Genomic DNA, 56,306 nt, shown 5'->3' with positions numbered 1-56,306 from the left:
AACTGGATCACCGGCCCGGAGCTGTTCATCTTCGGCACCGCCGCCTCGGCCCGCTTCGACGTGGTGGCGACGGCCCGGCCGGTGGCGCGGTCGCTGGCCGCCCGCACCGGCGAGAGCGTGTTCCTGTCGGTGCGCCGCGGGGACGAGTCGGTGTGCCTGCTCGCCGAGGAGGGCAGTTTCCCGGTGCGCTCGTACGTCCTGCACGAGGGCATCCGGCTGCCGCTGGGGGTGGCCTCGGCGGGGCTGGTGTTCCTGGCGTTCGCGCCGGACGGGGAGGTCGGGGACTACTTCCGGCGCCACCCCGACCTCGGGGCGCGGTTCCCCGGGCACGGCGAGGAGGACGTGCGCCGCCGCCTGCGCCAGACGGTCCGGCGGGGTTTCGCGGTGAACCCCGGGCTGCTGGTCGAGGGCAGCTGGGGGATCGGGGCGCCGGTCGTGGAGGCGTCGGGGCGGGCGACCTGGGCCCTGAGCGTCACCGGCATCGAGCCGCGGCTGGCGGGCCCGCGGCAGGCGGAGCTGGGGCGGGAACTGCTGGCCCACGCCCACGAGCTGTCGCTGCTGGCCGGCGGGCGGGGGCGGCCGTGAGGATCGGGACGGCGGATGCGCGCATCGACAAGACTTATGTCGGATTCCGACTGAGAGCTGGTAGTTTCAGGACCGGGACGGAGTCGTCTGCGGCTCACCCGTCCCGACCACCACCAGGGAGTGAGCACCGATGCTTCTCGAGAGAGACCTCATCCAGTCCGTCGGGTTCCGCAACGTCCGCGAGGGTGGTGAGGTCACCGGGTTCCAGTTCCGCGTCCGGATGCCCTCCTACCGGGGCATGGCGGCCTCCCTCGTCGACGGCATCGGGGTCCGCGTCCCCGGCCTCGTCGACGTCGCGCCCGAGGTGCCGCGCTGGACGCTGCAGGGCGGCACGTACACCCTCGAGGAGCTGTGGGCGAGCGACGGCCTGCGGTGGCCGCTGGAGGACGCCGCCGTCATCACCGTGCCGCTGCCGGGCGGGCTGCCCGACGGGGTCCACGAGCTGACGATCGACCTGCGCCTGCGGATGTCCTACATCCCGGCCGAGCACCAGCCCAGCCGGTACGTCGTCACCAAGCACGTCACCCTGTCCCCCGAAGCGGTGGGGGCGCCGTTCACGTACGGCGTCTCGCTCTACAGCTTCATGGGCGACTACGGCACCACGCTGGACCTGGAGTCGGCCCTGCGCTCCATCGCCGACCTCGGCGCCACCGGCGTCGAGATCCTGGGGGAGGGACACGTCCCGAACTACCCCGACCCGCCGCAGGCGTGGGTGGACGAGTGGTTCACCCTGCTGGAGCGCTACGGCCTCGAACCCACGAACTACGGTTCCTGGATCGACACCCGCCTGCACTCCAGCGGACCGGACGGCCGGGACATGACGGTCGAGGAGGGGGCCGCCGCGCTGCAGCGGGACCTGCGGCTGGCCAAGCGCCTCGGGTTCCGGTTCGTGCGGCCCAAGATCGGGGTTGTCACGAGCGACCTCGTCCCGCACCCGATCTGGACCGAGGTCGTCGAGCGCTCGCTGCCGCTGGCCGCCGAGCTCGACGTCGTGATCTGCCCCGAGATCCACTCCCCGACCCCCATCCGGCACGAGGTCGTGGACGGGTACGTGGAGCTGATCGAGCGGACCGGGACCAAGCACTTCGGCATCCTGCTCGACACCGGCATCTTCCAGGACCGCCCGATCCCGCTGCGCGAGGGCGAGACGCGCGAGACGCGCCCCGCCTTCCTCGACGGCATCGGCGTCGACCCCGCCGACGTCGCCCGGATCATCGAGCACGTCGTCTTCATCCAGGCCAAGTTCCACGACATCGACGACGACCTCGTCGACCAGCAGATCCCCTGGGAACCGGTCCTGCGCGCGCTGCGCGACGCCGGCTACACGGGGTACCTGTCCAGCGAGTACGAGGGGGAGCGGACCCCGTGGCGCTCGATCGAGCAGGTGCGCCGCCAGCACTCCCTGATGCGCCAGATCGCCGACCGGCTCTGACCCGCGCCGTTCCCAGCCACCGGAGAACCCCGTGCCCTTCCAGGAGACCACCGCCCCCAACGGGCTCATCGCCCGCGACAGCCTGCGCCCGCACCCCGACGGCCTCGCGCTCCGGCTGACCCTGCCCTGGTACCGCAGCCTGTGGCTGTCCAGCGTGACGTCGCTGCGGGTCACCGTCGACGGCGCCGAGGTGCCGCAGGACGACCTCACCCTCGACCTGGGCGGTACCCGCTACGCCCTGGCCGACCTGCCCGCGCAGAGCGGGACGCTGTGGTTCCTGCAGGACCACCCCTCTCTCGTCGTCCGCCGCGACACCCCCGTGGCGCCGGGGGAGCAGCACGAGGTCGAGGTCGCCGGGGAACTGCGGCTGCCGTACATGCAGATCGCCCCGGGCCAGGCCGGCGGCCCGGGGGTCTACGTCCCCAACCACGTGCGCCAGGCCTTCGCCCTGACGGTCACCGACCGGGACGCCCCGGCCGCGGCGACGGTCTCCGACGTCCCGCCGCCACCGCCGGCCGCGGACTCCGACCCGTTCCGGCTCGGGCTGACCCTCTACTCGGCCAGCGCGGAGTTCCGCGCGGGCTGGTACGACTTCGACGGCCTGCTGGACCGCGTCGCCGAGCTCGGCATCGGCCCGGGCATCGAGATCGTCGCCTCGCAGGTCCTGCCGACGTACCCGGTGGTCTCCGAGGAGTTCGTCGCTTCCTGGCGCTCCGCGTTCGACCGGCACGGGTTCACGGCCAGCTCGTTCGGGGCGAACCTCGACATGGGCCGCCGTCGCGACCGCGACATGACCCCCGACGAGGAGTTCGAGTTCAGCGAGCTCATGCTGCACGGCGCGAAGCGGCTCGGTTTCCCGCTGGTGCGCATCCAGAGCGCCAAGCCGGCCCTGCTGCGGCGGCTGCTGCCGGTGGCCGAGGAGCTGGACCTCCGGCTGGCCTACGAGATCCACGCCCCGATGGGCCCGAACTCCGAGCCGATCCTGCGGGTCCGGGAGACCTACGACGAACTCGACTCGCCGCTGCTGGGCTTCGTGGCGGACTTCTCCTCCACGATGCGGGCGATGTCGCCGACCCTCCTGCGGGCCGTGCGCCGGGCGGGGTTGGACGACGGGGCCGTGGCGCGCCTGCAGGAGGTCTGGGCGACCGACGCCCCGATGCGCGAGCGCCAGGAGGAGTTCATCGGGTACCTGCGGTCGCGGGACTTCGACCCGGGCCGGCTGGGGTCGTTCGCGCACCTGGCCTTCAACATGCACGGCCACGTCGACCCCCGCGAGTGGGCCGACATCATGCCGCAGATCCTGCACGTGCACGCCAAGTTCTACGACATCGACGAGTCCGGGCAGGAGCCGGCCATCGACTACCCCGAACTGGTGCGGGTGTTCGTCGAGGGCGGGTACCGCGGGTACTGGTCGAGCGAGTGGGAGGGGCACGCCTTCGCCGAGCTCGGCGAGGTGGACCCGCTGCTGCTCGTCCGCCGCCAGCACGACCTGATCCGGGCCGCGGTGCGGCAGGGCGCGCCGGTCTGAGCGCGGTGCGGTCGTCCGCGGGTCAGCCCCGCACCGTCTCGTGGACGATCGCCCCGGCCTCCTCGAACAGCCCCCGCAGCCAGGCGTGCTCGGGGTCGCGGGCGTGCACCGGGTGCCACCACACGGCGTTGACGATGGGGGTGGCGTCGAACGGCAGCGTCGCCGTGCGCACCCCCGGCACGGCCGAGACCACCGGGACCAGCGACTCCTGGACCAGGCCGATGCGCCGCGTGCCGGCCACGAAGTGCGCCAGGGCCAGGAAGCTCTCCACGACCACCTCGATGCGCGGTTCGACGCCGAGCTGCTGGACCTGCCGGGCGGCGGAGGTGAACGCCGTGGCCGACTGGTAGGTCAGCACCCACGGCCGCTGCTCGATGTCGGCCATCGTCAGCGCGCCGCCCGGCGGGGTGTGCTCCTCGGCGACGATGGCGACCCACCCGTCGCGCCAGAGGTCGAGGAACGGCAGCTCGGACAGGTGGCCGTGCGGGATGACCATGGCGTCGACCGAGCGCAGCCGCGTCGCGGCGTCCTCGACGATGGAGGGGTTGTGCAGCATGAAGCGCAACCGGACCCCCGGGGCGCGCTCGGCGGCGAGCCGCGACACGACCCGCCCGACGGTGACGAACCCGTAGTCGGAGCCGTAGACCGAGAACTCGCGGGTGGACTCGTCCGGGGACCAGTTCGCCTGGCTCTCGAACACCCGGCGGGCCGCCTCCAGGGCCGTCGAGGTGTGCTCGCTGAGGCGGACGGCGAAGGGCGTCAGCTCGTAGGTGTTCCCGCGGCGGGCGAGGATCTGGTCGCCGAAGTGGTGGCGCAGCCGGCCCAGCGAGGCGCTCAGCGCGGGCTGGCTCAGCACCAGGCGCTCGGCGGCGCGGGTGACGCTCTTCTCCGTCAGCAGGGCGTCGAGCGCGACCAGGAGGTTGAGGTCGAGGCGGGCTAGCTGGGCGTGGTCGGCCACGGGTCGTCTCCTCGGCTTCCTCGGCGCGCACGGGCGGTCGGGTGGCGCATCGACGGCGACGATACGCACCGTCGGCCCCCTCCTCGACGCCCGTGCCCCGGTCGGCCGGATCCGGCTGCGGCTTATGTCCGGCATCGGCAAGACTTATGTGCATATCCAGCACATGGCGGTCATGATGACCGGGTACAGCAGGTGCTCGACGACGAGCGCCGACGACGACGTCAGAGAGGCTGGACATGGCACGTCAGCGTCGATCCCCGCAGCGGTGGGCAGCGCCCACCGCCTCCCCCGTCCCGGCCGTCCCGCCCTCGGACGGGCGGCTCGTCGCGCGGGGCGGACTGCGGCCGGAGGACGCGGCGTGGAGCGCGTGAGCGCCCCCGAAGTGCGGGAGGACACCCCCCGCGCCGGTCGGCACGACGGAGGGCGAGGCGACGGGATGTCAGTGACGCAGAACCCGGGGACCGCGGGCGTGACCGGCCCGGGCTCGGCCGGCGACCGGGCCCGCGGCCGGCGGACCGCCGGCCTGGGCTACGGCCACTGGTGGTGGGCGCTGCCCGGCATCGTCCTGGTCGTGGCCATCCACTACGCCGCGACCACCGCCGGCGGTGTGTTCGCGTTCACCGACTGGTCCGGCATCGGGTCGTTCCAGTGGATCGGCCTGGAGAACTTCCAGGAGATCTTCAGCGATCCCGCGAAGCTGCACGCGCTGGGGAACACCCTGCTGCTGGCCCTCGGGTCGGTCATCCTGTCCAACGTCGCGGGCCTGGCCATCGCGGTGAACCTGAACCGGGTGCTCAAGAGCCGGTACGTCCTGCGGACGCTGTTCTTCATGCCGGTGGTCCTCAGCCCGCTGGCGACCTCCTACATCTGGAAGTACATCTTCCAGTTCGACGGCCCCCTGAACGTGGTGCTGCGCGCCGTCGGCCTCGAGAGCCTCACCCGTCCCTGGCTGGCCGACCCGCAGTTCGCGATCTGGACCATCCTCGTGGTCGTGGTGTGGCAGAACATCGGGTTCTCGATGGTCATCTACATGGCCGGCCTGGCCGCGGTGCCCGTCGAGATCGAGGAGGCCGCCGCGATCGACGGCGCCGGGCTCTGGCAGCGGTTCTGGAACATCGTGTTCCCCGCGATCCGCCCGGCGGTGGCCATCGCCACCACGCTCGGCCTCGTCAACGGCCTGCGCATCTTCGACCAGATCATGGCCCTCACCGGCGGGGGACCGGCCGACGCGACCGCCACGCTGGCGACCGAGGTGTACAAGCAGGCGTTCTCGCTGGGCAACTTCGGGTACGGCGCCGCCCTCGCTCTCGTGCTCACGCTCATCATCCTGGTCTTCGCGGTCGTCCAGCAGCGCGTGACCCAGGGGAACAGGGAGGACTGACGTGTTCCGCTACACGAAGCTGTCGGCGCTGCGCGAGGCGGGGACCTGGCTCATCGCCCTGGTCTACCTGGCCCCCTTCTACCTGGTCGTGTCGATCGCGCTGAAGTCGGACCAGGAGGTCTTCACCACCCCGGCCCTGGCCCCGCCGGGCGAGCCCACGCTCAGCAACTTCTCCCGGGTGCTCAGCGCGACCGGGCAGAGCAACGTCCTGCTCGGCCTGGTGAACAGCGTGATCATCACCGCCGGCAGCATCCTCGTGATGGTCCTGCTCGGTGCCCTCACCGGGTACGTCATCGCCCGCACCGCGCGCCGCTGGAGCCGGGCGGTGTACTACCTGTTCCTCATCGCCATCGTCCTGCCGACGCAGCTGGGCACCGTCCCGCTGTACATCGGAGCCCGCACGCTCGGGCTGACCGGGTCGGCGTGGGGCATGGTGGTCCTCTACAGCGGGATGCTCATGCCGCTGGCCATCTTCATCTACGCCGGGTTCTTCCGGGGGCTGGGGACCAACTACGAGGAGGCCGCGACGATCGACGGGGCCAGCCGGACGCAGATCTTCTTCCGCATCGTGCTCCCGCTCATGGCCCCGGCCACCGGCACCGTCTCGATCCTCGCCGGGCTCATCGTCTGGAACGACTTCTTCACCTCCCTCATCTTCCTGGGCGGCTCCACGGCGCAGACCCTGCCGGTGGCGATGTACTACTACATCGGCTCGCTGGTCTCGCAGTGGAACCAGATCTTCGCGATCGTCATCATCTCCATGATCCCGATCCTCGCCTTCTACCTCTTCGCGCAGAAGCGCTTCATCCAGGGGTTCGCCGGCGGCCTGAAGGGCTGACCGTGCTCCTGTCCCCCTGCTGATCGACCGACCGACAAGGACGTCCCGTGTACCGACTCGCGCCCAACATCGAGCTCCTGTTCACCGAAGCCGGCGACTACCACGACAGGGTCCGGGCCGCCGCGGCCGCCGGTTTCGACGCCGTGGAGATGTGGGGGCCGACGGGGGTCGACGCCCCCGCCAAGCCCAAGGACCTCCCGGCCCTCAAAGCCGCGCTGGAGGAGACCGGCGTCTCGCTGGTCGCCCAGCTCGCCGAGCCGCGCACCCAGTTCATGATCCCCCCGCGTGACCACTCGGAGTTCTACCGCAAGCTCGACGAGGGCGTGCGCATCGCCCAGGAGCTCGGCAACCGGCGCATCGTCGTCGGCAGCGGCACCGGTTTCGGCGGGGCCAAGCGGCAGACCCAGCTCGACGACCTCGCCGAGATCTACCGCAAGGCCGTCACCCAGATCGACGGGTCCGGAGTGCACCTCGTGCTGGAGGCGGTCAACGTCCGCGTCGACCACCCCGGGTCCCTGCTCGACCGCACGGCCGAGTCCGCGTACGTGGCCCGGCAGGTCGACTCGCCCGCGTTCGGCATCCTCTACGACGTCTACCACTCGGCCGTCGAGGGCGAGGACATGGCCGCCGAGCTGGCCGCGGCGGGGGACCTGGTGCAGTACGTCCAGGTCGCCGACGCCCCGGGGCGCGGTGAACCCGGTGCGGGTGAGCTGGACTGGACCGAACGGCTCGGCCTGCTGCGCGGCGCCGGGTACGACGGCCCGATCGGGCTGGAGTACTACCCGACGCAGGAGTCCACCGCCTCGGTGGAGCTGATCCGGCGGGTGGCGGCGCAGGCATGAGCGGGCGCTACCCGGACGAGGTCGACGTCGCGGTCGTCGGCAGCGGGCCGACCGGTGCGGCCTACGCCCGGGTCCTCAGCGAGCGCGCCCCGCACGCGACCGTGGCGATGTTCGAGGCCGGCCCGGTCGTGACCGACCCGCCCGGGGCGCACGTCAAGAACATCGCCGACCAGACCGCGCGCGAACGCGCCCAGCGCGCCTCCGAGGGTCCCGGCGCCGGGGCGGCGACCGTCGACTCCCCGGGTGCGGTGCGCAGCGGGGAGCGCCGGGCCCGGCCGGGGACCTTCCTGCTGCCCGACGGGTACGCCTTCCCCGGCGAGGACGGGCTGCCGGTCGCGGCGATGTCCAGCAACGTCGGCGGCATGGCCGCGCACTGGACCGCCGCCTGCCCCCGGCCGGGAGGGTCGGAGCGGATCGACTTCCTGCCCGACCTCGACGAGCTGCTCACCGAGGCCGAGCGGCTGCTGGGCGTCACCACCGACGCCTTCGACGGGTCGGTGTACGCCGACGTCGTCCGCGCCCGGCTCGCGCGGGCCGTCGACGAGGGGCGCGCCGCGCCCTCGCGGGTGCAGCGGATGCCGCTGGCGGTGCACCGCCGTCCCGACGGCGCGCTGGTGTGGTCCGGGTCGGACGTGGTCCTGGGGGAGCCGACGCGGCGGAACCCGCGGTTCACCCTGTTCGCGGAGTCGCACGTCTCCCGCGTGCTCGTCGAGGACGGCCGGGCGGCGGGGGTCGTCGTGCGCGACGTGCGCACCGGGGAATCCTCGACCGTCCGGGCCCGGTACGTGGTGGTCGCCGGCGACGCGCTGCGGACCCCGCAGTTGCTGTGGGCCTCCGGGGTGCGGCCCGCCGCGCTGGGCCGGTACCTCAACGACCAGACCCAGGTCGTGTTCGCCGCCCGCCTCACCGGAGTCGACCCGGCCGACGCGCCCCCCGCGACCCCGCCGCACGTCGGGCTGAGCGCCAGCAGCGGGGTGAGCTGGGTGCCGTTCACCGACGACCTGCCCTTCCACGGTCAGGTCATGCAGCTCGACGCCTCACCGGTCCCGCTGGCCGACGACGACCCGGTGCTGCCGGGGACCGTCGTGGGGCTGGGGTTCTTCTGCGCCAAGGACCTGCAGGAGAGCGACCGGCTCGAGTTCGACGACGAGGTCACCGACCCCTACGGCCTGCCCGCCATCCGGGTGCACTACACCCTGACCGGTGAGGACCAGAAGGTCCTGGACCGGGCCTGCGAGGAGATCGTGCGCCTGGGTCGCGCGGTGGGGGAGCCGCTGGGGGACGCCCCGTTCGTGCTGCCGCTCGGCTCCTCGCTGCACTACCAGGGCACCACCCGGGCCGGTGCGAGCGACGACGGCCGCAGCGTCGCGAGCCCCGACAGCGAGGTCTGGTCGGTCCGGGGGCTGTTCGTCGCGGGCAACGGCGTCATCCCCACGGCGACGGCCTGCAACCCCACCCTGACGTCGGTCGCGCTGGCCGTGCGCGGGGCCCGGGTCATCGCCGCCCGGCTCGACCACCACGACGAGGAGGACGCGTGAGCACCAGCACCAGCACCAGCACCACGACCACCGCCGGCCCCGGCATCGCCGGCACGGGCATCGAGCTCGGGACGACCCTGTACTCGCTGACCAGCGAGTTCGCGGCCGGGCAGTACACGCCCGAGACGCTCATCACCGCGGTCGCCGAGGCCGGGATCGGGCCGGGCATCGAGTTCAACATCGCGCAGATGCTGCGGACGTACCCCGACGTGGACACCGACTTCGTCCGGCTGTGGTTCGACACCCTGGACAAGCACGACCTGCGGCCCAGCGCCGTGGGCACGAACCTCGACATGGGCCGGCGCCCGGACCGCGACATGACCCCGGACGAGGAGTACGACTTCCTCGCCCGCCAGCTCAAGACCGCGCACACCCTCGGGTTCCGCACCGTCGTCATCCGGTCGGCGGGCAAGGAGCTGCTGCGCCGCCTGCTGCCGCTGGCCGAGGAGTACGACCAGAAGCTCGGTTACGAGATCCACGCCCCGTCCGGCCCGAACGACCCCGCGGTGCTCGGCATCCGCGAGGTCTACGACGAGCTGGGCAGCGACCGGCTGGGGTTCACCGCCGACTTCTCCTCCACCATGCACAGCCTGTCGCCCACCCTGCTGCGCACGCTGCGGCAGATGGGGATGCCGGAGGCGTACTTCGGCGTCATGGACGAGATCTGGCGCAAACCCGCGCCGATGCACGTCCGCAACCAGGAGTTCGAGGACTTCCTCACCTCCGAGGGCTTCGACTTCGCCCGGCTCGGCCCCTTCACCCGCCTGGCCTTCAACATGCACGGCCTCGTGCCGACGCGCGAGTGGCTGGACATCATGCCGCAGATCGTCCACGTGCACGCCAAGTTCTACGACATCGGCGCCGACGGCCAGGAACCGGCGATGGACATCCCCGACATCGTCCGGCAGTTCGTCCGGGGCGGGTACCGCGGGTACCTGTCCAGCGAGTGGGAGGGCCACGCCTTCTCCGACCTCGGCGAGGCCGACCCCGTCGACCTCGTCGTCAAGCAGCACGCCCTCATGCGCCGCGCCGTCGAGGACGCCGTCGCCGACCGCACCGAAGGAGACCAGGCCCGTGACTGACACCGTCCTCGACGACCTGAAGAAGCAGGTCGAAGCGCTCACCGTGGAGCTCGCCGAGGTCCGCCACGTGGCGCGCCTGGCCAAGGACCGCGGGGAGGTGGAGAACCTCTTCAACCGCTACATGTTCCTGCACAACGCCTTCCAGGACGAGCAGATCATCCCGCTGTGGGCCGAGCGCGGCACCCCGGGCATGCGGGCCCGTTACACCAACGCCGGGCAGTACGTCGACTACGACAGCATCATCCGCTACCACCAGGGCCGCCCCACCCCCACCGGGAAGCTGATCCTGCACGCCACGACCACCCCGGTCATCGAGGTCGGCAGTGACGAGACGGCCAAGGGCGTCTGGATCATGGCCGGCACCGAGTCCGGGCTGACCGACCCGGAGGTCGCGAAGGACAGTCCCGACTACATGTACTCGCCCGGTCTGGTCGACGGGAAGAAGGTCTGGGCGCACTGGGTGTGGTGCAAGTACGCCGTGGACTTCATCAAGCAGCGCGGTGAGTGGAAGATCTGGAAGTTCCGGTGCTACGAGCTGGCGCGGGCCCCGTTCGAGGAGAACTGGGTCAGCTTCGGGGAGAAGAACCAGCACGCCTTCGACCTCGACCTCATGTACTTCGGCGACGACGGCAAGGCCGTCTTCATGCCGCCCGCCGACGAGCCGGCCCCCGAGCACAACCACCCGTACAGCCCGCGGACCCAGCAGAAGCTCGAACCCGCCCCGCCGGCGCCGTACGACGTCTTCGAGGACACCTTCCGGTGACCGGTTCCCGCGACGACGACCCCCGGAAGGACTGACGTGGCCACCCACAACTCCCTCTTCTCCGACCGCGACGTGCGGCGCCGGCCCGACGGCATCGCGGTCTCGATCCAGATCCCCTGGTACCGCAGCCTGTGGCTGTCGGCGGTGTCCGACGTCGCCGTCCGGGTCGACGGTGCCGACGTGCCCACCGACCGGGTCCGCTTCGAGCTGAACGGCCGCAGCTACCGCGTCGAGGAGCTCCCCGAGCAGTGGGACACCCTGTGGTTCCTCGCCGACCGCCCCGACGTGGTCGTGCTGCTCGACGAGGTCCCCCCGCCCGGCGGCCGGCTCACCGTCGAGGTGGTGCTCACGATGCGGCTGCTCTACATGCAGATCGCCCCGGGTCGGGACGGGGGGCCGGGCCGCTACGTCACGAACCGCGTCCCGGTCGAGCGCACCGTCGTGCTGACCTGACCGACCACCCGACCACCGACCACCCACCCGCTCGACGGAGAGGACCACGCGTGACCGACGTCCTGGACGTGCTCATCCTCTCGGGCCACATGACCCGGGAGCACGACAACGAGTTCCGCAGCTTCCGCCAGCACAACCAGTGGCTCACGACGCTGCTGGAGGACACCGGCCGCTTCCGCGTCCGGGTCGTCGAGGACCCCCGGGGGCTGGGTTCCGAGGTCATCGACAAGTACGACGTGGTGCTCGTCGTGTTCGAGGGCCGCGACGGCTACCACGACCGGGCCGTCGGGTTCGGCGCGGAGACCGACCGGGCGCTGCTGCGCTTCGTCCACGACGCGGGCAAGGGGATCGTCTGGTTCCACGGGTCCGCCGCCCAGGAGGACGACTGGGGCTACCCGGAGGAGTACAACGTCATGCGGGGCGCCAAGCTCAGCGTGAAGAGCGGGCTGCGCCCGCGCCCGTGGGGCGAGGCGCTGCTGCGCACGACCGAGCCGCGGCACGAGATCACCGAGGGGATCAGTGAGACCTGGACCGTCACCGGGGACGACATCCTCGTCGGCGTCGAGGTGTACGAGGGCACCCGGGTGCTGCTGACCACCTTCGACGACCTGGAGGCGTACGAGAAGGCACCGGTGTGGCCGATGTCGCACTACCCCGTGGACATCCCGCCGGAGGGGATCTCCGGCCTGCCCGGGGTGAACACCGACCAGCCGATGGCGTGGATCAACGAGTACGGCGCCGGCCGCTCCTTCACCATCACCATCGGGCACGACATCGACACCTTCCGGCGCATCGAGTTCATCCGCATGTTCCCCCGTGGCGTCGAGTGGGCCGCGACCGGGAAGGTCACGCTGACGGGGCCGGACCGTCGCGGTGACCGGCGCATCAACCCCTGGCCGTACTACAACCGCGAGGGCTGACGCTCCGGGGGAACCGCACGGGGAACCGCACGGAGAACCGCGGGAGGGGACGACGGAGGGGCCGGCCGGTGGCCGGCCCCTCCGCCGTGCGTCACACCCGCGCGCCGCGGTCGGCGGCACCCCAGGCCAGCGCCGCCCCCGCCAGGTCCAGGTGCGAGCGCGTCACCTCCCACGGGTCGGCGTCCAGCCACTCGTGCCCACCCCACTCGCTGCACAGCGTCCCGGTGAACCCGTTGCGGTGCAACGCCGAGGCGACCGTGCGCAACGGCTCCGACACCCGGCCGCCGCTGTCGTCGAGGTCCCAGAACTTCAGGTGGACGGCCCCCACCAGCGGCAGGACGGCGTCGAGGTCGGTGACGTCGGACCGCCCGAACCGCACCAGCAGGTCCATGTACAGCGTGTGCACCCGCGCCGGGACGCCCCCGGAGACCAGCAGGTCCCGCACGGCCGCGTCCGTGCCGGGGTCGCGCCACTGGTCCTCCAGCCGGCGCAGCAGGTCCGCGGGCAGGCCCGCGCGCGACAGCTCCGCCAGGTAGGTCACTGGCAACGCGGGCATGAGCATGCTGATGTCCAGCAGCACCCGGACCCGGGGGTCGTCGAGGTCGGAGATCAGCGCGTACGCCGGCGCGTGCGCGGGGTGGTCCGGGGCCTGACCGCCCTGCACCTCTTCGAACAGCACCAGGTCCAGCTCGTGCAGCAGCGGCACGAGCCGGGGCAGCAGCACCGGTCCGGCCTGGCCGATCGGCAGCCGCACCGCGGCCGCCCCCAGCGCGGCCGCGGCTCGCAGCTGCGGTTCCAGGAAGGCGAACCGCTCCTCGTCGGTCCGCCGGCGCCGGGAGTCCGCCCAGTCGTCGATGCTGACCCCGACGATGCTGACGCGGCCGCCGTGCCGGGCGAGGTCGGCGCGCAGCGCCTCGGCCTCCTCCCGCCCGGGCCGGGGGAAGCTGCGCCACAGCTGGCCGAGTTCCACCTCGACGTCGCGGGCGATGCCGCGGCGCACCAGGGAGAGGGCGAGGTCGGGTGCTGACTCCTCGGCCGCGACGAGGGCGGGGGTGAGGTTGAAGGCGCTGGCGGACAGCGCCCACCCCTCGGGCAGGGTTCCGGGCGCGGTTCCGGGCGCGGTTCCGGACAGGGTCACGAGTGCTCCTCGGGGTTCCGGCTCGGGCGTCTCAGGCGACGTCGAGCGAGACGGTCGGGCGGGTCGGCGCGGCGTCCAGCTCCAGGGTGCGCGCGTCGTGGAAGGGCAGGGTCAGCGGGGCGGTCGGGGGGCCCTGGAGGTAGGGGATCACCAGGGCGAACGTCACCGCCACGTCGTGCGGGCCGGGGGTGAGGGGGCCGGCGACGTGCAGGACGACGCGGTCCTGCACGAACCACCAGCCCGGTTCCTCGCGCAGCTCGTCGGGCCCCACGTCGCGGTGGCCCCGCCGGATCCGGGGAGCGACCGCGCGCCCGTCGACCTCGACGGTCAGCCGGGTCAGGCAGGCCAACGGCAGGGACCGGATCCAGGGCAGCGAGAGGCGGATCGCGAAGCCGCCGGGGGCGGAGGACAGCGCGTCGGGGCGCAGGGCGGACGTCATGGCGGGCACTCCCTCGTGTCGCGGTGGGGACGGGCACCCACCTCCCCGGCGGTGTCCGGGGAGTCAGGTCGCGGCGGGCGTCCCGTGGACCGCGGCGACCGTGGGGCGGCCGTCGGCGAACCAGCGCGGGAAGGTGACGTCGAACAACTGCTCCTCGGCGAGCTGGACCCCGCCGCGCAGCGGTTCACGGACGTCCGCGACCGAGTTCACCACGACGAGGTCCCGCGTGGCCAGGGGCAGTGACAGTTCGTAGACGCGCTGGCGCACACCGGCGAGGAAGAGTTCCCCCGCGGCGGCGACGGCGCCGCCGACGACGATGACGGCGGGGTTGAAGACGTTGACCAGGGTGGCGATCGCCTCGCCCGCGACGTGGGCGGCGTGCTGGACGAGCGTGATGGCGAGGGCGTCACCGTCCGCCGCCGCCCGGGCGACGGCCTCGGGGGTGATCCCGCCGCCCGCCGCGACCCGGTCGGCCAGGACGCCGTGCGCGCCGTCGGCGACCGCCGCCCGGGCGTCGCGGACGAGGGCCCAGCCACCGGCGACGGCTTCCAGGCACCCGACCCGCCCGCACCGGCACCGGGCCTGGGAACCGGTCACGCGGACGTGACCGATGTCGCCCGCGGCGCCGTTGTTGCCGCGGTGCAGGTGCCCCCGGGACAGGAAACCCGCACCGATCCCGTTGCCGATCTTGCAGTACACGAGGTCGCGGTCGCCGTGGCCGGGACGGCCGCGCTCGGCGAGGGCCAGCAGGTTCACGTCGTTGTCGACCCAGACGGGGGCGCCGAAGTGCTCCTCGAACCGACCGCGGACGTCGAAACCGTTCCAGCCCGGCATGATGGACGGGGCCACCGGACGCCCGGTCTCGAAGTCGACGGGGCCGGGGACGCCGACCACGACGGCCCACAGCGGCGGGGCGGGCGACAGCCGCCGCAGCAGCCCGTCGACGAGTTCGGCAGCGGTCGACAGCGTCTCCTCGGGCCCGCGGGTGATGTCCCAGTCCCGGTGCGCCTGGTCGAGGATCCGCCCATCGAGGGTGGTGACCCCGACGTGCACGTGCAGCCCGCCGAGGGCGCAGACGACGAGGAGCCCCTGCTCGGACCGGAACCTGAGGGTGCGCGGCGCCCGGCCGCCGGAGGACGGCGCGAACTCGGCGTCCTCCAGGAAACCCCGCTCGATGGCGTGCTCGACGCGCTGGGACACCACCCCCCGGCCCAGACCGGTGACCCGCCCGATCTCGGGGCGGGTGGTGGCCTCGCCGAGCCGGACCATGTTGACGATCCGCAGGAGGCTCGTGACCTCGTCGGTCTGGGCGCCGAAACGCAGGGTGGAGGCGCTGGCCATGCTCGATCTTGACACGGCGCGCGGTGTGGTGGTGCACGGGGAACTCCCCCTACAGTTCGTGTCGGCGCCTCTTCCGCCTCTTTCGCGCCTAAGTCGACGTCGCAGCACCCAGCACAGGAGGACCGCCATGACGTGGGGCGTGGGCATCATCGGCGCCGGACCGGGCGTCGCGGCCCTGCACGCCCCGGTCCTCGCGCGGACGGGGGGGACGTTCCGCCTCGCGCACGTCGCCGACGCCGGCAGCGGCCGGGCGGCCGCGATCGCGCAGGCGTTCGGGGCCCGCGCCTCGACCGGGACCGCCGACCTGCTCGCCGACCCCGAGGTGGACGTCGTCGCGGTGTGCAGCCCGCCCGCGCTGCACGCCGGGCAGGTGCTGGACGCCGTCGCGGCGGGCAAGCGGGCGGTGTTCTGCGAGAAACCCCTCGCCACCACCGCCGGGGACGCGCGCCGCGCGGTCGGCGCCTGCGCCGAGGCCGGCGTCGCGCTCGTGGTGGGCACCAACCACCTGTTCGACCCCGCGTGGGCGCGCGCCAAGCACCACGTCGACGCGCTGCGCGAACCGGTCGTGGCGGTGACCGCGACGCTCGCGCTCGCGCCGAACAGCCGGTACCACGCGGTGGTCTCCGGCGCCGCACCGCGAGCGGGGGGCGGGAGCGGGGGCCGGCCGCCGCTGGACCTGTCCGTCGCGGCCGTGCGCGCCGGGCTCGTGCGCCAGCTCGTGGTCGGCCTCGCCGTGCACGACCTGCCGCTGGTGCGGGACCTGCTGCCGGCCCCGCAACGGGTCGAGCACGCGCGGGCGGTGGCGCCGCTGGGCCTGGACCTGGTGCTGCGCGCCGGCAGCGCCCTCGTCCGCTTCAGCGCCGTCATGGTCGCCGAAGGGGCGGACACGCTGTGGCGTCTGACCGTCCACACCGCCGGGGACCGGGTCGAGGTGGAGTTCCCGCCCCCGTTCGTCCACGCGGGCAGCGCCCGGGTGAGCGTCCGTGACGCCGCGGGCCGGTGCACCCGCTACCCCGTCGAACCCGTCGACGGGTACGTCGCGGAGTGGACCGCCCTGGCCGACCTGCTGCGCGGCGGCCACGGCGCCGAGTACGCCGAGGTGCTCGCCGACGCCGAGCAGGTCGTCGCGATCGCCGACGCCGCCGAGCGTTTCGTGCTCGACGGGGCGTCCGCGTGAGCCCCCGGCCCGTCCACGTCGCCGACGCGCGCTGGCGCGGCGCGGTGGACGAACTGGTGCCCCGGGTGGTCCCGGTGGACTCACCCGCCGGTGCGGTGTGCGTGCTGGACGGTGCGGGGCCGTGGTGGCGGGAGGTCGAGCGGTCCTTCGCCGAGGGGGCCTGCGGCGCCGTGGTCGTCGCGCCGTCGGCCGCGCCGGTGGACCGGGTCGAGGCGCTGGCCGCCGTCGGCGGGCCCCTCGCGCTGTGCCGCCCCCACCTGGACGACTGGACCGCACCCGCCCCGGCGGGGGTGGCGCACCTGGTCGTGGCCGACGTCACCGCCGCCGCGTCCCGCGCTGCCACCGCCGTGCGGGACGCGGCTGGCTGGGCCCGCCACCTCGCCGGGGCCGCCCTGGTCGTGGAGGACGTCTGGAGCGGTGCCGCGGCCGTGCTCGTCACCGCCACCTCGACGGCCGGGACGCCGGTCAGCCTCGCGCTGGCCGTGGGACGGGCCGGGTCACCCACCGCGCTGACCGTCGTCGGGATCGGGCCGGCCCGCACCGAGGTCCGCGCCGACGAGGCGACCGGGCGCTGCGAGGTCGCGGTCACCGACGCCCGGGGGACCCTGGTGCTGCCGCAGCGGTACGAGGACGGCGTCCGGGCGGCGCTGCGCGCCGTGGTCGGGGCGCTGGAGGACGGGGGCGACGGCGCACTGCCGGACCTGGCCGGGTTCGCGGCGGACGAGGCGGTCGCGGGCCGGGTCGTGGCGGCGCTGCGGCCATAAACCGCACCGATGCTCGGCATCCACGACATCCGCTTCCGCCCGGCACCACTTCGGTCGGATAGTGGACGAAGGGTCGCCGAAACTCCGGCGCCGAGAAAGGATCGAAGATGATCAAGCTGCTCTCGCACCTGTCGTACGTCGCGATCACCTCGCCGGACGTGGAGGCGTCGGTGGAGTTCTACACGACGCACGTCGGGCTCACCGAGGTCGCCCGCGAGGACGGGAGGGTCTACCTGCGCTGCTGGGGCGACTACTACGCCTACTCGGTCGTCGTCGTGCCCGGCGACGAGCCGTCCCTGGAGACGATGGCCTGGCGCACGTCCAGCGCCGAGGCCCTCGAGGAGGCCGCCCGCCGCCTGCAGGCCGCCGGTGTCGACGTCGAGTGGTTCGACGGGTACCGCATCGGCAAGGCCCTGCGCTTCGTCGGTCCCTGGGGCCACAGCATGACCCTGCACTGGGACGTCGAGCGCCACACCGCCCCGGCGCGCACCGCCTCGATCTACCCCGACCGCCCCGCCCGGCGCAGCTCCGTCGCCGGTGCCCCGCGCCAGCTCGACCACGTCACCGTCGCCACCAGCGACGTCGACGCGTTCGCCAGGTGGTACGACGAGGTCCTCGGGTTCCGCACCATGGCCCGCACCGTCCTCGACGAGGCGCCCGTCTCGGTGTTCTCGGTGCTCACCACGAACGAGAAGTCGCACGACCTCGGCGTCGTCCTGGACGGTTCCACCCGCGCCGGCCGCGTCAACCACTACGCGTTCTGGGTCGACACCCGCGAGGAACTGCTCATCGCCGCGGACGTGCTCATGGAGAACGGGATCCCGATCGAGTACGGTCCCTCGATCCACGGCATCGGCGAGCAGAACTTCCTGTACTACCGCGAACCCTCGACCCTGCGGATCGAGCTCAACACCGGCGGCTACCGGAACTACGTCCCGGACTGGGAGCCGAACACCTGGACGCCGTCGCAGGGGTCGAACAACTTCTACCGCAACGGCGCCATGCCGATGTCGATGACCGAGTCGTTCCCGCCGGCGGACGGCCCGAGCGCGACCGAGGAGGGCGTGCCCGAGGAGATCCGCGAGGCGCTGCTCAACCCGTACGCCGTGCAGGGCCGCGGCTGACCCACCCCGGGGGGGGGGGGGGGGGGGGGGGGGGGGGGGGGGGGGGGGGGGGGGGGGGGGGGGGGGGGGGGGGGGGCGGGGGGGCCGCCTCCAGCGACGGCATGACCTCCGCCCCGCCGCGGCGCCGCGCACCGCGCCGCCCCCCGCCCCCCCCCCCACCCCCCCCCCCGGCCGCCCCCCCCCCCCCCCCCCCGCGGCCCGCCCGCCCCCCCCCCCCCCCCCCCCCCCCCCGCACCCGTTCGTCCGCACCCCAGGAGCACCCCTTGACGACGTCGTCACACGGCCTGACCGCCCCCTTCGCCCTCGCCCGGTTCCGCCACGGCGACCGGGTCCACCTCGGCGTGGTCGCCGGGGACCGGGTCCGTCCCCTGAGCCGGGAGGACCTCGGTGCGGACGGGCTCAACGCGTTCCTGGCCGACCCGGACTGGGACCGGATCGGCGCGCTGGCCGCCGCGCCGGAGGGGGAGTGGCGCCCGCTGGCCGACGTCACCCTCACCGCGCCGGTCGAGCCGCGGCAGGTGCTGCAGACCGGCGCGAACTACCGCCAGCACGTCATCGAGCTCGTCGCGGCGGGCCTGACGCAGAACGGCGACCGGACGCCGGAACAGGCCCGCGAGTTCGCCGCGCGGATGATGGACGCCCGCGCTGCGGACGGTGAACCGTACTTCTTCATCGGCCTGCCCGCGTGCGTCGTCGGCGACGACGTGCCGCTCGTGCTGCCCGCGTACAGCGAGGTGCACGACTGGGAGCTGGAACTGGCGGTCGTCATCGGCCGCGAGGCGTTCGGCGTCTCGCGCGAGGACGCGATGGCGCACGTCGCGGGCTGGACGGTCGTCAACGACGTCACCACGCGAGACCTGGTGTTCCGCAAGGACATGAAGGAGATCGGCACCGACTGGTACCGGGCCAAGAACGCGCCGGGCTTCCTGCCCACCGGGCCGTTCCTCGTGCCCGCGCACTTCGCCGACCCCGCCGACCTGGGGGTGCGCCTGGACCTCAACGGCCAGACCATGCAGGACGCGTCGACCTCCGACCTGCTGTTCGACGTCCCGGCGCTGGTCGCCGGGGCGTCGCGGACGATGCCGCTGCTGCCCGGCGACCTGCTGCTCACCGGCAGCCCGGCCGGCAACGGCCAGCACTGGAAGCGGTTCCTGCGCGACGGGGACGTCATGACCGGCACCATCGCCGGACTGGGGACGCAGGTCGTGCGCTGCGTGGCGCAGGGGGCGGTGTGAGCACCCCCGCCGAGGACCCGCGCGACCTGGACCGCCGCGACCCCGACGGGGAGGTCGCGGCCCGGGCGCAGGCGTACCGCAACTGGGGGCGCTGGGGCGAGGACGACGTCCTGGGCACCCTGAACTTCATCGACGGCGCCAAGCGCGTCGAGGCCGCCGCCCTCGTCCGCACCGGGGAGGTGTTCTCCCTGGCGCAGGCGTTCGACGCCGACGGGCCCCAGAAGGGGTGGCGGCGGCGCACGAACCCCGTCCACACGATGATCGACACCGGGCTGGAGGCCGAGCACGGCAAGCAGGGTTTCCCGCACGGGATCGGCGGCGCCGACGACGTGATCGCGATGCCGCTGCAGTGCTCGACGCAGTGGGACGGCCTGGGGCACATCTTCGACCGGGGCAGCGCCTGGAACGGGCGGCGCGCCGGTGACGTGGTGACCAGCGACGGCGACCTCGTGACGGGCATCGAGCACGCCGCCGCGGTGGTCGTCTCGCGCGGGGTGCTGCTCGACGTGGGCCGCCACCTCGCCCCGGACACCGGGGAACTGCCCGACGGCCACCCGATCACCGTGGCCGAGCTGGAGGCGTGCCAGCGGGCCCAGGGCCCCTCCAGCGCCCTGGGCCGGGGCGACATCCTGCTGGTGCGGACCGGCCAGTACGCCCGGACCCGGCGCGAGGGCTGGGGCGAGTACGCGGGCGGGCCCGCCCCGGGGCTGTCGCTGACCACGGCCGGCTGGCTGCACCGCACCGAGCTGGCCGCCGTCGCCACCGACACCTGGGGCTTCGAGGTGCGGCCCAACGAGTTCGACGTCCCCGCGTTCCAGCCGCTGCACCAGGTCGTCATCCCCAACACGGGCCTGACCATAGGGGAGATGTGGAACCTCGACGCCCTGGCGGACGCCTGCGCGGTCCGGGGCCGGTGGGACTTCCTGCTGTCGGCGGCGCCGCTGCCGATCACCGGGGCCGTCGGATCGCCGATCAACCCCGTCGCCGTACTCTGACCGCCACGACGACACCACCGAGAACACCGAGGTTCTGACATGAGTGCAGTCCAGAAGGCCGCGATCGTCGGCAGCGGGGTCGCCGGGCTGGCGGCCGCCATCCAGCTCGCCAAGGGCGGGGTCGAGGTCGACCTGTTCGAGGCCCGGCCCGAGCTCAGCGCCCTCGGGTCCGGCATCTCCCTGCAGGGCAACGCGCTGCGCGTCTTCGACGCGCTCGGCGCCTGGGACGACCTGCGGGCCGCCGGGTACCCCTTCGAGGGGCTGACCCTGCGGGCCCCGGGCCCCGGTGCCCCGGTGGTCGCGCAGCTGCCCGACGTCAAGACCGGCGGCCCGGACTACCCGGCCGCGATGGGCATGCCCCGGGCCGAGCTGGCGCGGATCCTGCTGGCCCACGCCGAGCGGGCCGGGGCCCGGGTGCGGTTCGGCGTCGAGGTCAGCGCCGTCGAGGACCGCGGCGACTCGGTCGTGCTGTCCGCCGGGGAACCCCTGGGCGCCTACGACGTCGTCATCGGCGCGGACGGCCTGAACTCCACGGTGCGCGGCCTCATCGGGATCACGACCCGGCCGCAGCCGACGGGCATGGGGATCTGGCGCACGTTCGTCTCCCGCCCCGCGGAGGTGGTGCGCAGCGAGCTGTACTACGGCGGACCGGCGTTCATCGCGGGGTACACCCCCACCGGGGAGGACTCGATGTACGCCTTCCTCGTCGAGGCCGCGCAGGACCGCTTCGGCGTCGGCGACGAGGAGGCGACCCGCATCATGGTCGAGCAGTCCCGGGCCTACGGCGGCCCCTGGGACGCCGTCCGCGCCGACCTCGAGCGCGGCGCCAGCGCGAACTACACCTGGTTCACCCACCACCTCGTCGAGGGCCCGTGGAACCGCGGGCGCGTCGTCGTCATCGGCGACGCGGCGCACTCCTGCCCGCCCACCATCGCCCAGGGCGCCGCGCAGGGCCTAGAGGACGCCCTGGTCCTCACCGAGCTGCTGCTGGACCGCCCGCACGTCGACCAGGACCTGTGGGACGAGTTCCACCACCGGCGCCGGCCGCGCGCCGAGGCCGTCGTGCGCGCCTCGGTCCAGCTGGGGCAGTGGCAGCTCGACGGGGTCCGCGACGCCGACGTGCCCGGCCTGATGGCCGGCATCGCGCACCGGATGGCGGTCCCGGCGTGAGCGGCGCGACCGTGGACGTCCACGCCCACGTCCTGCTGCCCGGGCTGCACGCGGCCGTCGAGCAGCGCGCCCCGGAACTGGTGGCCGCCGCCGCCGAGCTGGAGGCGCGCCGCAACGGCCCCGAGAGCCTGAAGGCCTCCGGCGCGATGATCGGCGAGCGGTTCGGCCGGCTCACCGACGCCGGTGCCCGCCTCGCCGCGATGGACGCCCAGGGGGTGGACCGGCAGTGGGTGAGCGTGTCCCCGAACCACTTCTACCCGTGGGCCCCCGAGGGGCTGGCGGTGTGGGTCGCGGGGGAGACGAACCGGCTCGTCGCCGAGCACGTCGCGCAGGCCCCCGACCGGCTCACCGGCCTCGGCGTCGTGCCCCTGCAGCACCCGCAGCGGCTCGTCGAGTACCTCGACGACGCGGTGCTCGGGCGCGGTCTGGCCGGGGTGGAGATCTCCTCCACGGCCGGGGACGTGGAACTGTCCGACCCCCGCCTGGAACCGTTCTGGGCCCGCGCCGAGGAACTGCGCGCCGTCGTGTTCCTGCACCCCTTCGGCTGTAGCCTCGACGAGCGCCTGGACCGCTTCTACCTGTCGAACACGGTCGGCCAGCCCGTCGAGAACGCCGTGGCGCTCTCGCACCTCGTCTTCTCGGGGGTGCTGGACCGGTACCCGGACCTGCGCGTCCTGGCCGCGCACGGCGGCGGGTACCTGCCGACGGCGATCGGCCGCAGCGACCGCGCCTGGGCGGTCCGGCCGGAGGCGCGGGGCTGCGCGCACCCGCCCTCGACGTACCTGAGCCGCCTGTGGTTCGACACCGTCGTGCACGACGAGGCGGCGCTGCGCGCCCTGGTCGCCGTCGCGGGGGCCTCGCGGGTCCTGCTCGGCAGCGACTTCCCGTTCGACATGGGCCTGGACGACCCCGTCGGGTTCGTGCGCTCGGCCGGCCTGGGGGAGGAGGACACCCGCCGCGTGCTGGAGCAGAACGCGGTGGACCTCCTGGACGCGCGGGTGTCGGCGTGAGGATCGCGCGCTGGCGCCACAGCGGTTCCGCGACGGTCGGGGAGGGTTTCGTGGTGGGGGACCGGGTGGTCCCCTTCCCCGGCGGCCTGAGCGTCGCGCAGGTCCTCGCGGCGGGGCTGCCCGCGGCGCTGCGCCTGCACGAGGGGCTCGACGCCGGTGACGGCGCGCCGCTGGCGGAGGTGATGCTGCTGAGCCCCCTGGTCCCGGCCGCCATCCGCGACTTCGTCGCCTTCGAGGAGCACGTCGAGGGCGTCAGCGCCTCCGTCGACGGCCGCAGCGAGGTCGTGCCGCAGTGGTACGAGGCGCCGACGTTCTACTTCACGAACCCGCACACCGTCCTCGGCCCGGCCGACCCGGTCTCGCCGCCGGTGACCGAACGGCTCGACTTCGAGCTCGAGATCGCCGTCGTGATCGGCGCGGTGGAGGGGTCCGACGGGACGAACCTCACGCCGGCACGCGCCGCGGAGCACGTCTTCGGGTACACGGTGATGAACGACTGGTCGGCCCGGGACCTGCAGGCGCGGGAGATGAAGGTGCGCCTCGGCCCGGCCAAGGGCAAGGACTTCGGGACCTCGCTGGGTCCGTGGATCGTGACCGCCGACGAGCTGCACGGCTTCCTGGACGAGGAGGGTTTCCTCGCCGTGCGCGCCCGGGCGCGCGTCAACGGCGAGCTCGTCGGGGAGGACCTCGTCTCCAACGCCGGCTGGCCGCTGCCCGAGCTCGTCGCCTACGCCTCCCGGAACTCCCGGGTGGTCCCCGGGGACGTGCTGGGGTCGGGGACGACGGGGAACGGCGGCTGCCTGGGCGAGCTGTGGGGCCGTCGCGGCGCCCTGGACCCGCCGCCGCTGCGCGAGGGCGACACCGTGTCGCTGTGGATCGAGGGGATCGGGGAACTGCGCACGGTCGTGGGACCGGCGGTGCCGGCCCCGGCCGTCCCGGCCGCCCGCCCCCGGCCCCGGAACCGGCACCGGGGAGGAACCCCCGTACTTCTGTCCGATACCGACCGAAGCGGGTAAGGTGGACACGACGTCGGAGCTCCCCCGGGAGCTCGTCCGACGGGCCGTCGCCGCCCCGTCGGCACACCCCGTCGCGTCGACGGCCCGATCGATCGGGCACCCCCACATGACCCTCTCCCTCACCAGGCTCCGCCTCCTGGTCGCCTCCCTCCTGTCCGTCTCCTTCCTCGGGGCCCTCGACCACACCGTCGTGTCCACCTCGCTGGCCACCATCGCCGGGGACCTCGGAGCCCTCGAGCACCTGTCCCAGGTGGTCGTCGGCTACACCGTCGCCAGCACGGTGCTGCTGCCGGTGCTGGGCCAGCTCGGCGACACGGCCGGCCCGCGCCGGGTCTTCCTCACGTCGCTGGTGGCCTTCCTGGCCGCCTCGGCCTGCTGCGGCCTGGCGCCCGACATGACCTGGCTCACCGCGGCCCGGATCGTGCAGGGCGCCGCGTCGGCCGGCCTGCAGCTGATGTCGCAGACCATCGTCGCCCAGGTCACCACGCCCCGGCAGCGGCCCGGGTACCTCGCCGTCATCGGCGCCGCCTTCCCCGTCGCGATCCTCGTCGGTCCCCTCCTCGGGGGGCTGATCACCGACCACTGGGGCTGGCGGTGGGTGTTCTGGATCAACGTGCCCGTCGGCCTGGCCGCCCTCGCGCTCGCCGCCGTCGCCGTCCCGCACCTCGCGCCGGCTCCCCGGCGCCGCGTCGACGGTGCCGGGGCGCTCACGTCCGCCACGGCGCTCGTCGCGCTCGTCCTCGCCGTGACGTGGACCGCAGAACCCCCGGCCGGGCACGCGAGCACCGTCGCGTTCGCCGTCGCCGCCGTCGCGTTCGCGGCGTTCCTGCGGGTCGAGCTGCGCGCGGACTCCCCGGTCGTCCCGCTGCGGGCGTTCGCCGACCGCCGCTTCGCGGCCGGCGCGGCCCTGTCCGCCGTCGTCGGGGTCGGGTTGTTCTCCGTGGTCTCCTACCTGCCCACCTACTTCCAGATGGCGTACCGCGTGAGCGCGACGGTGTCCGGCCTCGTCGCGATCGCGACGGTGTTCGGGATGCTGGTGACGAGCCTGCTCACCGGCCGGGCCGCCTCCCGGACGGGCCGGTACCGGGTGTTCGCCGTCCTGGGCACCGCCACCTCGGCGCTGGGTCTGCTCGTCATGGCGTTCCTGCCGGTCGGCCTGCCGCTGGGGGTGCCGGTGGTCGTCATGTTCGCCGTCGGGGCGGGCACCGGCGCGTTCATGAACCTCGTCCTCGCCGTCGTGCAGAGCGCCGTGCCGCGCGCCGAGATCGGCCGGGCGACCGCCGCGGTCAACCTCGTCCGCCAGATCGGCGTCAGCGTGACCACCGCCGTGATCGGCGGGGTCGTCGGGTTCGGCGTCGCGGCCCTGCTGCCGGCCGGCCTCGACGTCTCCGGCCTCACCCCGCAGGTGGCGGCCGCCGCACCCGCCGCCGTGCAGGCGCAGATCGCCTCGGCCTACGTCGAGGTGTTCTCACCCGTCTTCCTCGCGCTCGCGGTGACGTACGCCCTCGGGCTCGTCGCCGCGCTCCTCCTGCCCCCCGGCCGGCTCCCCGACGAGCAGCCGTCGGCCGCCGACCCGATCGCCGTCTGACCGAGAGGACGAACCATGACCACCGCCAGCAGCAGCTCCCCGCACCCCGTGGTCGCGGTCGTGGGCAGCGGCCCCATCGGCTGCGCCTACGCCCGCGAGGTCCTGGAGAACCACCCGACCGCCCGGGTCGTGGTGTTCGAGGCAGGCCCGCAGCTCACCAAGACCCCCGGCCAGAGCGTCCGCAACATCGCCGACCCGGCGGAGAAGCAGCGGGCCCGGGAGATGTCGCAGGGGCCGCAGTCCGGGACCCACCGCGAGGACCTGGGCCTGCCCGCCGGGGTCGCGGTAGAGGGGATGTTCACCGCCCGCGAGGGGACCCACCTGATCGACTTCGGCGGGGAGGGCACCGGGCACGCCCCGACGTTCCCCGCCGCGGCCGCCTCCACGAACGTCGGCGGGATGGGGGCGCACTGGACGTGCGCGATCCCGCGCCCCGAGGGCGCCGAGAAGGTGCCGTTCCTGCCCGAGCACGAGTGGGAGGAGCTGATCACCCGCGCCGAGGAGCTGCTGCACGCCCAGAGCTCGGCGTTCTCCGACTCCCCGGTGGGGGCGGCGATCCGGGCCCTGCTGGAGGAGGAGTTCGGGGCCGAGCTGCCGCCCGGGCGGGGCGTGGGCACCCTGCCGGTGGCCGGTGACCCGCAACCGGACGGGTCGATGCAGTGGGCCGGTGCCGACACCGTGCTGGGGCCGCTGGCCGACCCGGCGTCGTCGCTGTCGGAGCGCTTCGAGCTGCGCGACCTCTCGTTCGTGCGCGCGGTGGAGCACCGGGACGGCCGGGTCACCGGCGTCCGGGTGGAGGACCTGCGCACCCGCGAGACGTCGACGTTCGCCGCCGACGCGGTGGTCGTCGCCGCCGACGCGTTCCGCACCCCGCAGCTGCTGTGGGCCTCCGGCATCCGTCCGCCCGCGCTGGGGCGCTACCTCACCGAGCACCCCGTGGTCATCTCCACGGTGGCCCTCGACGGGGAGCGGATGAGCCGGTTCGCCACCGAGGCCGAGCTGGACGCCGAACTGGCCCGCCGGTCGCAGAACGCGGCCGACCCGGTGGCGGCGGTGAACCGCATCCCGTACTCCGAGCCGGACCACCCGTTCTCGCTGCAGGTCATGTACGCCGAGGTGCCGCCCTTCCAGCTCGACCCCTCCAATCCGCACGCGGGGAACCGGTGGGGTTACGTGAACATGGGGTACGGCATGCGCAAGCAGCCCCGGGTGGAGGACGGCGTCACCTTCGACGACGACGAGCTCGACTACCGCGGTCTGCCCACCATGACCATCGAGTACGGCCTCACCGGGGCCGAGGAGGCGGAGATCGAGGCCGCGACGCGGCGGCTGCGCCGCGCCGGGGACGCCCTGGGCGTCTTCGTGGCCCCGCCGCGGCTGCTGCCGCCCGGTTCCAGCCTGCACTACCAGGGCACCACCCGGATCGGTCAGCACGACGACGGCACGTCGGTCGCCGACCCCGACTCCCGGGTCTGGGGCTTCGAGAACCTGCACGTCGGGGGCAACGGCACCATCCCCACCGCCACGACCGTGAACCCCACGCTGATGAGCCTGGCGATCGCCGTGCGCGGGGCGCGGGCGCTGGCGCGGACCCTGGGCGGGCAGGCGTGATCCCCGACCGGCTGATCGAGGCCGGGACCCTGCGCCGGGACGGTTCGCGCGTGTCGGTGGAGGTCCGCCTGCCGTGGTACCGGGCGTTGCCGGCCTCGTGCGTCGCCGGTGCGGCGCTGCGCGTCGACGGGGTCGAGGTGCCCCCGGACTCCCTGCGCTGGGAGGTGAACGGGCACCGCTCCACGTTCGCCGAACTCGTCCCGCGCACCGACGACTGGTGGTTCCCGGCCGACTCGGCCGTCCTGTCCGGGGACCTGGCCCTGACCGGCGACCCCGGGGCCGAGCACGTCGTCGAGGTCGACCTGTCCCTGTACATCCCCTACATCGTCATCTCGGAGTCGCAGGTGCTGCGCATCGAAGAGCACGACCGCAAGTCCATGACGGCCACGACGGCGGTGCCGGCGTGAGCGGGCCGCTGGGGACGCCGGTGCAGGGCGTCACCCTCTACAGCTTCACCCGGCCCTTCCACGCCCGGGAGCACGACCTGGAGTCGCTGTTGCGCGCGGTGGCCGCCGAGGGGCTCGGCCCCGGGCTGGAGATGGTCGGCTTCGGCAGCCTGCGGGGTTTCCCCCGGCTGGCCCCGGGGTTCTCTGGCTGGTTCCGCGACCTGGTCGGCGAGCTCGGCCTGGTGCCCTCGGCGTTGTCGATCAACGCGGACATCGGCCTGCGCCGGGACCGGCTGCTGACGCAGGACGAGCTGGTCGAGTACATGCGGGCGCAGATCCGCGCCGCGGCCGAGCTCGGGTTCCCGCTGGCGCGGGTGCAGATCTCGCTGAGCCCGGACTCGATGGAGCGGCTGGCGCCGGTCGCCGAGGAGCACGGGGTGGTGCTGGCGCTGGAGGTGCACGCCGACCAGTACGCCGCCCACCCCCGGATCCGGGCGCTGCGGGAGCGCTACGAGCAGCTGGGGTCGCCGTTCCTGGGGTTCACGATGGACTGGGGCGCCACGGTGAGCGGTTTCGCGCCGTCGCTGCTGGAGGCGTACCGGCGCCGGGGAGCCCCGGAGGCGTTCTGCACCGCCGTCGTGGCGCGGTGGGAGGAGTTCGCCCGGCTCGGGCCGCCGGCGGACCAGCGCGAGCACGGGGAGCGGTTCGGCCGCTTCGTCGCGCTGGCCGCCGAGCACGGCCGGCCCGACCTGGGCGTCGACGTCGCGATCGCGGGGACGGGGCTGTTCGGGCCGGCCCCGGTGGACGGCTGGCGGGAGATCGCGCCGTGGATCCGGCACGTGCACGCCAAGTTCTTCGGCATCGACGCGGACGGGCAGGAGCCGTCGGTGCCGGTCGCCGACCTCGTCGAGCTGCTGGTGCGCCAGGGGTACAGCGGTGCGGTCTCCAGCGAGTACGAGGGGTGGCACTGGAACCACTGGGACGACCCCTTCGCGCTGGTCCGCGCCGAGCAGGCTCTCCAGCGGGCCGCGGCCGAGGCGGCGGGGTCGCGGGTGGTCGTGGACGCCGACCGCGCGCGCGCTCTGCTGCACGCCCCGGTGACGGCCCGGACCTGACGGCTCGACCCCACTTATGCCGCGCATCCGCAAGACTTATGTGTTTTTCCTGCAGTGAGCGGTGATACTCGAACCCTCAGCATGCGGCTCCGTCGAGCCGCTGACGACGAAGTCAGAGAGGCTGCAGCGAATGCCCACAGTCCACGCCTCCACCTCCCGCCGAGCCCTCATCGCCGCCCCGATCGCGGCCGCGCTCGTCCTCACCGGCTGCTCCGGCAGCAGCGGCACGGACAACGGCTCCGGGGGCGGCACGAAGTTCACCTTCACCTTCGCGACGTCCAACAACCTCGAGAGCCCGTACCAGACCCTCGCGGACTCGTACGTGGAGTCCCACCCGGACGTCACCATCCAGACCAACCCGGTGCCCAACGACCGGTACGGCGAGACGATCCGCACCCAGCTCCAAGGTGGCAACGCCTCGGACCTCATCCAGACGACGCCCGGCAGCGGGGACGCCCGGGGCCTCATCCCGCTCGCCGAGGCCGGCTTCCTCGAACCGCTCGGGGACACCGCGAAGTCGCTGGTCCTGGAGGGCAGCGAGTCCGTCTACGAGGTCGACGGGAAGGTGTACGGGCAGCCGCTGGACTTCACCGTGGGCGCCCTGGTCGCCAGCCGCGGGACCGCGACCCAGAAGGGCATCACCGACTTCCCGAAGACCATGGACGAGCTCACCGCCGCCTGCGGCACGATGGCCGAGCAGGGCGGGTCGCTCATGGTGCTCGCCGGGGCCGCCGGCCCCAACGTCGGGCTCACCATCCAGGGCATCTCCGCCACGCGCGTCTACGGCCCCACGCCGGACTGGAACCAGCAGCGCGCCGACGGCACGACGACCTTCGCCGGGAGCCAGGGCTGGAAGGACACCCTGCAGACCTTCCTCGACCTCAACGAGGCGAAGTGCTTCCAGCCCGGGGCCGTCGGGGCCGGGTTCGACGCCATCACCAACGGCCTGGCGCAGGGCACGTCCGTCGCGAGCTTCATCCCTAGCGGCGCGGCCGTGGAGATCTCCCGCGCCGCCCCGAAGGAGGCCGACTTCGCCGTCGAGCCCTTCCCGGCCGCCGACGGCGGCGAGGCGGTCGTGCTCGGCAGCTCCAACTACACGCTGTCGATGAACGCGGCGTCGGAGCAGAAGGAGGCCGTCACTGCGTTCATGGACTGGCTGGCCGAGCCCGCCCAGCAGCAGAAGTACTACGAGATCTCCGGGGAGCTGCCGGTCTCCAACTTCGACCAGCTCGACTTCACCGGCACGATCTACGAGGACGTCGCCCCGCTGCTGAAGGAGCAGGCGTACGCCCCGCTGCCCAACAACATCTGGCCCAACCCGTCCGTCTACGACGCCCTGCAGACCGGGGGCCAGGGCCTGCTCACCGGGCAGAAGAGCATCGACGACGTGCTGAAGGCCATGGACGCCGCCTGGGACAGCTGAGCCCGGCACCGCACCGGCTCCGCAGAGCAGCACGACACCACGAGAGGACTCCCCGCATGGCTTGGACGAAGTGGTCGTACATGGACCACTGGGTCACCCGCACGCCGCAGGGGCCGGTGCGGCCCGACTTCAACCGGGCCTACATGGACCGGTACCTCAAGCAGCTGGCCGCCGCCGGCTTCAAGGGGTTCGACACGTTCTTCTTCACGCTCCCGACGCTGGCCGGGATGTACGGCTCCCTCGCCGGTTTCGAGGCGCGGCTGCGCGAGGTGGGCATGGAGAAGATCACGGGGGTCTTCACGGCCTACCCGTCGGCGACGAAGCACACGTCCCCGCACGACCGGGACACCCACGACCGCATCTTCGCCGACTCCGAGCGCACCGTGCAGCAGCTCGACGGGCTCGCGGTGGAGAACTTCATCGTCATGCCCACCAGCACGCACTTCCAGACCGAGCCGGTGACCGACGACAAGATCAAGGCCATCGCCGACCTGTGGAGCCGGGTCGGCGCGATGACCCTGCGGCACGGGATGAAGACGACGTGCCACTTCGAGTTCTGGGGCGCGATCCGGACCCGCGAGCAGCTCGACCTGTTCTTCCGGTACTCCGACCCCGAGGCGGTGTTCTTCTTCTGCGACACCGCGCAGCACACCATCGCCGGCGTCGACCCGGTCGAGATGTTCCGCGACTACCGGGACCGCTGCTCGGGGTTCCACTTCAAGGACACGCACACTGTCGACCCCGGCGAGCTGTACCGCACGCCCCCCGACCCCGAGGCGATGGCCCCGGGCGTGGACCGCTGGTTCTACGAGATGGGCACCGAGGGAGGGCTGGTCGACTTCCCGGCGCTGATGCGCGAGATCGTCACCTCCGGGTACGACGGCTGGCTGACCGTCGAGCACGACAAGGCCGATACCCACGGCGGCAGCTACGCCGAGGCGACCTGCGTCGCCAAGTGGTACATCGACACCGTGCTCGCCGACGCCGAGGCGGCGGCCCGGAAGGAGCTCACCGCGCGATGAAGGACACCCTGCGCTGGTCGTACGCGCTGAACCAGTGGAACTACCGGATGGACGTCTTCATCCGGCACGAGCACCAGCAGCGCGCCCTGCGGACGCTGTCGGGGCTCGGGTTCGACCACGTCGAGCTGCACGCCGACACCGGCGGGCGGTGGGACAACCTGGGCCGTCCCGAGGTCATCCTGCTCAACCACGGCAGCGTCGACGGTTTCCGCCGCTTCCTGTCCTCGGCCGGGGTGGCGGGGGTCTCCAGCATGTTCTGGGACCCGGGCCTGCCGGTCGAGGAGGAGGGGTACGAGTTCGTGCTGGCCGTCGACCCGTCCCGCGCCGACTGGATCGTCAACGCCGCCGGGCCCTACGTCGACTTCCTCGCCGCCGTCGGCGGGGAGGTGCTCGTGGTGCGCCCCGCCGGATCGGCCTGGATGACCGGGCCGCTGGACGGCGACGCGATCGCCCGGCTCGCCGGGCTGTGGAACCGGGTGGGCCAGCGCGCGGCGCAGGCCGGGGTCCGGCTCGCCGTGCACCACGACTGCCTGTCTGGGATCCACTCGCGCGAGCAGGTCGAGCACTTCCTGTCCCTCACCGACCCCGCGACCGTCGGGCTCGCCCTCGACACGGCCGAGTTCACGATCGCCGGGATCGACCCGGTCGCCTTCTACCGCGACCACCACGAGCGGGTGGTCCACGTGCACCTCAAGGACACCCTGCACCGCGACACCGGTGAGGAGCACCTGATGCCCGGGGCGGAGGCCACCATGCTGCGCGGCGGGGCCGGCCGCCGCATCGAGCGGTGGTTCTACGAGCTCGGCGCCGAGGGCGGGCTCGTCGACGTGAAGGGTTTCGTCGCCGCGCTGCGGGAGCACTCCCACCCCGGCTGGGTCGTGGTGGAGAGCGACCACGCGGGGGAGCCGGCGGAGATGGCGATGCTGAACTCCTGGTTCCTCCAGCACGAGCTGGGGCTGTCCCCGAAGGGCTGACGGCGGCCGGACAGCACGGAGCCCGCCGCACCGGTGACGGTGCGGCGGGCTCGGTGCGAGGGCGTCAGTTGCTGCGCAGCTGCGTCACCAGCGGGCAGCGGAACGGGTCCCGCGCGGCCAGGCCGACCTCGTTGAGGTAGGTGGTGATGTCGCGGAACGCCCGCGGCAGCGAGGTCTCGGTGTAGTCGATGCCGTGCTCGGCGCAGAAGCGGCGCACGAAGGGCTGCACGGCCCGCAGGTTGGGCCGGGGCAGGCTGGGGAAGAGGTGGTGCTCCACCTGGAAGTTCAGGCCGCCCATGAAGAGGTCCACGAACCAGCCGCCGGAGATGTTGCGCGACATCAGCACCTGGCGGCGGATGAAGTCGACCTTCGTCTCGCGCGCCACGATGGGCATGCCGACGTGGTTGGGGGCGAAGGCCCCGCCCATCGAGACGCCGAAGGCGCCCATGTGGACGGCGAAGAAGGCCGCGCCGCGGGCCGGGCCCAGCAGCAGGACCAGCGCGCTGAGGTAGACGGCCCAGTGGACGACGATCAGCGAGGCGTCGACCCAGCGCTTCTTGGTCCGGCGCCCCGTGATCAGGGACCTCGTGGAGTCGGCGTGCAGGTTGAGCCCGGCCAGCAGCAGCAGCGGGTAGAACCAGTAGCCCTGCTTGGACGTGGCCCAACGCAGCAGACCCCGACGGCTCGCCGCGGCCTCCTCGTGGAAGGAGACGACCTCGGACTCGATGTCGGTGTCGATCCCGCGCGCGTTGGGGGCCTGGTGGTGCTTGGTGTGCTTGCCCATCCACCAGCCGTAGCTCAGGCCCGTCAGCAGCGCCGCGAAGATCCGGGCGGCCCACTCGTTGCCGCGGTGCGAGGCGAAGATCTGCTTGTGCGCGCCGTCGTGCCCCAGGAACGCGAACTGGGTCAGCACCAGCGCCAGCGGCACCGCCGTCAACAGCACCAGCCAGGAGTCGCGCAGCAGCACGGTGCCGGCCACGACCGCGGCGAACGCCACGCTCGTGGCGGCGATGCGGACCCAGTAGTGGCCGGTGCGGCGGCGCATCAGCCCCGCCTCCTGGACCGCGGCGGTCAGCACCGCGTACGGGGTGCTGCGCCGGGCCCTCGGCGCGGCGGCCGGGACGGCGGGGACGGACTCGGGAAGGCTGGTCGTCATCTGGATCCTCGTGAGCATCGGGGGGAACGCACCCGGTGCCGGGCCGTCCTCGCGCGGTGCCCGGGAAGGAACCCCGTGGACAGACACAGCACGGTGGTGACGTCGTCCTCGGCGACGCACCGGCGCCGACCTGCGCGGCCGGCTCGGGTCCCATGATGCCCCACGGGTGCGGGGCCGGTCGGCCCACGCCGGTACCGCTGCCGCCCCCTACGCCGGTACGGGTACCGGGCCCGGACGGGGGCGGCGCGGCCCCCGAGCCTCAGCCCACCCCCTCGGCCGCCAGCCACTGCGCGAAGGTCTGCCGCCCCCGGTCGGCCTCACCCGCCGGGAGCAGCGTCCCGTCCCGCAGGGCCCGGCCGAACCCGCCCGGCAGCGGCACCGCCAGGACCGGCCCGCGGTGACCGGTCGCGCGCGCGTACGCGCGCACCGCGTCCACCAACCGCAGCTCCTGCGGCCCGGCGAGGTCGCGCGCCGGCCCCGCCGGGGGACCCTCGACGAGGTCCACGAGCCGCTCGGCGACCTCCCGGGCCGCGACCGGCTGCGTGCGCATCACCGGCACCACGCTCAGCGGCCCCAGCCGGACCCGGCCGAGCACCTGCCGCGCGAACTCGTGGAACTGGGTGGTCCGCAGCACCGTCCACGGCACCCCGCCGGCGCGGACCAGCTCCTCCTGCAGCGCCTTGCCCGCGTAGTAGCCGTGCGGGGCGCGGTCGGCGCCGACGACGGACAGCACCACGTGGTGCCCGACGCCGGCCTCCCGCCCGGCCCGCAGCAGCTGCGTGGTGACGGCCCGGGAGAACTCCCGCGCCCGCCCGGCCCGCTGCGTCGAGCACCCCGTCACGTCCACGACGACGTCGGTCCCGGCCAGCGCGGCCGCCAGGCCCGCGCCGTGGCGCAGGTCGACGCCGCGGGAGCGGCTGAGCACGACGGTCGCGTGCCCGCGGGCGGCGGCGGCGACGACGACGTGGCGTCCCACGGTGCCGGTGCCACCGGCGACGGCGATCTTCACGGGGTCTCCTCCTGGACGGGGCGTGCGGGTCGGGTGGACGGGACGGGCGACGAGCGCGTCGTCGACGTCACACCCCCCCTGACGGAACAGCCACCCGGGGTGTGAGGTCCCCGTGCCGCGGCCCCACCCGGCACCGGGGCGGCCGCGTCGTCGAAGGGGCGGACCAGCACCCACCCGTCGATCAGGGCGGACCGCCGCGACGGTCCTCGTCACCGGCGGCAGCGGGCAGGTCGGCGCCCGCGGCGACGCCCGGCGGGTGCGGACCGCGGACGGTCAGGCGATGGGGGCCTCGGCCACCGACGCCCTCGTCCCGGCGTGCCGGGGCCGTAGGGTCGGGCGTCGTGCCCGCCCGCTCCACCCGGACCCGCCCCTGGCGGTTGCCGCTCCCGGTCCGCCTGCTGCTCCTGAGCCAGCTGGCGTTCAACGTCGGCTTCTACCTCGTGGTGCCGTTCCTGGCGGTCCACCTGGGCGCGGGGCTGGGCCTGGCCGGCTGGGTCGTCGGCCTCGTCCTGGGGTTGCGCACGTTCAGCCAGCAGGGGTTGTTCTTCGTCGGGGGAGCGCTCACCGACCGGTTCGGCGTCCGGCCCGTCCTGCTCGTCGGGTGCCTGGTCCGCGTCGCCGGGTTCTGCGCGCTGGGTCTGACGGCGTCCCTGCCGGGGGTCCTGGCGGGCACGCTCCTGACGGGTTTCGCCGCCGCGTTGTTCTCCCCGGCGGTCGAGACGGGGCTGGCCCACGAGGGCCGGCGGCTGGAGGAGGCCGGGACGGTCACCCGCGCGGAGCTGTTCGCCCTCGACGCCGTCGTCGGGAAGGTCGGTTCGCTCGTCGGCCCGGCGCTGGGCGCGGTGCTGCTGACCGTGGAGTTCTCCACGACCTGCCTGGTCGCCGCCGGCATCTTCGTGCTGGTGTTCGCGCTGAACGCCCGCTGGGCCCCGCGCGAGCGCGGCGTCGCCCGCGAGGCGTCGATCACCGCCGGGTGGGGGGCGGTGCTGCGCAACCGGCGGTTCCTGGTGTTCACGGCGTTCTACTCGACGCTGCTGCTGGCCTACAACCAGCTGTACCTGGCGTTGCCGGTGGAGCTGGAGCGCGCGACCGGGTCGGCCGGGGCCCTGGGTCTCCTGTTCGTGCTGGGAGCGGTCGTCACCGTCCTCACGCAGGTCCCGCTGGCCCGCTGGGCCCGCCGCCGCGGCGCGGCGACGGCGTTGCCGCTGGGGTTCACCGGGACGGGGCTCGCGTTCGCCGTCGTGGCGTTCGCCACGGCCGTCCCGGCGCCGGGGTGGGTCCCGGCGCTGACCCCGGCGGTGCTGTTCGTCGTCCTGCTGCACCTGTCCTCGGCGGTCGCCGGCCCGGTGGCCCGCGACCTCGTGCCGCCGCTGGCGGCCGAGCGGAACGTCGGCGCCCACTACGGGGCGCTGGCCTCCGGGGGAGGGCTGGCCGTGCTGGCCGGTTCGGCCGCCCTGGGCGGGGCGCTGGAACCCGGCGCGGTGCTGCCGTGGGCGTTGCTGGCGGTGCTGCCGCTGGTCTCCGCGGCGGGGCTGGCGGTGCTGACGCGCCGGGTGCCGCCCGCCGGCCGGACCGCCGGCGACCCCGCGGGCGCGTCGGGCCGGTCGTCCGGGGCCGCGTCGCCGCGAGCCACCGGGCCGCGCAGCGCGGGCGCGCCCCGGTCGTAGGCGGGCTCGTGGGCCTCCGGGACGGGGCGACCCGACCCCCGGCCGCCCGTGCGCGGCCGACCGGGGGAACCCGTCCCCGGGGCGCCCGCGCGCTCGGCGGGCGTCCCCTACCATCTGCGCGATGTCCAGCGCAGTCGACCGACCCCGGAGAGGCCCAGCGTGACCGCCCGCCGCACGAGCCCCCACGACACCGCGACGCTGCTGTGGGACTGGTTCGCCGGGCTGGACGCCCGGGGGACCGCCGAGGCGCGGTCCTGCCTGCTGTCCGGGACGTACTCGCGCGCCCTGCTGCACTCCCTGCGCCGGGCGCTGCCGTCCGGGGTGGACAGCCGGCGCGGTCTGGACGACCCGCACCGGTGCGCACCCGGCGACCCCCTCGGAGCCCGGTTGCAGTCGCTGCTGCGCCAGCACCTGGCGCTCACCCCGCCGGCCCTGCTCGCCCCGGCGGCCCCGGTCCCGGCGGGAGGGGCGCAGCCCGACGCCGGGTGAACCCGGGGAACCCCGGGGAACCCCGGGGAACCCCGAGACCGGGGAACCTCGCGAACCGGGAAACCGCGGAACCGGGAAACCCCGGGAAACCCCGGCGGAGACCGCCGTGTCGCCGACGTCCCGGCGACCTCGTGCCGCGACGGTGGCGCCCGGTGCGGCGGTGGCCGTGAGGATCCGCCGAGTTGTCGGCCCGGGGAAGATCGGCCGTTCTTCGACGTCCCGGCGGGTTCCCGGGCGGGGCGGGAGCCGTGAGGCTGGCGGTGTTCACCCGACGACGAGAGGACACGCCATGACCCTCCGGACCAGCACCGCCCTGGACGTCCCCCGACCGGCCACGGACGCGGGGGTCACCCTCGACGTGCTGCGGGTCTCGACCCCGGAGGAGGCCGACCTGCAGGAACTGCGCGCGGCGCGGTGGTCGCAGCGGCGCTGGGAGGAGTGGACCGTGGACTGACCGTCCCGCACCCCGCGGCGGGAGCGCGCGGGGTGCGCGGGAGGGGTTGCAGGTGCGGTGGCGCCCCTGCTTCACTGCTGGGCACCGATCGGACCGGGCAGGGGAGGCAGGCGTGGACGTCACCGCACGCACCGCCGCGTCCCCCGTCGCCGGGGGTCGGGTACGAGTACTCCCGCGTGGTTGAGGTCCTCCCCGGGGAGCGGGCCGTCGAGGCCCGAGGTGGTGCGGCGACGTCGTCGCGCCGTCCCCGGACGGGTGCAGGACCGGACCACGCGTCCCGCGTACCCCACCCCTCCTGCCGAGACGAGCCCTGCCGTGAACAGCACCAGCGCCACCGCCGCCCCCACCGCCGCCCGAACCGCCCCGCGCACCCTCGACGACGACCGCCGGACCGCGCGCGAGCGCCTCGGCGCCCCCTGCGACGACGGGGGTGAGCTGGCCCACCACCTCGTCTCCCGCTACCTGAGCCGGTGCAGCGCGGACGCCCCCGCGGGGGCGCTGCTGGCCGGGCTCGGCCGGTTGTTCTCCGCGGTCGCGGACCGGCACGTCCTGGCCGCGGACGACCCGGCGCTGCTGGCCCTGGCCGAGCTGCTGCTGGCCGAACCGGCGGCGCCGGGCGGGTCCGTGCCGGGGAGCCGGGCGCGGACCGCGGTGCTGCGGGAGCCCTGCGCGGTCTGAGCCCGGCGGGGCGGGTCAGTCCTCGTCGGTGACGAGCCGCAGCTGCGACTGGACGTTGCCGCGGGTCGCCCGGCTGTACGGGCAGGTCTGGTGCGCGGTGTCGAGCAGCGACTGCGCGGCCTCGGGGTCCAGGCCCGGCAGGTGCGCCTCGATGGTGACGGCGAGGTCGATGCCCTCGGCCAGGCCACCGGTGACGGCGACGGTGACGGACACGGCGGACTCGCTCACGTCCAGCTTGCGGCTGCGGGCGACGGCCTTGAGGGCGCTGTGGAAGCAGGCCGCGTACCCGGCGGCGAACAGCTGCTCGGGGTTGGTGCCGGGGCCGTCGTCGCCGCCCATGCCGGCGGGGATCGACAGGTTCAGGTCGACCCGGTCGTCGGAGGAGCTGACCCGGCCGTCGCGGCCGCCCCACGCCGTCGCGGTCGCCTCGTACATCGTCGCCATCGTGCACCTTCCTTTCGTGTACCAGGGTGGTACGTGAATAGGGTGCACCCGTGGCCGAGAACGCGCGAGGGCGCCCCCGCGACCGGGGCATCGACGCCCGCGTCCTGGCCGCCGCCGTCGACGAGCTCGCCGAGAAGGGCATCGGCGGGTTCAGCACCCGGGCCGTGGCCGCCCGCGCCGGCGTGGACCGCCGCGGCGTGCACGCCCGGTGGAGCCGCACCGAGGACCTCGTGGTGGACGCCCTGGCCACCCTGACCGCCGACCTGCGCCCGCCGCTGCGCGCCACTCTGCGCGCCGACCTCGACGTGCTCGTGCCCGACATCGCGCAGGCCCTGTCGGGGGCGCGCCGCCGCGTCCTGCAGCGCTGCCTCGACGAGGTCGCCACCGCCCCCGAGGTCGCCGGGCGGTTCCGCCGCGACCACCTCGACCGGTGCGCCGCCGTCCTCGAGGACGCCTTCCACCGCGCCGCCGCCCGCGGGGAGCTGTCCGGGCGCACCACCCCGGCCCGCGCCACGGAGCTGCTCATGGGCGCGCTGCTGCTGCGCGCGCTGACCCTGGGGGACGACGGCGTCGACGCCGCCGCCCGCGCCGCCGTGGTCGATCACGTCCTGCGGCTCACCACCACCGGGCCCGGCCCGGGCTGAGGCGGTCCCTCACACCCGCCCGGCGGCCGGTTCCCGGTGCAGCGCCGCGAGCCCGCGCGCGGCGTCGCGGCGGACCGCGGCCGGGGTGCGGTCCAGGACGTCGGCGACGCGGTCGTCGTCCAGGTCCCCGCCGTCGTCACCGAGGTACCGCAGGGCCAGGACGGCGCGCTGCGGGGCGGGCAGCGCGCGCAACCGCGCCAGCGCGTCCCCGCCCGCGCCGTCCCGTCCGCCCGGGCCGCTGCGCCGGGCCCGCCGCAGCGGGGACGTGCTCGCCTCCACGAGCATCCGCTGCACCAGCGGCGTCGGGTCGTCGGCGCGGCCCAGCCGCCGCCACCGCAGCGACGCCCGGGCCAGCACGTCCTCCACGACGTCCGCGGCCTCGGCCGGGGGCAGCAGCCCCCGCGCGAGGCGCTGCAGGGCAGCGCCCCGCGCCGCGACGAAGTCCTCGAACGTGGTCATCGCGGCCGACGGTAGGGCCGCCGGCCCGCGCCGTCGTGCCCCTGCCAGGACCAGCCTGCCCCCGGTTCAGCCGATGCCGACGTACTTCGTCTCCAGGTACTCCTCGATCCCCTCGGCGCCGCCCTCGCGGCCGAACCCGCTGGCCTTGACCCCGCCGAACGGTGCGGCCGCGTTGGACACCACCCCGGCGTTCAGGCCCACCATCCCGGTCTCCAGCGCCTCGGCGACCCGCAGCCCCCGGTCCAGGTCCTGCGTGAAGGCGTAGGCGATGAGGCCGTGCTCGGTGGAGTTCGCCAGGCCCAGCGCCTCGTCCTCGGTGTCGAACACCACGACGGGGGCGACGGGGCCGAAGGTCTCCTCGGTGAGCAGCCGGGCGTCGGCGGGCAGGTCGGTGACGAGCGTGGGGGCGTAGAAGTACCCGCGGTCGCCCACGGGCGCCCCGCCGGTGACGACCTTCCCGCCGGCCAGGACCGCCTCGTCGACGCGGGCCGCCACGTCGGCGCGCGCGGCGGCGTCGATGAGCGGGCCGACCTGGGTGCCCGGGTCGGCGCCGTCGCCGACGACGAGGGCGCCCAGGCGCTCGGCGAACCGCTCGGTGAACTCGGCGGCCACCCCGCGCTGCACGTAGAACCGGTTGGCGGCGGTGCAAGCCTCGCCGGTGTTGCGCATCTTCGCCGCGAGCGCCCCCTCGACCGCCCGGTCCAGGTCGGCGTCGTCGAAGACGAGGAACGGGGCGTTGCCGCCCAGTTCCATCGACACCCGCAGGACCTGCTCGGCGGAGGCGGCGATGAGCTTGCGGCCGACCTCGGTGGAGCCGGTGAAGGTGAGCTTGCGCAGCCGCGGGTCGGCCAGCAGCGGCGCGGTGACCCGGCCCGTGGTGGAGGTGGTGATGACGTTGAGGACCCCGTCGGGCAACCCGGCCTCGGCCATCAGCCCGGCGAACCTCAGCATCGTCAGCGGGGTGGCGGTGGCGGGTTTGACGACCATCGTGCAGCCGGCGGCGACGGCGGGGGCGACCTTGCGGGTCGCCATGGCCAGCGGGAAGTTCCACGGAGTGATCATGAGCGTCGGTCCGACGGGGGCCTTGGTCGTGAGCAACCGGCTGCCCCCGACGGGGTTCGGGGCGTACCGGCCCGAGATCCGCGGCGCCTCCTCGGAGAACCAGCGCAGGAACTCCGCGCCGTAGGTGACCTCCCCGCGGGCCTCGGCCAGCGGTTTGCCCATCTCCAGGGTCATGAGGAGGGCGAACTCGTCGGCGCGGGCGGTGAGCAGGTCGAACGCGCGGCGCAGGACCTCGGCGCGCTCGCGGGCGGGGGTGCGGGCCCAGGCGGCCTGCGCGGCGACGGCGGCGTCGAGGGCGTCGCGGCCGTCGGTCTCGTCGGCGTCGGCGACGGTGGTCAGGACCTCACCGGTGGCGGGGTTCTCCACGGCGATGCGGCCCGGGCGCCGGCCCTCGCGCCAGTGGCCGGCGATGAACAGGCCGTCGGGGACGGTGTCGACGACTCCGGCGCGGGGCGCCGGCTCCAGCTGCTCGGGGGTGGTGGTGCTCACGGGGTGCGCTCTCCTTCGAGGGGTGGGGCAGGGGGTCAGTACGCGCGGGTGCGCTGCTCGACGACGAGGTGCACGAGGGCGAACGTGCCGTCCTCGTCGACGGCCCGCAGCGCGGCGGCCAGGGCCGCGGGCACGTCGGCGTCCCGCTCGGCCCGCACGCCGAAACCGCCGAACGCCCGCGCCAGGAGCGCGAAGTCGGGGTTCGCCAGCTGGGTGCCGCTGACCCGGCCGGGGTAGTGCCGTTCCTGGTGGGTGCGGATCGTGCCGTACTCGCCGTTGTCGACGACCACGACCAGCGGGGTCGCGCCGTACTGCGCGGCGGTCGCCAGTTCCTGGCCGTTCATGAGGAACTCCCCGTCCCCGGCGATGGTCACCACGCGCCGGCCGGGGTGGGACAGCGAGGCGGCCACGGCCGAGGGGACGGAGTACCCCATGGACCCGTTGCGGGCGCTGAGCATGGAGGCGAACCCGCGGGTGGGGAAGTACCGGTGGGCCCAGTTGGTGTGCTCCCCGGCGCCGAAGGTGACGATCGCGTCGTGCGGCAGCCCGGGGACCAGGTGCGCCATCAGGGTGTCCACCCGCGCCGGACCGGGGGAGGGGGTGGCCGGGGGCAGGGCCGAGAACGCCTCCTGCTCGGCCCGCATCCGCTGCGTCCAGGCCACCCACTCGGGACGGACGGGCAGGTGCAGGTCGGTCAGGTCGCGCACGAACGCGTCGGGTTTGGCCACGATCTGGTGGGACACCGGCCCGGAGCGCCCGCGCAGGGAGGGGTCCATGGTGACCAGGAAGTTCTTCTTCCCCCAGTCCTGCCGGACCACGAAGCCGTCGGTGATGGTGTCCCCGGGGACCGTCCCGACGAACACGAGCAGGTCGGTCTCCTCGAGCAGGTCGTAGGTGGGTTTCGGCCGCCCGTACCCGATGGGCCCGACGTAGCTGGGGGAGTCGAACGGGACGGTGCCCTCGGTGCGCCACTCCGCCGCGGCGGGGATCCGGTGCTCCTCCAGCCAGGCCGTGAGCTGCTGCGCCGCAGCGGGGGTCCAGTCGTTGCCGCCGGTGACGAACAGCGGTTTCGCCGCCCCGGCGAGGGCCCGGGCCAGCGCGTCCACGTCGCGGGAGGTCATGCCGCCGGTCGCGACGGGGATGGGCGGGTGCGCCGGGGCGCGCACCTCCTGGCGCAGCACGTCCTCGGGCAGCCCGACGACCACCGGTCCCGGGCGGCCGCTGCTGGCCGCGAACATCGCCTCGGCCACGATCTCGGAGGCGCGGTCGGCGTGGTCGAGCACCATGACCCGCTTGGCGCCGGTGTCGAACCACGCCTTGACGTCGAACTCCTGGAACGCCTCCCGGTCCCGGTGCTCGAAGGGGATGAGCCCGACGAACAGGACCATCGGGGTGGAGTCCTGCCAGGCCGTGTGCAGGCCGACGTGGGCGTTCGCGGCGCCCGGGCCGCGGGTCACCATCGCGATCCCGGGCCGGCGGTGCATCTTCCCGTCGGCCTCGGCCATGTACGCGGCGCCGCCCTCGTGGCGGGTCACCACGGTCCGGATGCCCGAGTCGACCAGCCCGTCGAGGACGTCGAGGTAGCTCTCGCCGGGCACGACGTGCACGCGTTCCACGCCGTGCGCCGCGAGGGCCTGCACGACGACGTGGCCGGCGGTCCGGCCGGTGGGGGAGCCCGCGGCGGGCGGGGCGGGGGTTTCCGTCAGGAGTTCGGTCACAGCACGGGAAGCTAGTGAAGGCGGGAGCCCGCGCCCGGGTCCGTGCCGGCGATGTTCCCCGCCTCCTTGCCCGGGGGTGAAGAACCCTCGATCTTCACGGTCCGGGGGTGCGGTGAGGGACCTGCGGCCGTTCGCGGGACGCCCGGCGCGTCCGCGCCCCTCCGGGGCCGTCCGGGGGCACGCTGGGTGCATGCCCGCGACCGCGCAGACGACGGCACCAGCTCCGGAGCGGACCGCCCAGGTCCTGTCCCACCGCGTGGTGCGCCCCGACGAGACCTGCGAGGGGGAGTGCTTCTACTGCCGCTGCCCCGAGACCGACTGACCCCGGCGCGCCCTCATCCGGGGGCGCCGGCGCGCAGCGCGCGCAGACCCGCCAGCAGGGCGTCCAGGCCGAGGGCGAACGCCGCCCGCGCCGTGTCGCCGCCGGGCCGGGCCGCCGTCGCGGCCCGCAGCGCCGGGGCGGGCAGCCGCCCGGGGTCGAAGATGTCGGCGGGCGCCTGGGTGTCGAGCGCGGAACCGAGCACGAACGACTCCACCGCGACCACGACGTCCGCCACCAGGTGCGGGGGCCACCCGCCGGCCAGCAGCCCGGCGCACACCCGCTCGTACATCGCGACCGTGTGCGGCGCGCTGTCGACGGGGGTGACCGCCATGACCGGGACGAGCGCCGGGTGGCGCGCGTAGGCGTCGCGGTAGGAGTGCGCCCAGCGGGCCAGCGCCTCGTCCCACGGCAGGTCCGCGAACCCCGAGCAGTCGATCCCGCGGTTCACGTCGTCCTGCACGGCCCGCAGCACGTCGGCCTTCGTCGCCACGTGGTTGTACAGGGCGCTGGGGGCCACCCCGAGGCGGCGGGCCAGGGCCGCCATCGTCAGCCCGTCCTGCCCGCGCTCCTCCAGCAGGCGCACCGCCTCGGCGGTGATCCCGTCCGCGGTCAGCACCGGGCGCGTGGGGCGGCCGCGACCGCGGCGGGCGGGCTGGGCGGGGGGTGCGGGCACCGGGTCATCCTGACGCACCTCCTTGACAGCGGTGGCCCCCGGCCCGTTAATGAAGCCCCATCACTTAGTGCGTCGACGAGGACCCGGGAGGGCTTGTGAACCCCATCGAAACCACCGCCGACGTGGTCGTCGTCGGGGCCGGGCCCGCCGGCCTCAACGCCGCCCGGCACCTGACCCGCGCCGGCCGCGACGTCGTCGTCCTCGAGGCCCGCGACCGCGTCGGCGGCCGCACCTGGACCGACGAGGTCGACGGCGTCACCCTCGAGATCGGTGGCCAGTGGGTCTCGCCCGACCAGACCGAGCTGCTCGGCCTGCTCGACGAGCTCGGCATGAGCACCTATCCCCGCTACCGCGAGGGCGAGTCCGTGTTCATCGGCTCCGACGGCGTCCGCTCCCGGTACCGCGGCGACACGTTCCCCCTGTCCGACTCCACGACCAAGGAGATCGCCCGCCTGACGGAGATGATGGACGACCTCGTCGCCGCCGTCGGGGCCACCGAACCCTGGGCCCACCCCCGCGCCCGCGAACTGGACACGATCTCCTTCCAGAACTGGCTGCGGCAGCAGTCCGACGACGAGGAGGCCTGCACCGCCGTCGCCCTCTTCATCGCCGGGGCCATGCTCACCAAGCCCGCCCACGCCTTCTCCACCCTGCAGGCGGTGCTCATGGCCGCCTCGGCCGGCTCCTTCACCAACCTCACCGACGAGTGCTTCATCCTCGACCGCCGCGTCGTCGGCGGGATGCAGGGCGTCTCGCAGGCCCTGGCCGCCGAGCTCGGCGACCGCGTCCACCTGTCCACCCCCGTCCGGACCGTCCGGCAGAGCGCCGACGGCGTCGTCGTGGAGTCCGACCGGGTGACCGTCCGCGCCCAGCGCGTCGTCGTCGCCGTCCCGCCGCCGCTGTTCTCCCGCATCAGCTACGACCCGCCGCTGCCGCGCCGCCAGCACCAGATGCACCAGCACCTGTCGATGGGCCTGGTCATCAAGGTCCACGCCACCTACGCCACCCCGTTCTGGCGCGAGCAGGGCCTGTCCGGCACCTGCTTCGGGACCTCCACCCTCGTGCAGGAGGTGTACGACAACACGATCCACGGCGACGACCGCGGGACCCTCGTCGCGTTCGTCGCCGACGAGAAGGCCGACGCGGTGTTCGCGCTGCCCGAGGCCGAGCGCCGCGCACGGGTCCTGGGGTCCATCGCGCAGTTCCTCGGCGAGCAGGCCCTCGAACCGATCGCCTACTACGAGTCCGACTGGGGCAGCGAGGAGTGGACCCGCGGCGCCTACGCCGCCAGCTTCGACCTCGGCGGCCTCGCCCGCTACGGCGCCGACCAGCGCACCCCCGTCGGCCGCGTCCACTGGGCCTGCTCGGACCTGGCCGCCGAGGGCTACCAGCACGTCGACGGCGCCCTGCGCTCCGGGCGCGACGCCGCCCGCGACGTCCACCTGGCCCTCGGGTGAGCGCCGACCGGCGGCGGTACGTCGTCGCCTACGACGGCGAGCGCGAGACCCTCCAGTGGGCCCGCAGCTTCGCCCGCTCCCTCGACGTCGCCCTTGACGTCGTGGTCGTCGTCCGCACCGACGACCCCTTCGCCGGGCCCTACCCGCCCGTCGGCGACGTCACCGGCGTCATCGCCGAGCAGGCGCGCGGCTGGGCGCAGGACGCCCTCGCCCTCCTGCGCGACGGCGACGACGACGGACCCGGCGTCGAGGCCCGCGCCGACGTCCGCACCGCCGCGTCGGTGCCCGAGGGGCTGCTCGAGGCCGCCGCCGAGACCGGCGCCGCCGCCGTCGTCGTCGGCGCCGCCAGCGGCCTCGGCGTCGGGCCGGTCGCCCGGACCCTGCTGCACGCCAGCCCCGTCCCCGTCGTCCTCGTCCCGCGCCGCGAACCCCGCGCCGGAGTCGAGGCGCTGTACGTGGCCGTCGGCACCCGGCCGGGCGCCACCGCCGTCCTGGAGGAGGCGTGGGAGGCCGCGGTCCGCACCGGGCTGCCGCTGCACGTCGTCAGCCTCGTCGAGCACGACGTCGAGCACGACGGCGACCGCGCACGGGTCGACCCCGACGCGGTGACCCGGGTCCAGGCCCTGGTCGAGGAGATCCGGGCGAAGGCCGCACCGGCGCAGGTGAGCGTGGAAGTGGGGCGAGGACGCACCATGGCTGAAGCAGTGAGCTCCATCGACTGGGCCGCCGGCGGCCTGCTGATCGTCGGGTCCGCCCGGCTCGCCCGGGGGCGGCAGACGTTCCTGGGACCCACCGCGGCCCGCATCCTGCGGCACGTCCCCGTGCCCGTCGTCGTCGTGCCCCGCCACTCCCAGCAGCGGGACGCCCGGTGACCGCCGCGCCCGAGCAGGAGTCCCAGCGGACCAAGGGCCTGGGCGGCGGCCGCGTCGGGATGCTCGGCGCCGTCGTCATCGGCGTCTCCACCATCGCCCCCGCCTACACCCTGACCGGCGCGCTGGGCCCCACCGCCTCCGCGGTCGGCGACCACCTGCCCGCCATCTTCCTCGTCGGGTTCATCCCCATGCTGCTCGTCGCGATCGGCTACCGGGCGCTGAACTCGGCCATGCCCGACGCCGGCACCACGTTCACCTGGGGCTCGCGCGCGTTCGGGCCCTGGATCGGCTGGATGGGCGGGTGGGGGCTGCTCGCCGCGACCGTCCTCGTGCTGTCCAACCTCGCCGGCATCGCCGTCGACTTCTTCTACCTCATGCTGGCCCAGCTCACCGGCGACGACGCCATCGCCGACCTCACCCGCAACGTCCCCCTCAACGTCGCGACGTGCCTGGTGTTCATGGCCCTGGCCTGCTGGGTGTCCTACCGCGGCCTGGAGGCCACCAAGGTCGTCCAGTACGTCCTGGTCGCCTTCCAGCTGCTCGTCCTCGGCTGGTTCGCCGTCGCCGCGTTCGCCCACGTCGCCGGCGGGACCGCCCCCGCCGGGCTGAGCATCGACCCCGGCTGGTTCAACCCCCTCGGCGTCGACTCGTTCTCCGCCTTCGCCGCCGGCATCTCGCTGTCGGTGTTCATCTACTGGGGCTGGGACGTCGTCCTGACCATGAACGAGGAGACGCAGGGGGAGCGCACCACCCCCGGCCGCGCCGCGCTGGCGACCATCGCCGTCATCGTCGTGCTCTACCTGACGATGGCGCTGGCCGTCCTGTCCTTCTCCGGCACCGGCACCGACGGGCTCGGGCTGGGCAACGAGGACATTCAGGAGAACATCTTCGTCGCCCTCGCCGGACCCGTCATGGGGCCGTTCGCGGTCCTCATGTCCCTGTCCGTGCTGGCCTCCTCGGCCGCGTCGCTGCAGTCGACCTTCATCTCCCCGGCCCGCACCATGCTCGCGATGGGCCACTACGGGGCGCTGCCGGCGAAGTACGCCAAGGTCAGCCCGCGGTTCCAGTCCCCGGGGTACGCCACGGTCGTCGCCGCCGTCGTCGCCTCGGTGTTCTACGCCGTGATGCGGGTGCTGTCCGAGGACGTCCTGTGGGACACCATCTCCGCCCTCGGCATGATGGTCTGCTTCTACTACGGCGTCACGGCGCTCGCGTGCGTCTGGTACTTCCGGGGTTCCTGGCGCGGCAGCGCCAAGGCGTTCGTGTCCACCTGCCTGGCCCCGCTCGTCGGGGGCGTCCTGCTGCTGGTGTTCTTCGTGCAGACCGCGGTCGACTCGATGGACCCGGCGTACGGGTCCGGCTCGCAGATCGGCGGGATCGGGCTGGTGTTCCTGCTCGGCATCGGCGTCCTCGCCCTCGGCGTCGTCGTGATGGTCGTGCAGTTCCTGCGCCGGCCGGGGTTCTTCCGCGGGCAGTCGATCCCGCGGGGGCGCAGCACCACCAGCGCCTGACCCGAGGACGCCGCCGCGATCACGCCCCCCCGCACGGACGCGTGATCGCGGCGGAGCGCGGTCAGTAGCCGTGGGCGAAGTCGACCACGTTGCGCAACGGGCTGCCGGCCAGGAACCGCCGGAGGTTGTCGCAGAAGATGTCCAGGCCCCTCGCCGCCGTGCCGGGAGTGGTCGCCCCGTTGTGCGGGGTGACGATCACGTGCGGTTCGTCCCAGAACGGCGAGTCCGGCGGGAGCGGTTCGACGGCGTGGGCGTCGAGTCCGGCCGCACCGACCTGCCCCGAGCGCAACGCTCGCAGCAGGGCCTCGTCGTCGGCGATCCCGCCGCGGGAGACGCAGACGTAGTGCGCGCCGCGGTTCAGCAGCGCGAACTGCTCGTCGCCGAGCAGGCCCCGCGTGGCGGGGGTGGCGGGAGCGCAGACGACGAGGACGTCGAGGCCGGTGAGGAACCGGGCCAGCTCGTCGGGGGTGTGCACGGTGTCGACGCCGGCGGCGGGGAGCCCCCGCCTGCTCAGCCCGACGACCCGCACCCCGAACGCCGCCGCGCGGACCGCGAGCTCCCGGCCGGCGTTCCCGAGGCCGAGGATCCCCATCGTGGAACCGAGCAGTTCGGGGTGCGTGCGCCGCTCCCACCGGTGCTCGCGCTGAGCCACCGCCCACGCCGGGGCGTCGCGGTTCAGCATGAGCGTCAGCATCACGGCGTGCTCGGCCAGCGGAATCGCGCCGTTGCCGGTCGAGGACGTGACGACGACCCCGGCGGGCAGCCGTGAGGGGTCGCGGGCGAACTCCTCGCCGTCCACGCCCGCGGCCCAGCTGTGCAACCACCGCAACCGGCCGTCGACCGAGGCGCGCGCCGGGCCGGACGTCGCCGGGAACTCGACGCGCGCTCCCGGGACGGCCTCGACGATCCCGCGGATCCGATCCCGGTCCCGTGCCGGACGGTCCCCCGACACCTCGACCAGCGTCACGCGAAGGCCTTCAGCCACCCGGTGCCCGCTTCCGACGGCACGTACTCGGCGCCGATCCACCCGGAGTACCCGGCGGCCTGCAGCGCAGGCAGCAGGAACTCGTACCGGATCTCCCCGGTGCCGGGTTCGTGCCGCCCCGGGTGGTCGGCGATCTGCACGTGGTGCACGTGCTCGGCGTACCGCTGGTAGGTCGGCAGCAGGTCCCCGCGCAGCACCTGGGCGTGGTAGACGTCGAACTGCAGACCCAGCTCCGGGCCCACCTCGCGCCGGACCTCGTCGGCGTCGGCCATCGTCGGCACCACGAAGCCCGGTACGTCCCGGTCGTTGACGGCCTCCAGGACGACCTGGACCCCCGAGCCGGCGAACACCTCCAGCGTCGCCCGCAGGTTGTCCACGAGCGTCGCCCGCAGCCGCGCGCGATCGGCGCCCCGGGGGGCCCGGCCGGCCAGGACGTTCACCGTGGGGCAGCTCAGCGCCCGCGCGTGCTCGAGGGCCCGGGGGAGCCCGGCGCGGTACTCCGCGACCCGGTCCGGCAGCGCCGCGATGCCCCGTTCCCCGGCCGCCCAGTCACCCGAGGGGACGTTGAACAACGCCAGCTCCGAGCCGTCGAGGGCGGCCCGCAGGTCCTCCACCGGGACGTCGTAGGCGCCGACGTACTCGACCCCGGTGAACCCGTCGGCCCGCGCGGCCGCGAACCGGTCCAGGAACGGCAGGTCCTGGTACAGCATCGACAGGTTGGCGCTGAACCTCACCGCAGCTCCCTCCACGTGACGTGCACGACCTCGAGCTGCCCGATGCGGTCCAGGACGACCTCGACCCGGCCGTCGGTGACAGCGGAGGGCGCGTCGGCGCCGGAGATCAGCAACCGCACCTCGTCGACCTCCTTGCCCTCCGGAACCCTGATCGAGACGGCGTACGGCCCGCTCGGGAGCACCTCCCGGTAGACGCCGCGCATCGTGAACGGGTTCGTGAGGTTGACGAGGAAGACGCCGCTCTCGCCGTCGTTCTCGTGCACGGCGACGTCGACGACGCCGGGACCGCTGACCCGGGCCCGGCCGTCGCCGCGCAACGCCCAGCGCACGGCACCGGCGAGCAGTTCGCCGTGGTCGGGCTGCAACGACTCCCAGAACAAGGAGGCGATGTCGAAGGCCAGGTAGACGGAGCGGCCGCCGCCGGGCTGCTCACGGGTGACCACGGCCGGGTCGCCCGGCGCCTCGCGGGCGTAGACCTCCTCCATGGGCAGGTCGGGGTAGTCGGGGACGAAGCGGAACGGGACCTCGGTGCCCTCGGCCTCCTCGACCCCGACGACGCGGGTGCCGCCGATGATGCGCTGAGCGCCGGCGTACGGGGCGTGCAGGTCGTGCTCCCCGGTCAGGGCCACGTAGTTGTTCTTCACCGGTCCGCGGGCCGGCTGCCGCAGTCGGACGCCCAGCACCTCGCCCAGTCCGAAGTCGCCGCGCGGTGTCCCCTCGGCGTCGGCCAGCGAGGTCTCGAAGGCGGCGACCAGCGATCCACCGTCGTGCACCCAGTCCCTGATCACGCTGCAGTCGGTGTCGCTGAGCATCTCGGCGTTGGCGATGACGAGGACCTCGAAGAGGTCGAGCTCGGCCCGGGTGATGCGCTGGTCGTTGACGAACTCGAACGGCAGGCCGGCTTCGACGAGGGCCTGGTAGACGCCGTGCCCGTGCAGGTCGTTGTCGGCGTGCATGACCTCCAGCGGGGCGCCGGCCTTGGCGGCCATCCGTCGGGTCGGGTCGAGGACGGCGACGTCCGCGCGGATCGACGTGCGAGCCAGCAGCTCCTCGACCCGTTCGTGCAGGACGAAGGCGTCGACGACCGGCTGCACCCAGCGGGTGTCCAGCACCTCGCCCTTGAACTTGGTGAACCACGGCAGCAGACCCTGGGCGAAGCCGTCGACGATCCAGGCCTGCGTCTCGGCGGGTGAGCCCACCGAGTCCTTCCACCGGTGCACCGGCTCCTCGGGGCCGACGGAGGTGATGAGCCCGACGGGCCGGTCGCGGAAGACGCTGCGGCTGCGCTTGCCGTTGCGGCCGGCCGACCAGGGTGCCTCGCTGCCGTGCCGGCCCTGCCGGTCGATGAACAGCATCGGGTAGTGCTCCTCGACCAGCTCGCGTTCGAGGTCCTGCACGGCGACCGAGCCGAGGTTGGGGAAGAACCGCACGTGCGGCTTGAGGTCCTTGACCGCGTCGTCCCACAGGCCCACCAGCCCGGAGAGCTGCTGGCGCCGCCAGCCGGGGTAGGCCTGCCACGCCGGGTCGTCGGGGGTGCGCGGGCCGCGCGGCAGGTGCAGCCCGGTGGCGTCGAAGAAGGACCGCTGCGCGGCCTCCGAGTAGGAGATGCCGTGACCCTGCCAGCGGTTGGCGAAGATGGCGTCCACGTCGTACTCGCGGACGATCTCGCGGGCCACCTCGGTGGTGAACTCCCGGTTGTAGGTCCCGAACGGGCAGGTCACGAAGATGCCGGGGAAGGCCCAGTGCTCCACGGGGTTGCCGTCCTCGTCCAGAGCCGCCCACTCCGGGTGCGCGGCGAGGGCGTCGGCGTGGATGGCGTGGGGATCGACGCGGGCCATGACCGCCATGTCGAGCGAGCGCGACGCTTCGACGAGATCGCCGAACGGGTCGGTGTCGCCCAGGGCGGCGCTGCGGTAGTGGTGGGGGATCCTCGTCGGGTAGAAGGCCATGTAGCCGCCGGCGCTGATGCAGGAGGCGTTGGACCGGCTGCGTCGCATCACGTCGGTCCAGAAGCCGATGTCCATGCGCCCCGGGTCGTCCTCGGTGAAGGTCACCTGCGTCCAGCGGGTCGCCGTCTCCCACCAGTTCAGCGGACGGGCCGGCGCCGGCGCCGGGTCCACGGCGGTCACTTCAGCCCCGTGGTGGCGATGCCGCGGATGAGGTACTTCTGGGCGACGACGAAGAAGAACAGGACGGGCACGAGCGACAGCAGGCTCATGGCGAACAAGGGACCGACTCCAGACTGGGTCTCGGCGTTGACCATGGTGTTCAACGCGACGGGGGCGGTGTAGACCTCGGTCGAGGTCAGGTAGATCAACGGCGTGAAGAAGTCGTTCCAGGTCCAGATGAAGGTGAAGACGGTCGTCGTGACCAGGGCCGGCTTCATGAGGGGCAGGATGACCGACCAGAACGTCCTGAAGGGGCCGGCGCCGTCGATGGCCGCGGCCTGGTCCAGCTCGCGCGGGATGGTGCGGATGAACTGCACCATGAGGAAGGTGAAGAACGCGTCGGTGGCCAGGAACTTCGGGATGAGCAGCGGGAAGTAGGTGTTCAGCAGGTCCAGCTGGGAGAAGAAGACGTACTGCGGCACGACCAGGACGTGCAGCGGCAGCATGACCGAGGCCAGCGTGATGCCGAAGTAGATCCGGCGGCCGCGGAACTGCAGCCTGGCCAGCGCGTACGCGGCCAGCGAGCAGGACACCAGGTTCCCGATGATGGAGCCGACCGTCACGAGCAGGGAGTTGAGGAAGAACGTCGAGAACGGTGTCCCCAGCGCGTCCCACCCGTCGCGGTAGTTGTCGAAGGTGACCTCGCTGGGGACGATCCCCGGCTGGGACAGGATGAGGTTCCCCGGTTTGAGGGAGCTGACGATCATCCAGATCAGCGGGTAGACCATTAGCAGCAGGAAGGCCGTCAGCAGGACGTGCTTGGGCCAGTCGCCGCGGCGGCGGGCGGGTCTGCCCTGGACCGGCGGGGTCGTCGTGGCCGGGGGTGTCGTCGTAGTCGCGCTCATCAGTTGTCCCCGTAGAAGACCCAGTACTTCGACAGCAGGAAGTGGATCGCGGTGACGATCCCGATGACGACCAGCAGCACCCAGGCCAGCGCCGATGCGTAGCCCATGTTGAAGTTCTGGAAGCCCTGCTGGTAGAGGTACAGCGTGTAGAACAGCGTGCTGTCCAGCGGGCCACCGCGGCCACCGGAGACGATGTGGGCCTGGGTGAACGTCTGGAACGCCCCGATGGTCTGCAGGACCAGGTTGAAGAAGATGATCGGCGTCAGGAGCGGGACGGTGATCGAGGCGAACTGGCGGACCCGGCCCGCGCCGTCGACCCTGGCCGCTTCGTACAGCTCCTCGGGGATCTGCCGCAAGCCGGCCAGGAAGATGATCATCGGCGAGCCGAACGTCCAGACGTTCAGCACCACGAGGGTGCCCAGCGCCGTCGAGGGGTTCTGCAGCCAGCTCTGCCCTTCGATGCCGAGCAGGGCCAAGCCGGAGTTGAGCAGCCCGTCGTGCCCGAACAGCTGCCGCCACAGGATGGCGACGGCGACGCTGGTGCCCAGCAGGGAGGGCAGGTAGTAGCCGCTGCGGTACAGCGCGAGCCCCTTCAGGCCGCGGTCCAGGATCATCGCCAGCAGCAGCGCGAACGCCAGCTGCAGCGGGACGGACACCAGGACGTACTTCAGGGTCACCGTCGCCGAGGCCCAGAACCGCTGGTCGTCGACCATCCGTTCGAAGTTCTCCAGGCCGACCCAGTTGGGCGCGTTGAGCAGGTCGTAGTCGGTGAACGACAGGTACAGCGAGGCCACCAGCGGGGCCGCCGTGACCAGGACGAGTCCGGCCAGCCACGGGAGCAGGAAGACGTGGGCGACCTTGCCCTGGCGACGCCAGGCGGCCGGCCCCTTGGTGAGCTTGACGTCGACCGACGGAGACGCCGCCACCGGCGGCGCGCTCATCGAGCGGCTCCCGTCGGCTCGGGCGCTGCGCTCACTGGGCCGCCCCCAGTTCGGCGTCGATCTCACTCATGATCATCTTGACGGTGTCGGTGATGCCCGTGGCCCCCGACGTCAGCGACTCCAGGCCGCGGGCCGTGATGGTGCGCCACGTCCCCGACCCGGGCGGGGCCTCGTACCGCGGCCGGCGCTCGGCGGCGGTCTCCCGGTCCACCAGGGCCAGCAGCTTCTGGTCGTTGGGGGAGGCGGTCGAGCGGACGGCCTCGAGGACCTCGGGGTTGGAGGGGGCGCCGATGCTCATGCCGACCAGCTCGATCATCCGCGGGTCGTTGAGGGTGAAGTCGAGCAGCGTCGCCGCGTCCTCGAGCTTGTCGTCGGGGGTCCGGGCGTACAGGCCGATGCGGCTGGGGTACAGGAACCGGTGACCGGGGGTGGCGTCGGGCGCGACGGGGGTCTGCCGCTGCTGGAAGTCGTAGTCGGGGAACATCTCGGCTTCGTCCACGATGTGGTTGGAGTTGGCGAAGGTGAGCAGGACCTTCTCACCCACGACGCTCCACTCCGGGTCCGGTCCCTCCTGTTCGGACAGGCTGAGGGCGGCGCCGGCGGTGCGCAGCGACTCCCACCACTCCAGGTACTCCTCCAGGACGACGGGCTCGAAGCCCAGCCGGCCCTCCTGGGACCACAGGTCCCCGCCGTGCTGGCGGATCCACGACTCCAGGCACATGTCGTTGTTGGCGCCGTAGGCCGCGCCGCGCAGGCCGGCTGGGTTGTCCGCGGAGAAGTCGAGGAGGAACTCGCGCAGGGCGTCCCACGTCCACGACGCGTCGTCCTCAGCCGGCAGCTGCGCCCCGGACTGCTCCAGGAAGGTCTGGTTCCAGCGGATGGCCGGGCTGAAGACCGAGCGGGGCATCGCGTTGAGCTGCCCGTCGATCCGGAAGCTGTCCAGCAGGTCGTCGGGGTACGGGGACAGGTCGAACGCGTCGAGGTCGTCGACGTTCCGGTACAGCCCTGCCTCCTGGTAGCTGAGCACCTGGGGGGAGGGGACCCAGAACAGTTCCGGGACGTTCCGGCCGGCCATCTGGACGGTGATGCGTTCCTGGAAGCCGTCGTAGTCGGAGAACTCGGGCTTGACGCTGATGTCGGGGTTCTCGTCGGTGAACACCTTCAGGGCCGCGGTGTAGTTCTTCTGGCGCACGCTGTCGCCCCACCAGGCGTACCGGACGCCGGCGGTGTCCGACCGGCTGGATCCGTTGCCGCAGGCGGCGACCCCGGGGGTCAGCAGCGCGGAACCCGCGAGCAGTCGGGTGAAGTGTCGGCGGTTCATGGAGTCTCCTGCATCTTCGTCGATGAGGTGGGTCGGTGCCGTCGCCGACGACGCTAGACCGGTCTGACTCGGTGCGTCAATGACACGTGTGTTCTTGTATGACAAGTTTACCGAAACGTGTCGATCCGGCGTTGAGGTCGCAGGCGTGACCGGATCCGCGCCGTACGTCCTCGCGCCGTCGACGGTGGTCGACGCCCTGCACGCCGAGCTGCGCGGGCGGATGGTCCGCGGGGAGCTGCGGCCCGGTGAGGTCGTCACCGGGGGCCGGTTCGTGGCCGACTACGGCGTGGCCCGGACGACGGCGCGGGGTGCGCTGGAGCGGCTGCTCAGCGAGGGGCTGCTCGAGCGCACTCAGCGGCGGACGCTGCAGGTGCGGTGCCCGGACCTCGAGGACATCTGGTGCGTCCGAGAGGGTCCGGGGTCGTCGGCGGTCCGGCGGCCGGCGCGTCGTGGTGTCGTCCCGGTGGCGGCGGCGCGAGCCCAGGCCGAGCTCGAGGCCCTGGTGGCCTCCCGCGCCGGTTCGGACGTGCGGCGTCGCGCCGACGTCGCGTTCCACGGCGCCCTGGTGGCCGGTGCGGGCAGCCCACGGCTGGACCGGCTGCACGGCTCGGTGCTGGTGGAGGTGCGCCTGGCCTCCCGGCTGCTCGTCGCGGCCTCCCCGGCCCAGGTCGGGCGGGTCGTCGCCGAGCGCGCGGCCGTCCTCGACGCCATCGCGGACGGGGACGAGGACCGCTCGGTGCGGGTGCTCGTGCACCGCCTGACCGGTGCGCGGCTGCGGAGCACCGGGAGCGGGTGACCTAGTCCGCTCCGAGGGCCACCAGCAGCTTGTCGCGCGCCGCGAGCAGGTGATCGGTCGTGCGCTCGGCGGCCAGTCGGGCGTCACCGGCGGAGATGGCCTCCAGGATGCCCTGGTGCTCGTCGGCGATCACCGTGCCGGTCAGGAGGTGGCGGTGCTGGACCTGGCCCATGCACAGGTGCGCCTCGGCCATGAGGAGCTCGTGCATGCGGTCCAGGCGACGGCTCCCCGTCGCCGTGACGAGGCGGCGGTGGAACTCCACGTCGGCGGCCGCGACACCCGCCGCCTCACCGGCGCCGGCGTGGGTGCGCAACCTCGTGTTCGCGGCGACGGCCGCGGCCGGGACCGTCCGGTCGGTGCTCAACCTCGCGTGCGCGTCGCGTTCGAGCAGGACCCGGCTGGCGTACAGGTCGTGCACGTCGTCGGCGGACAGGACCGGAACCCGGGCACCGCGGCGACCGTCGCGCACGAGCAGGCCCTCGGCGAGCAGTCGTTCCACCGCGACGCGTGCGGTCGGCCGCGCGACGCCGAACCGCGCGGCGACCCCCACCTCGGTGACGAGGTCGCCGGTCCCGGCGCCCTCGGTGACGATCCACTCGCGCAGGGCGGCCTGCACCGCGTCGGACAGCGACCGCGTCGCCAGGGGCAGGACCACGGTGCTCATGTAAGCGCACGGGGTCGCGGGCGTCACCTCCGCGGGACCGTCGGGCGGGTTCGGCTGTGTCACGATGACCGCCGTGACTGCCTTCGAACTGGCCACGTCGTCGCTGACGGACGCTCTGACCCGGTCGGTCACCGAGCGCATCGTCAGCGGCCAGATCGCGCCGGGGGAGAAGGTCACCGAGGCCCGGCTCGCCGGCGACTACGGGGTGGCCCGGCCCACGGCTCGTGCCTGCCTGGAACGACTGGTGGTCCTGGGGTTGCTGCGGCGCTCGGTCCACAAGACCGCCGTGGTGCCGGTCCTCGGGGTCCGGGAGATCGAGGACCTGTTCTTCACCCGGCAGACGGTCGAGGGTGCCGCCGTGGCCGAACTCGCGCGACGCTCCTCGGTCCCGTCGGCCGCTGAGGCCGCCCAGGTGGCGATCGAGGCCGCGGCGGCGGCTGAGGACTTCCGGGGCCAGGTCGCCGCGGACATCGCCTTCCACGTCGCGCTCGTGGAAGGGGTGGGCAGCGAGCGGTTGCGCCGCATGCACGAGCTGATCATCGGCGAGGTGCACCTGACGATGGGGCTGCACGAGGCGCACCGGACGACCTCGGGGCGCAAGGTGGCGGCTGAGCACGCCAGGGTCCTGCGGGCCGTGAAGGCCGGTGACGTCGCGAAGGCGCAGGACGCTCTCGCCGCCCACCTCGAGTCGGCCCGCCTCCGCGTCGTCGACCGGGCCTCCCGAACCGCCTGATCACCCCGTTCGGGACGAGGTGAGCCTGACGTCATCTCGTGTATGACACGAACGCTTGACAGGCTAGTTCGCGCGGTGGTGTGGGGGGGGGGCCGCCCCCCCCCCCCGCGTCCCCCACCGCACCGTGCGCTGTCGTCGGGCTGTGGACCGTCTTCACCCACCACGCG

General features: G+C 73.8%; 55 protein-coding genes (1 of these 55 running past the window's edge). 37 read left to right on the top strand and 18 right to left on the bottom strand.

The features are described from left to right. The 3 genes from ACRYM6_RS15490 to ACRYM6_RS15480 form a co-directional block, all read left to right on the top strand. Window positions 1-585: the 3' portion of an IclR family transcriptional regulator gene (locus ACRYM6_RS15490; protein WP_432543781.1), read on the top strand. Its footprint begins 189 nt before the window's first position; only the last 585 of its 774 coding nucleotides appear in the window; the start codon falls outside the window, past its left edge; its stop codon occupies window positions 583-585. A 130-nt stretch (window positions 586-715) separates the two neighbouring features. Continuing rightward, entirely contained in the window at window positions 716-2,017 is a 1,302-nt protein-coding gene (locus ACRYM6_RS15485; RefSeq protein ID WP_432543780.1) for a C-glycoside deglycosidase beta subunit domain-containing protein, read from the top strand. A gap of 31 nt (window positions 2,018-2,048) precedes the next feature. Further along, on the top strand, window positions 2,049-3,545 hold the full coding sequence (locus ACRYM6_RS15480; RefSeq protein ID WP_432543779.1) for a C-glycoside deglycosidase beta subunit domain-containing protein: 1,497 nt from the start codon (window positions 2,049-2,051) through the stop codon (window positions 3,543-3,545). A gap of 22 nt (window positions 3,546-3,567) precedes the next feature. On the opposite strand, the gene ACRYM6_RS15475 is transcribed toward ACRYM6_RS15480, so the two are convergent. Then, window positions 3,568-4,503, bottom strand: a complete 936-nt coding sequence (locus ACRYM6_RS15475; RefSeq protein ID WP_432543778.1) for a LysR family transcriptional regulator — start codon at window positions 4,501-4,503, stop codon at window positions 3,568-3,570. A 469-nt stretch (window positions 4,504-4,972) separates the two neighbouring features. Here ACRYM6_RS15475 and ACRYM6_RS15470 point away from each other — a divergent pair, with 469 nt between their 5' ends. The 8 genes from ACRYM6_RS15470 to ACRYM6_RS15435 are packed head-to-tail and all read left to right on the top strand — an operon-like array spanning window position 4,973 to window position 12,320. After that, the gene (locus tag ACRYM6_RS15470) at window positions 4,973-5,884 is read left to right on the top strand and encodes a carbohydrate ABC transporter permease (RefSeq protein WP_432543777.1); all 912 of its coding nucleotides are present in this window, start codon (window positions 4,973-4,975) and stop codon (window positions 5,882-5,884) included. Between the two features lies 1 nt (window position 5,885). Next, the gene (locus ACRYM6_RS15465; protein ID WP_432543776.1) at window positions 5,886-6,722 is read left to right on the top strand and encodes a carbohydrate ABC transporter permease; all 837 of its coding nucleotides are present in this window, start codon (window positions 5,886-5,888) and stop codon (window positions 6,720-6,722) included. 47 nt (window positions 6,723-6,769) lie between these two features. Further along, on the top strand, window positions 6,770-7,564 hold the full coding sequence (locus tag ACRYM6_RS15460) for a TIM barrel protein (protein WP_432543775.1): 795 nt from the start codon (window positions 6,770-6,772) through the stop codon (window positions 7,562-7,564). Then, on the top strand, window positions 7,561-9,102 hold the full coding sequence (locus ACRYM6_RS15455; RefSeq protein WP_432543774.1) for a GMC oxidoreductase: 1,542 nt from the start codon (window positions 7,561-7,563) through the stop codon (window positions 9,100-9,102). The genes ACRYM6_RS15460 and ACRYM6_RS15455 overlap by 4 nt, the downstream gene beginning before the upstream one ends. Beyond that, a complete protein-coding gene (locus ACRYM6_RS15450; protein WP_432543773.1) occupies window positions 9,099-10,184 on the top strand; it encodes a sugar phosphate isomerase/epimerase family protein in 1,086 nt (361 codons plus the stop codon). Before ACRYM6_RS15455 ends, ACRYM6_RS15450 begins: the two co-directional genes overlap by 4 nt. Then, on the top strand, window positions 10,177-10,947 hold the full coding sequence (locus ACRYM6_RS15445) for a nuclear transport factor 2 family protein (RefSeq protein ID WP_432543772.1): 771 nt from the start codon (window positions 10,177-10,179) through the stop codon (window positions 10,945-10,947). The genes ACRYM6_RS15450 and ACRYM6_RS15445 overlap by 8 nt, the downstream gene beginning before the upstream one ends. 36 nt (window positions 10,948-10,983) lie before the next feature. Continuing rightward, complete coding sequence (locus ACRYM6_RS15440; RefSeq protein ID WP_432543771.1) at window positions 10,984-11,400, top strand: C-glycoside deglycosidase beta subunit domain-containing protein; 417 nt, start codon at window positions 10,984-10,986, stop codon at window positions 11,398-11,400. A gap of 50 nt (window positions 11,401-11,450) precedes the next feature. Then, complete coding sequence (locus ACRYM6_RS15435; protein WP_432543770.1) at window positions 11,451-12,320, top strand: ThuA domain-containing protein; 870 nt, start codon at window positions 11,451-11,453, stop codon at window positions 12,318-12,320. Window positions 12,321-12,411: 91 nt separating this feature from the next. Here the strand turns inward: ACRYM6_RS15435 and ACRYM6_RS15430 are convergent, their stop codons facing one another. From ACRYM6_RS15430 to ACRYM6_RS15420, 3 genes are all read right to left on the bottom strand, one after another. Then, on the bottom strand, window positions 12,412-13,458 hold the full coding sequence (locus tag ACRYM6_RS15430; protein ID WP_432543769.1) for a restriction endonuclease subunit R: 1,047 nt from the start codon (window positions 13,456-13,458) through the stop codon (window positions 12,412-12,414). A gap of 31 nt (window positions 13,459-13,489) precedes the next feature. Further along, window positions 13,490-13,897: a C-glycoside deglycosidase beta subunit domain-containing protein gene (locus tag ACRYM6_RS15425; RefSeq protein WP_432543768.1), complete on the bottom strand. Its 408-nt coding sequence runs from the start codon at window positions 13,895-13,897 to the stop codon at window positions 13,490-13,492. Window positions 13,898-13,960: 63 nt separating this feature from the next. Beyond that, complete coding sequence (locus ACRYM6_RS15420; RefSeq protein ID WP_432543767.1) at window positions 13,961-15,238, bottom strand: ROK family protein; 1,278 nt, start codon at window positions 15,236-15,238, stop codon at window positions 13,961-13,963. Window positions 15,239-15,365: 127 nt separating this feature from the next. On the opposite strand from ACRYM6_RS15420, the gene ACRYM6_RS15415 reads away from it, so the two are divergent. The 15 genes from ACRYM6_RS15415 to ACRYM6_RS15345 all read left to right on the top strand — a co-directional run bounded on the left by ACRYM6_RS15415 (window position 15,366) and on the right by ACRYM6_RS15345 (window position 31,848). After that, window positions 15,366-16,415: a Gfo/Idh/MocA family protein gene (locus ACRYM6_RS15415; RefSeq protein WP_432543766.1), complete on the top strand. Its 1,050-nt coding sequence runs from the start codon at window positions 15,366-15,368 to the stop codon at window positions 16,413-16,415. After that, the gene (locus ACRYM6_RS15410) at window positions 16,412-17,179 is read left to right on the top strand and encodes a hypothetical protein (protein ID WP_432543765.1); all 768 of its coding nucleotides are present in this window, start codon (window positions 16,412-16,414) and stop codon (window positions 17,177-17,179) included. The genes ACRYM6_RS15415 and ACRYM6_RS15410 overlap by 4 nt, the downstream gene beginning before the upstream one ends. 107 nt (window positions 17,180-17,286) lie before the next feature. Then, window positions 17,287-18,303, top strand: a complete 1,017-nt coding sequence (locus ACRYM6_RS15405; protein WP_432543764.1) for a VOC family protein — start codon at window positions 17,287-17,289, stop codon at window positions 18,301-18,303. A 263-nt stretch (window positions 18,304-18,566) separates the two neighbouring features. Beyond that, window positions 18,567-19,538: a fumarylacetoacetate hydrolase family protein gene (locus ACRYM6_RS15400; protein ID WP_432543763.1), complete on the top strand. Its 972-nt coding sequence runs from the start codon at window positions 18,567-18,569 to the stop codon at window positions 19,536-19,538. Then, window positions 19,535-20,533 carry a cyclase family protein gene (locus ACRYM6_RS15395; protein WP_432543762.1) on the top strand — a complete coding sequence of 333 codons (999 nt, stop codon included), beginning with the start codon at window positions 19,535-19,537 and terminating at the stop codon, window positions 20,531-20,533. The genes ACRYM6_RS15400 and ACRYM6_RS15395 overlap by 4 nt, the downstream gene beginning before the upstream one ends. Before the next feature lie 39 nt (window positions 20,534-20,572). Continuing rightward, window positions 20,573-21,703, top strand: coding sequence for an FAD-dependent monooxygenase (locus tag ACRYM6_RS15390; protein ID WP_432543761.1), 1,131 nt, complete (start codon window positions 20,573-20,575; stop codon window positions 21,701-21,703). Beyond that, window positions 21,700-22,713, top strand: a complete 1,014-nt coding sequence (locus ACRYM6_RS15385) for an amidohydrolase family protein (protein WP_432543760.1) — start codon at window positions 21,700-21,702, stop codon at window positions 22,711-22,713. The genes ACRYM6_RS15390 and ACRYM6_RS15385 overlap by 4 nt, the downstream gene beginning before the upstream one ends. Further along, entirely contained in the window at window positions 22,710-23,729 is a 1,020-nt protein-coding gene (locus ACRYM6_RS15380; protein ID WP_432543759.1) for a fumarylacetoacetate hydrolase family protein, read from the top strand. Before ACRYM6_RS15385 ends, ACRYM6_RS15380 begins: the two co-directional genes overlap by 4 nt. 106 nt (window positions 23,730-23,835) lie before the next feature. Then, window positions 23,836-25,317 (top strand): MFS transporter, encoded by a 1,482-nt coding sequence (locus ACRYM6_RS15375; protein ID WP_432543758.1) that lies wholly within the window; start codon window positions 23,836-23,838, stop codon window positions 25,315-25,317. Between the two features lie 15 nt (window positions 25,318-25,332). After that, window positions 25,333-26,928 carry a GMC oxidoreductase gene (locus ACRYM6_RS15370; protein WP_432543757.1) on the top strand — a complete coding sequence of 532 codons (1,596 nt, stop codon included), beginning with the start codon at window positions 25,333-25,335 and terminating at the stop codon, window positions 26,926-26,928. Further along, entirely contained in the window at window positions 26,925-27,335 is a 411-nt protein-coding gene (locus ACRYM6_RS15365; protein WP_432543756.1) for a C-glycoside deglycosidase beta subunit domain-containing protein, read from the top strand. Before ACRYM6_RS15370 ends, ACRYM6_RS15365 begins: the two co-directional genes overlap by 4 nt. Continuing rightward, window positions 27,332-28,429: a sugar phosphate isomerase/epimerase family protein gene (locus tag ACRYM6_RS15360; protein ID WP_432543755.1), complete on the top strand. Its 1,098-nt coding sequence runs from the start codon at window positions 27,332-27,334 to the stop codon at window positions 28,427-28,429. The genes ACRYM6_RS15365 and ACRYM6_RS15360 overlap by 4 nt, the downstream gene beginning before the upstream one ends. A 130-nt stretch (window positions 28,430-28,559) precedes the next feature. Next, window positions 28,560-29,852 carry an ABC transporter substrate-binding protein gene (locus ACRYM6_RS15355; protein ID WP_432543754.1) on the top strand — a complete coding sequence of 431 codons (1,293 nt, stop codon included), beginning with the start codon at window positions 28,560-28,562 and terminating at the stop codon, window positions 29,850-29,852. 56 nt (window positions 29,853-29,908) lie between these two features. Further along, the gene (locus ACRYM6_RS15350) at window positions 29,909-30,874 is read left to right on the top strand and encodes a sugar phosphate isomerase/epimerase family protein (protein WP_432543753.1); all 966 of its coding nucleotides are present in this window, start codon (window positions 29,909-29,911) and stop codon (window positions 30,872-30,874) included. Next, window positions 30,871-31,848 carry a sugar phosphate isomerase/epimerase family protein gene (locus tag ACRYM6_RS15345; RefSeq protein WP_432543752.1) on the top strand — a complete coding sequence of 326 codons (978 nt, stop codon included), beginning with the start codon at window positions 30,871-30,873 and terminating at the stop codon, window positions 31,846-31,848. Before ACRYM6_RS15350 ends, ACRYM6_RS15345 begins: the two co-directional genes overlap by 4 nt. 64 nt (window positions 31,849-31,912) lie before the next feature. Here ACRYM6_RS15345 and ACRYM6_RS15340 read toward each other — a convergent pair whose 3' ends face one another. After that, entirely contained in the window at window positions 31,913-33,004 is a 1,092-nt protein-coding gene (locus ACRYM6_RS15340; RefSeq protein WP_432543751.1) for a fatty acid desaturase family protein, read from the bottom strand. A gap of 259 nt (window positions 33,005-33,263) precedes the next feature. Then, entirely contained in the window at window positions 33,264-34,013 is a 750-nt protein-coding gene (locus ACRYM6_RS15335; protein ID WP_432543750.1) for an SDR family oxidoreductase, read from the bottom strand. A 341-nt stretch (window positions 34,014-34,354) separates the two neighbouring features. Here ACRYM6_RS15335 and ACRYM6_RS15330 point away from each other — a divergent pair, with 341 nt between their 5' ends. The 4 genes from ACRYM6_RS15330 to ACRYM6_RS15315 all read left to right on the top strand — a co-directional run bounded on the left by ACRYM6_RS15330 (window position 34,355) and on the right by ACRYM6_RS15315 (window position 37,301). Further along, complete coding sequence (locus ACRYM6_RS15330) at window positions 34,355-35,680, top strand: MFS transporter (protein WP_432543749.1); 1,326 nt, start codon at window positions 34,355-34,357, stop codon at window positions 35,678-35,680. A gap of 159 nt (window positions 35,681-35,839) precedes the next feature. Then, a complete protein-coding gene (locus ACRYM6_RS15325; protein ID WP_432543748.1) occupies window positions 35,840-36,169 on the top strand; it encodes a hypothetical protein in 330 nt (109 codons plus the stop codon). Window positions 36,170-36,458: 289 nt separating this feature from the next. After that, window positions 36,459-36,623 carry a hypothetical protein gene (locus tag ACRYM6_RS15320; protein ID WP_432543747.1) on the top strand — a complete coding sequence of 55 codons (165 nt, stop codon included), beginning with the start codon at window positions 36,459-36,461 and terminating at the stop codon, window positions 36,621-36,623. Between the two features lie 315 nt (window positions 36,624-36,938). Further along, window positions 36,939-37,301 carry a hypothetical protein gene (locus tag ACRYM6_RS15315; protein ID WP_432543746.1) on the top strand — a complete coding sequence of 121 codons (363 nt, stop codon included), beginning with the start codon at window positions 36,939-36,941 and terminating at the stop codon, window positions 37,299-37,301. Window positions 37,302-37,316: 15 nt separating this feature from the next. Here ACRYM6_RS15315 and ACRYM6_RS15310 read toward each other — a convergent pair whose 3' ends face one another. Continuing rightward, on the bottom strand, window positions 37,317-37,745 hold the full coding sequence (locus ACRYM6_RS15310) for an organic hydroperoxide resistance protein (protein WP_432543745.1): 429 nt from the start codon (window positions 37,743-37,745) through the stop codon (window positions 37,317-37,319). A gap of 50 nt (window positions 37,746-37,795) precedes the next feature. Here ACRYM6_RS15310 and ACRYM6_RS15305 point away from each other — a divergent pair, with 50 nt between their 5' ends. After that, window positions 37,796-38,389, top strand: coding sequence for a TetR/AcrR family transcriptional regulator (locus ACRYM6_RS15305; protein ID WP_432543744.1), 594 nt, complete (start codon window positions 37,796-37,798; stop codon window positions 38,387-38,389). Window positions 38,390-38,398: 9 nt separating this feature from the next. Here the strand turns inward: ACRYM6_RS15305 and ACRYM6_RS15300 are convergent, their stop codons facing one another. From ACRYM6_RS15300 to ACRYM6_RS15290, 3 genes are all read right to left on the bottom strand, one after another. Then, complete coding sequence (locus ACRYM6_RS15300; protein WP_432543743.1) at window positions 38,399-38,848, bottom strand: SigE family RNA polymerase sigma factor; 450 nt, start codon at window positions 38,846-38,848, stop codon at window positions 38,399-38,401. 66 nt (window positions 38,849-38,914) lie between these two features. Continuing rightward, window positions 38,915-40,399: an NAD-dependent succinate-semialdehyde dehydrogenase gene (locus ACRYM6_RS15295; protein WP_432543742.1), complete on the bottom strand. Its 1,485-nt coding sequence runs from the start codon at window positions 40,397-40,399 to the stop codon at window positions 38,915-38,917. A 35-nt stretch (window positions 40,400-40,434) separates the two neighbouring features. Then, complete coding sequence (locus ACRYM6_RS15290; RefSeq protein WP_432543741.1) at window positions 40,435-42,117, bottom strand: thiamine pyrophosphate-dependent enzyme; 1,683 nt, start codon at window positions 42,115-42,117, stop codon at window positions 40,435-40,437. 190 nt (window positions 42,118-42,307) lie between these two features. Here ACRYM6_RS15290 and ACRYM6_RS15285 point away from each other — a divergent pair, with 190 nt between their 5' ends. Continuing rightward, window positions 42,308-42,439 carry a hypothetical protein gene (locus ACRYM6_RS15285; protein WP_432543740.1) on the top strand — a complete coding sequence of 44 codons (132 nt, stop codon included), beginning with the start codon at window positions 42,308-42,310 and terminating at the stop codon, window positions 42,437-42,439. 13 nt (window positions 42,440-42,452) lie between these two features. Here the strand turns inward: ACRYM6_RS15285 and ACRYM6_RS15280 are convergent, their stop codons facing one another. After that, a complete protein-coding gene (locus tag ACRYM6_RS15280) occupies window positions 42,453-43,112 on the bottom strand; it encodes a TetR/AcrR family transcriptional regulator (protein ID WP_432543739.1) in 660 nt (219 codons plus the stop codon). Window positions 43,113-43,207: 95 nt separating this feature from the next. On the opposite strand from ACRYM6_RS15280, the gene ACRYM6_RS15275 reads away from it, so the two are divergent. Genes ACRYM6_RS15275 through ACRYM6_RS15265 form a run of 3 tightly spaced genes read left to right on the top strand, consistent with a single transcriptional unit; the run spans window position 43,208 to window position 46,952 of the window. Continuing rightward, a complete protein-coding gene (locus ACRYM6_RS15275) occupies window positions 43,208-44,569 on the top strand; it encodes a flavin monoamine oxidase family protein (RefSeq protein ID WP_432543738.1) in 1,362 nt (453 codons plus the stop codon). Next, the gene (locus tag ACRYM6_RS15270) at window positions 44,566-45,441 is read left to right on the top strand and encodes a universal stress protein (protein ID WP_432543737.1); all 876 of its coding nucleotides are present in this window, start codon (window positions 44,566-44,568) and stop codon (window positions 45,439-45,441) included. The genes ACRYM6_RS15275 and ACRYM6_RS15270 overlap by 4 nt, the downstream gene beginning before the upstream one ends. A 59-nt stretch (window positions 45,442-45,500) precedes the next feature. After that, a complete protein-coding gene (locus ACRYM6_RS15265; protein ID WP_432543800.1) occupies window positions 45,501-46,952 on the top strand; it encodes an APC family permease in 1,452 nt (483 codons plus the stop codon). Between the two features lie 61 nt (window positions 46,953-47,013). Here the strand turns inward: ACRYM6_RS15265 and ACRYM6_RS15260 are convergent, their stop codons facing one another. From ACRYM6_RS15260 to ACRYM6_RS15235, 6 genes are read right to left on the bottom strand one after another with little or no spacing between them, the layout of a single operon-like run. Continuing rightward, window positions 47,014-47,919: a D-2-hydroxyacid dehydrogenase gene (locus ACRYM6_RS15260; RefSeq protein ID WP_432543736.1), complete on the bottom strand. Its 906-nt coding sequence runs from the start codon at window positions 47,917-47,919 to the stop codon at window positions 47,014-47,016. Further along, entirely contained in the window at window positions 47,916-48,647 is a 732-nt protein-coding gene (locus ACRYM6_RS15255) for a hydroxypyruvate isomerase family protein (RefSeq protein ID WP_432543799.1), read from the bottom strand. Before ACRYM6_RS15255 ends, ACRYM6_RS15260 begins: the two co-directional genes overlap by 4 nt. A gap of 20 nt (window positions 48,648-48,667) precedes the next feature. Further along, window positions 48,668-50,791 carry a hypothetical protein gene (locus ACRYM6_RS15250; protein WP_432543735.1) on the bottom strand — a complete coding sequence of 708 codons (2,124 nt, stop codon included), beginning with the start codon at window positions 50,789-50,791 and terminating at the stop codon, window positions 48,668-48,670. 5 nt (window positions 50,792-50,796) lie between these two features. Beyond that, window positions 50,797-51,684 carry a carbohydrate ABC transporter permease gene (locus tag ACRYM6_RS15245; protein ID WP_432543734.1) on the bottom strand — a complete coding sequence of 296 codons (888 nt, stop codon included), beginning with the start codon at window positions 51,682-51,684 and terminating at the stop codon, window positions 50,797-50,799. Next, window positions 51,684-52,625, bottom strand: coding sequence for a carbohydrate ABC transporter permease (locus ACRYM6_RS15240; RefSeq protein WP_432543733.1), 942 nt, complete (start codon window positions 52,623-52,625; stop codon window positions 51,684-51,686). Before ACRYM6_RS15240 ends, ACRYM6_RS15245 begins: the two co-directional genes overlap by 1 nt. A gap of 31 nt (window positions 52,626-52,656) precedes the next feature. Beyond that, on the bottom strand, window positions 52,657-53,946 hold the full coding sequence (locus tag ACRYM6_RS15235; RefSeq protein ID WP_432543732.1) for an ABC transporter substrate-binding protein: 1,290 nt from the start codon (window positions 53,944-53,946) through the stop codon (window positions 52,657-52,659). 145 nt (window positions 53,947-54,091) lie between these two features. Here ACRYM6_RS15235 and ACRYM6_RS15230 point away from each other — a divergent pair, with 145 nt between their 5' ends. Continuing rightward, window positions 54,092-54,742, top strand: a complete 651-nt coding sequence (locus ACRYM6_RS15230) for a GntR family transcriptional regulator (protein WP_432543731.1) — start codon at window positions 54,092-54,094, stop codon at window positions 54,740-54,742. Window position 54,743: 1 nt separating this feature from the next. Here the strand turns inward: ACRYM6_RS15230 and ACRYM6_RS15225 are convergent, their stop codons facing one another. After that, window positions 54,744-55,406 carry a GntR family transcriptional regulator gene (locus ACRYM6_RS15225; RefSeq protein WP_432543730.1) on the bottom strand — a complete coding sequence of 221 codons (663 nt, stop codon included), beginning with the start codon at window positions 55,404-55,406 and terminating at the stop codon, window positions 54,744-54,746. A gap of 64 nt (window positions 55,407-55,470) precedes the next feature. Between ACRYM6_RS15225 and ACRYM6_RS15220 the strand changes: the two genes are divergently transcribed. Then, window positions 55,471-56,139 carry a GntR family transcriptional regulator gene (locus tag ACRYM6_RS15220; protein ID WP_432543729.1) on the top strand — a complete coding sequence of 223 codons (669 nt, stop codon included), beginning with the start codon at window positions 55,471-55,473 and terminating at the stop codon, window positions 56,137-56,139. The last annotated feature ends 167 nt before the right edge of the window (window positions 56,140-56,306 follow it).

This window comes from Kineococcus rugosus, assembly GCF_050871975.1.
Classification (GTDB): Bacteria; Actinomycetota; Actinomycetes; order Actinomycetales; family Kineococcaceae; genus Kineococcus.
Note: the sequence above shows the minus strand (reverse complement) of the source record. Positions and strands in the feature narration are given on the sequence as shown.

What these genes read in the sequence shown, in the direction of transcription:
- ACRYM6_RS15485 (WP_432543780.1), top strand. Translation starts at nt 716, where the DNA reads ATGCTTCTCGAGAGAGACCTCATCCAGTCCGTCGGGTTCCGCAACGTC.
- ACRYM6_RS15455 (WP_432543774.1), top strand. Translation starts at nt 7,561, where the DNA reads ATGAGCGGGCGCTACCCGGACGAGGTCGACGTCGCGGTCGTCGGCAGC.
- ACRYM6_RS15425 (WP_432543768.1), bottom strand. Translation starts at nt 13,897, where the DNA reads ATGACGTCCGCCCTGCGCCCCGACGCGCTGTCCTCCGCCCCCGGCGGC.
- ACRYM6_RS15420 (WP_432543767.1), bottom strand. Translation starts at nt 15,238, where the DNA reads ATGGCCAGCGCCTCCACCCTGCGTTTCGGCGCCCAGACCGACGAGGTC.
- ACRYM6_RS15415 (WP_432543766.1), top strand. Translation starts at nt 15,366, where the DNA reads ATGACGTGGGGCGTGGGCATCATCGGCGCCGGACCGGGCGTCGCGGCC.
- ACRYM6_RS15405 (WP_432543764.1), top strand. Translation starts at nt 17,287, where the DNA reads ATGATCAAGCTGCTCTCGCACCTGTCGTACGTCGCGATCACCTCGCCG.
- ACRYM6_RS15390 (WP_432543761.1), top strand. Translation starts at nt 20,573, where the DNA reads ATGAGTGCAGTCCAGAAGGCCGCGATCGTCGGCAGCGGGGTCGCCGGG.
- ACRYM6_RS15375 (WP_432543758.1), top strand. Translation starts at nt 23,836, where the DNA reads ATGACCCTCTCCCTCACCAGGCTCCGCCTCCTGGTCGCCTCCCTCCTG.
- ACRYM6_RS15370 (WP_432543757.1), top strand. Translation starts at nt 25,333, where the DNA reads ATGACCACCGCCAGCAGCAGCTCCCCGCACCCCGTGGTCGCGGTCGTG.
- ACRYM6_RS15355 (WP_432543754.1), top strand. Translation starts at nt 28,560, where the DNA reads ATGCCCACAGTCCACGCCTCCACCTCCCGCCGAGCCCTCATCGCCGCC.
- ACRYM6_RS15350 (WP_432543753.1), top strand. Translation starts at nt 29,909, where the DNA reads ATGGCTTGGACGAAGTGGTCGTACATGGACCACTGGGTCACCCGCACG.
- ACRYM6_RS15345 (WP_432543752.1), top strand. Translation starts at nt 30,871, where the DNA reads ATGAAGGACACCCTGCGCTGGTCGTACGCGCTGAACCAGTGGAACTAC.
- ACRYM6_RS15340 (WP_432543751.1), bottom strand. Translation starts at nt 33,004, where the DNA reads ATGACGACCAGCCTTCCCGAGTCCGTCCCCGCCGTCCCGGCCGCCGCG.
- ACRYM6_RS15320 (WP_432543747.1), top strand. Translation starts at nt 36,459, where the DNA reads ATGACCCTCCGGACCAGCACCGCCCTGGACGTCCCCCGACCGGCCACG.
- ACRYM6_RS15310 (WP_432543745.1), bottom strand. Translation starts at nt 37,745, where the DNA reads ATGGCGACGATGTACGAGGCGACCGCGACGGCGTGGGGCGGCCGCGAC.
- ACRYM6_RS15300 (WP_432543743.1), bottom strand. Translation starts at nt 38,848, where the DNA reads ATGACCACGTTCGAGGACTTCGTCGCGGCGCGGGGCGCTGCCCTGCAG.
- ACRYM6_RS15285 (WP_432543740.1), top strand. Translation starts at nt 42,308, where the DNA reads ATGCCCGCGACCGCGCAGACGACGGCACCAGCTCCGGAGCGGACCGCC.
- ACRYM6_RS15265 (WP_432543800.1), top strand. Translation starts at nt 45,501, where the DNA reads ATGCTCGGCGCCGTCGTCATCGGCGTCTCCACCATCGCCCCCGCCTAC.
- ACRYM6_RS15255 (WP_432543799.1), bottom strand. Translation starts at nt 48,647, where the DNA reads ATGCTGTACCAGGACCTGCCGTTCCTGGACCGGTTCGCGGCCGCGCGG.
- ACRYM6_RS15245 (WP_432543734.1), bottom strand. Translation starts at nt 51,684, where the DNA reads ATGAGCGCGACTACGACGACACCCCCGGCCACGACGACCCCGCCGGTC.
- ACRYM6_RS15240 (WP_432543733.1), bottom strand. Translation starts at nt 52,625, where the DNA reads ATGAGCGCGCCGCCGGTGGCGGCGTCTCCGTCGGTCGACGTCAAGCTC.
- ACRYM6_RS15235 (WP_432543732.1), bottom strand. Translation starts at nt 53,946, where the DNA reads ATGAACCGCCGACACTTCACCCGACTGCTCGCGGGTTCCGCGCTGCTG.
- ACRYM6_RS15225 (WP_432543730.1), bottom strand. Translation starts at nt 55,406, where the DNA reads ATGAGCACCGTGGTCCTGCCCCTGGCGACGCGGTCGCTGTCCGACGCG.
- ACRYM6_RS15220 (WP_432543729.1), top strand. Translation starts at nt 55,471, where the DNA reads ATGACCGCCGTGACTGCCTTCGAACTGGCCACGTCGTCGCTGACGGAC.